Source organism: Gluconobacter sp. Dm-62 (assembly GCF_018256155.1).
Lineage (GTDB): Bacteria > Pseudomonadota > Alphaproteobacteria > Acetobacterales > Acetobacteraceae > Gluconobacter.
This window is the reverse complement of the sequence record NZ_JAERLY010000009.1, coordinates 1-57,671: the sequence shown is the minus strand read 5'-3', so window position 1 is coordinate 57,671 and position 57,671 is coordinate 1. Positions and strand designations below refer to the sequence as shown.

The following is a 57,671-nucleotide window of genomic DNA, read 5'->3' as shown; positions in this document are numbered from 1 at the left end:
CCACTGGAACAGACTACCCGCGGTCGACCCCCTGCGAAAGCTGATTCTGCGTCTGAGGAACGTGCGGCAAGCCCTTAATCCGAAACATGATTTCATGGCAGAAAATGGGCGCGAGACCCTTCCACACCAATTTATCGGTCATACGACACAAAATACCGTCAAAATGGCCGATGGTGCGCCGTGCAGTCTTTCGCCCCGTGCTGTCCTGTTCTACATGCGAACGTCTGTCTGCCGTGAAAACGCGGCATGTCCTGTCACGATGCGTTGGAGTTGACCGTGCGTCTGCGAGGTTCTGCCATTACCCTGGGTTCGGCATTTGCCGTGTCCCTGCTTCTCTCCGGCTGTGCCCAGCAGCCGATCGTCCAGCGTTCCGTGGCTCCGAATCCCTTCGGATACCAGCGCACATCCGCCGTCTGTCATGTCTCCGCCGTCAAGAAGGCTGCTGACGGCACGATGAGCGTGGACATGACGGTCCGCAGCGATGACGGACTGTGCTCCATCGCCATCCAGAAGCCGATGGGCGGCAACTATGCCTCCTTCGGCGTCAATCCTCCGCCGACACACGGCAAGGCCTTCCTCTACAATTATGACGGCAAGACCTACGTGGACTACACGCCTGCTACGGCTTACGCCGGAACGGACACGTTCACGGCCGAGCTGATCCCGGGTGGCGGTCAAAAGCGCGAACATCTGACGATCCGCGCTACAGTCGATGCAACCGGCGTGGTTGTTGCGAAGCCGCCCGCAGTCGTCGCACCGACGCCCGCGAAGGCGACTGCAAAGAAAGCTGCCGTCCGTCACACGGTGCGTCGCAAGAAGTAAGTTTTCCATCCAGTGATGGGCCGGAACAGGGCGGGGAGTGTTCTCTCCGCCCTTTTTCATGCGCGACAGGCATAAAAAACTGGCGGCTCCGTGAGAAGCCGCCGGTTGCGCGGGAAGCAGATCCTGCTTGCAGATCTTACTTGAAGTCGATTTCCACGCGGCGGTTCTGAGGCTCGCGGATATTGGCAGCTGTGACGACCAGTGGGTGGCTCTCGCCAAAGCCCTGTGTCGTGATAAGGCCCGCGGCCACGCCATCACGTACCAGCTCTTCCTTGACCGTATTCGCACGACGCTGTGACAGCGCCATGTTGTAGGCCTCGCCGCGGCGTCCCGGCTGGGCAGCCGAGGTGTCGGTATAGCCGCTGACCTCAATATGCGTGACCTGAACGGACGTCGAATTACGTGCTGCGGTCGCCACGACAGCTTTTGCACGGGTGCTCAGCTCGGCCGAGTCCCAGTCGAAGAACACCAGATAGGTGCGGGTGGGAGCAGGGCCGGGAACCGGCATCGGTGCTGCAACCGGCTTCGGCGGCGGGGGAGCCGGATTGAACTCGTAGCGCAGCCCCAGCATCAGCGAATGGTTGAAGTCCGTCCTTGTGTCGCGGTTGCCGCTGGACACGCCGAATTCCTTCGTTTTGTCCCAGCCGCCATAGATCCCGGTCGCCGTGGCGTGGTGCCCGTTCGGTCCCATCAGCGTGTAGAAGCGGTATTCCGCCGTTGCCGACAGCCCCACGACCCAGGGGACAGGGAAGGAGAGACCGAAAATGCCCTGATAGGCAAAGTTTCCGGCCGTGCCGCCAACATGCTGGTCAAAGGCGCCGTTCGGAGCATGAACATAGGTGTTCATCGCCTGCCAGCCATATCCGACGCCTGCGCCGAAATACGGGAAGACCCAGGACTTGCCGATGTCCATGTCGAACAGCGCGTTGGCCATGACGCCATAGCCCTGCTGACGCCCACCAACGGAAGACGGGAACGTGCTGGAACGGAACTGCTGCAACCGGTTGTTGCGGTAGTTCCCCTCAACCTCGACGCGGAATCCGTTTCCGAGCCCGTAGCCCAGGCTGCCGATGCCGGTCACGCCAGCCTGATAGTGGTCGCGCCCGCTCGGAAAGACGGGCGAGAGGCGCGCCGTCTGATCCTGGTTGAAGCTTGCACCGCCTTCACCGGCAACATACAGCCCTTTGACGGGCTGTGCTGTTGCGGCTCCCATGACGAGCATCGAAACGCCTGCAGTGAACCCGGCACGGGTCAGCCAGGTCCTGACAACGGATCGTTGCGTCATGTCATTTCTCTCCAACCAGCCAAATCTGCCAACCTTGTCTGTGTGTGTTCTTGCCGAAAGCTCGGACGATGGCAACGCATCACACAGCACAATGCCGCATCATGCGGTTTTCTTTATGGCAGGTTCGCCATGTGCTGTGTCTTCACTCCCACAGTTTACGCCTCTTCGTCCAGATCGAGCCTCCGCGACCCGAGAGTGCGCTCGATGGGCTGGGACACATCCCGCATCTCAAGCTCGATGATCCACAGGTCCGGATCATATTTTTTCTGGCGTTCCAGATACGCGTCCACGCTCTGCGGATCGGTAGCATCCACGCGCGCCCAGCCGGACCCGTCCTCGCGCAGGACTCCGGTACCGCCAGAACGGTCCGCCAGGACGATCAGAACCGCACCGGCATCCTCGTCGCCTTTCTTGAGAACCATGGCGGAGGTTCCGTCCGAAGAAATACGGCGCAGGACAGCCCGTACCCAGAGTCCCGTTTTCAATCTTGCGCCCATGACTGCTTCCATTCGTCCTGCGTGCTAGTGGAGGGGGGCGCTGTTCTCATCGGGAACAGACTCCAGCGCCGCCCTGTAGGCGGCAGGGGAAGACAGCAGCGCCCTGGCTGCGTCCATATCGGCATCCGAACCGATCGCGGCCGGACAGTGCTTTCTGATCTCGAGAATCTTCGTGACCGGCACTGGATAGCGGGCTGAGCGCGCCATCTGTACGGCAATACCCTGCAGGGTATTGCCCTGCTTGAGGGCGGACAACTGAGCCTGAAGAGACTCCGCGCCGAGCGACGTGCAGACCTGAGGCATGACGCCCAGTCCTTGGATCGGCCAGCCCAGGGGGGCCTGATTGCGACTCCACGTCACGAACAGTTCGCCTCCGTTCGGCATCTGTCCGATCACCTGCACGAGTCCCTTGCCCAGGGTCTCGCTCCCGATCACGACCGCGCGGCGGTGATCGGCCAGTGCGGAGGCCAGGATTTCAGCCGCGCTGGCTGTCCGTCCGTCCACAAGAATCACGACTGGTGTGCCATTGGTCATGTCACCACCCTGAACGGCCCAGATATGGTTGGCCAGAGGGTTCCGCCCATGCGTGGTTACGGCCACACCATGATCCAGCAGCAGGGCCGCTGTCGTGACGGCCTGCTGCAGAACACCACCGCGATCGCCGCGCAGATCGAGAATGATGCCTGCCGCCTGCGCCGCTCTGTTTTTGGTTACAGGCGGCGCAGGGGCGTCCGGGGTCGGTTCATCCACCACCTGATCAATATACTGGCTGATCTCTTCCGCTGTCTGGGTCGAAAAGGACGTGACGCGTAGCACGGTGAAAGAACCATCCGTTGAGGCGAACACGGTTTCTGGTGGAACCTGCACCCGCTCCAGTCGAAGAATTGTTGTCCCATGCCCCTTGGACGCGATTCCGAGCGCGACAGATGTGTGCTCATCGCCATCCAGCCAATCCTGAACTGCAGTCACGTTCTGGCCCCGTGTCGTCCGCCCGTTAACGGACACCAGACGTTCGCCTGTATCCACACCGGCCTCCCAGGCCGGACCGTTGGCATTGACGGCTGTAATCACGATTGTCCGTCCGCTTTGCCCTAGACTCAGCCCTACAGTACCCGTGTTCCCGGTCCGTCGTGTTCGGTCCGAGGTGGCGGGAGAGGGGCCGAGGTATCGGGAATACGGATCCAGATGGTTAAAGAGCTCGTCGAAAAAACCCTGTAAGAGCGCATCGGGTCCGGCGTCGCGCAGGGTGGAGGAGTGCTGCCAGGCCGCCTGCATGGCAGCTGTGACCAGTTCTGCCCAGGCGCCGTTGCCGTCTGCTGCGGGCATGGCGCGGCTGAACACAATTGTCTGCCCTTGCAGAATATTCAGCATGGATGGAGCGTGTCCGGATGTCGCCTCGCCAGCCACCTTCTCTGCGGCCATCGCCGCGCCAGGAGGCGGGGCGGCCAGCGGTGAAACTGTGGGCTGTGTTTCCGTAACGGAGAGGGTCGGGTCAATGGCCGTCAGACCATCCAGTCCCCAGATCGAAAAATCCCGCGCTGAATGAGGTTCCAGGGTGCGCGGTTCCAGAAAGCCAAGCGCTGCAACCAGAACCTCCCTTGTGATGGAGGCTGAGAAAACGGGGGGCGGTGGTTGTACAGGAGTGGGGGTGGAAGATGGACCGGCAGTGCTGCTCGTGTCCGGAGCCGTCTGTGCCTTTCCAGATCCTGTCGCGACCACCAGAATGAAGACGCAGACCGCCAGACACACGGCCTGACGACATGCCGCCTCGCGGCTGCGCGGCATGAAAAAGGTCATAAGGCGGACAGCATGACGCAAGACGGGGTCCTTGGAGACGGGACGGCAAGAAAGGCTGCTCCCGTAACGCGACCACGCCACAAACTTCAGCCACGGTAAAGACTTGCCAGATCGAATGTGGGGTCGACAGTGCCATCTGGCAACACTGCCGATCCGATCTGGTTTCAGTCTTCCGACGACGTGTCGGAAACAGTCTTACGCTTCCGCGGCGTTGTGGTTTTCGTCTTGGTGGCGGATTTGGCCGGGCTACGCTTCGTTACTTTCTTTGGAGCCGCTTCATCCCCTTCCGCAGCCGCAACGGCTTTTTTCGTCTTTGCCGCTTTCGGAGCCGCTTTTTTCGTAGAAGTTTTTTTTGCGCCACCTTTCAGTGGCTTGCCCTTTTCCGCCAGCAACGCCACCGCCTCATCCAGCGTGACCTCCTCCATGTCCTGCCCCTTCGGCAGGTTGGCGATCAGCTGGTTGTGCTGGGCATACGGGCCAAACCGTCCTTTGCGAATCATGACCGGCTCGCCGTCTTTTGGATGCGGCCCCAGATTGCGGATGGAGGCCAGCTTTTTGGCCAGTGCATCCACGGCCCGGTTCAGCCCGACGGTTACGACATCATCGTCCTTGTCGAGCGTGCCATAGATCGCGCCCATCTTCACATATGGCCCAAAGCGCCCCAGACCGGCTTCGATCTTTTCGCCCGTCTCCGGATGCAGCCCGACCAGACGCGGCAGGGACAGGAGCCCCAGCGCCTGCTCCATGGTCATGGTGTTGCCGTCGATGCCCTTGGGAATGGTTGTCCGCTTGGGTTTGGCCTTCTTGTCCTCCGGATTGGGCTCTCCGCGCTGGATATACAGTCCGTAAGGCCCGCGACGGATCGAGATGTCCTCGCCGGTGTCCGGATCCTGTCCCAGAACCTTCGGGCCATCATTCAGCCCTTCAGTATCGCCTTCCTCAGCTACCAGCCTGCGCGTGAACTGACAGGTCGGGTAATTCGAGCATCCGATGAAGGCGCCGAACTTGCCAAGCCGTAGGCCGAGGCGTCCGGTTCCGCACGACGTACACACGCGCGGATCGCCACCATCCGGGCGGGGCGGGAAGAAATGCGGCCCGAGATCTTCGTCCAGCGCGTCAATGACGTCCGAGATCTTCAGGTCCTTGGTCTGCGCGACCGCCGCCGAGAAATCCTGCCAGAAGGCTGCCATGACATCATGCCAGTCAGCCCGGCCGCCCGAAATGTCATCAAGCTGCTCTTCAAGCGATGCCGTGAAGCCCGAATCCACATAGCGCTCAAAGAAGGATGTCAGGAACGCCGTGACCAGCCGTCCGCGGTCTTCAGGGATGAAGCGCCGGGCATCCAGGCGCACATAATTCCGGTCCCGCAGCACGCCGAGAATCGAAGCATAGGTCGAGGGACGGCCAATGCCGATCTCTTCCATTTTCTTGACGAGCGAGGCTTCCGAATAGCGCGGCGGCGGCTGCGTGAAATGCTGCTCGGCATCCACGGCCCCGGTTGTCAGGCGGTCGCCTTCCTTCATGGGCGGCAGGAGCTTGCCGTCGTCGTCTTCAGCCTTCGTGTCGTCACGGCCTTCGATGTAAAGCTTGAGGAAGCCGTCAAACGCGATGGTCGAGCCCGTGGCGCGCAGAAGCGTCTGGCCGCTCGCATCCGCCAGCGTTACTGCAACCTGATCCAGCTCGGCCGACTGCATCTGCGAGGCGACGGAGCGCTTCCAGATCAGTTCGTAAAGCTTCTTCTGTTCCGGCGTCAGTGCGTGACCAACCTGCTGGGGCGTAAGGAACACGTCCGTCGGGCGGATGGCCTCGTGGGCTTCCTGCGCGTTCTTGGCTTTGGTGGAATAAGTGCGAGGATAATCCGGAACATATTCGTCCCCGAACGCCTTGCCGATATGGCCGCGAATGGAGCTCACGGCTTCCTTCGCCATCGTCACGCCATCGGTTCGCATATAGGTAATCAGACCCGTCGTCTCACCACGCAGATCCACACCTTCATAAAGCTGCTGGGCCGTGCGCATCGTGGTCTGCGCGCTCATGCCCAGCTTACGGGATGCTTCTTGCTGAAGGGTGGACGTCGTGAACGGTGGCGGCGGGTTGCGCTTGGTGCGCTTGCGTTCGACGGACCGGACCGTGAACTGCCCTGCCAGTACGGCATCACGTCCATCGAAGGCCAGCTGTTCGTTGTTCAGGTCGAACTGGTCGAGCTTCTCGCCCTTCAGATGGGTCAGGCGTGCCTGGAACGCGGCCTTGCCGGGTGTCGTGAAGCCCCCGGTGACGGTCCAGTATTCTTTGGGGCGGAAGACCTCGATTTCGGCTTCGCGCTCACAGATCAGACGCAGCGCGACCGACTGAACACGCCCGGCGCTCCGGCTACCCGGCAGCTTGCGCCACAGGACGGGAGAGAGCGTGAAGCCGACCAGATAGTCCAGCGCGCGGCGGGCCAGATAGGCGTCGATCAGCGGGCGGTCCAGTTCACGCGGGGCCGCCATCGCCGCCGTAACGGCCGATTTGGTGATTTCGTTAAAGGTAACGCGATGGACGTCCACGTTCTTCAGAAGGTTTTTTTCTTCCAGAACGCTGCGGACATGCCAGGAAATCGCCTCACCCTCGCGATCCGGGTCAGTGGCGAGGTAAAGGTTCTTCGCCCCCTTCAGCGCCTTGGTGATGGCGGAGATCTGCTTTGCGCCGCGCTCGTCCGTCTGCCAGCTCATGGCAAAATTCTCGTCCGGGCGCACGCTGCCGTCCTTGGGCGGCAGATCCCGCACATGGCCGAACGACGCGAGGACGGTATATCCGCCTCCCAGATACTTGTTGATCGTCTTGGCCTTTGCCGGGCTCTCGACCACCACAACGTCCGTCATCGCCACTCCGGTATTCCGCGTCACTTCAGTTCGGCAGCAACGCCACGCGTCCGCCGGGCACAAACTCCACGACCCCGCCAAGCTCAAGCTCAGCCAGCGTCGCAAGCACTGCCGACACGGAGAACTGGCAGCGGCGCACCACATCGTCAACTGCTACAGGCGTCACAGACAGAAGAGAGCATACCTTGTTCTGGACCAGATCCGGATCAATCCAGCCCGTATCTGAAGTGTCACCCCATACGACCGAAGGTTCGGAAAAGCCTGTCAAAGGCGGGTTGTGGCCCGATAAACGCTGCCAGGGTGCTGGTTCTCGTCGAGGAAGCTCAAGCGGCAGAACCTGAAGAATATCGTCAATATTTTCTGCCAGGGTGGCCTGGCTTGTTTTTAGTAACTGGTTTCCGCCCCGTGACCGTGGATCTAGCGGCGAACCGGGTACGACCAGAAGTTCGCGGTTATAGGACTGGGCCAACTCGGCCGTGATCAGCGTGCCCGATCCTGCTGTCGCCTCAATGATCAGGCATCCCAGGGAGATCCCGGCAATCAGGCGGTTCCGCCGCGGAAAATGGCGGGCCTGCGGGGCTGTTCCCAGCAGGGCTTCCGTCACCAGACAGCCCTGCTCGGCGATCTGCTGCTGAAGGGAGGCATTCTCCGGCGGATAGACGTGATCCAGACCACCTGCGATGGCGGCGACCGTTAATCCTGGATGAAGAGCCGCAGCATGCGCCGCCGAGTCGATGCCGCGCGCCAGCCCGGAAATAACGCAGAGTCCTGAATGCGCGATTTCGGCTGAAAGGCTCTCAGCAATCCGGATTCCCGCCGCCGAGGCGTTTCGAGCGCCCACAATCCCCACAGACCGCATCGAAAGCTTACGGATGTCCCCAAGTGTGAACAGAACCGGCGGGGCATCGGGGATGCAGGACAGAAGCAGCGGATAGTCCGCATCACCCCGCAGCAGCATCTTTCCGCCCAGTTTTTCAAGGCGTTCCAGCTCATCGGTCATGCGTGAAACGGAGGGAATAACAGGGTCGTCCCGACGTCCGGCCTTGCGCATTCTTCCGGGCAGGGCGGCCAGGGCAGCACCGGCACTTCCATACTGCGTCATCAGTCGCGCGAAATTGATCGGACCGATGCCTGTCGTCTGCGCAAGACGTAAGGCATCGATTCGGTCTGTGGCGAACATGACGGGAGGAACGTCCAGAGGAGCTGTCATAAGATCTTTTCCTTAAGACAGACTAATTAACGAACGCTTAAAATTTAGCGTCCTGACGCTTGATCTACGTTAACCCGCGGTTCCCGACCCGTCAGCAGGCGCGCAATATTGCTGGAATGTCGCGCCCAGATCAGCACGGAGACGAGAAGCGTCGCTACCGGGATCGGAGAATGCAGTGTGCGGCCAGACAGGAGCACCATCAGCACAGGTGCCAGCAGGAATGCGGCCAATGCTCCAGCTGAAGAAATCCGGCTGAGACGTGCGACCAGCAGCCAGATCACACAGCAGGCAAGCCCCACTGGCCAAGACAGGACCCAGATCGTCCCCAGTCCTGTCGCAACGCCCTTGCCGCCACGGAAGCCGAGCCAGACCGGAAAGCAGTGTCCAACAACTACGGCCACGGCGGCCACCGCCATGGTGGTGTCGCTGGCTCCGGGGAAGAAAAACCGTGCGATCAGGACCGCCGCAGCTCCTTTGAGCGCATCCAGCAGCAGCGTGGCCGCCGCCAGACCGCGTCGTCCCGTACGCAGGACGTTGGTTGCGCCGATATTGCCCGATCCGATCTTGCGGATGTCCCCGCCCCCTGCGAGCGCCGTCAGCAGCAGCCCGAACGGGATGCTTCCGATGACGTAGGAGATGAGGGACAGGAGGATCAGTTGTGCCTGAAAGCCGCTCATGCCTGTGCCTCAGAAAGCCCGTCAGCCGTAAAGACCTCAACGCCGCGTTTGAAGGTTCGCAGGACACGGCCTTTCAGGTTGCGGCCATCAAACGGCGTGTTCTGTGCCCGCCCCGGAAGTTCTCCGGCCACCACCGTCCACGACCCGTCCGGATCAAACAGGCACAGATCGGCGTCACTTCCGGTTGCCAGCGTTCCGGCTTCCAGGCCGAGCAGGGCTGCCGGAGCGGACGTCACCAGCCGCAGCGCATCCAGCAGCGGCAGTCCGGCGCCAAGTGTCACGCCCAGCAGCGTGACCAGCCCGGTGCCCCCAGCCCGAGCCTGAGCAAACGGCAGGCGTTTGTCATCCGCATCTGCCGGCGCATGATCTGAGGCCACGGCGTCAACCGTCCCATCTGCCAGCGCTGCACACACCGCCTGCCGGTCCGTGTCGTTGCGCAGGGGCGGTGAGAGTTTCGCATAAGTACGAAAATCGCCGATATCGTCTTCGGTCATGGCGAAATAAGGGGGGGCCGTATCGCAGGTCACCCGGATGCCGCGGTTTTTGGCTTTGCGGATCAGATCCAGCCCTTCCGCTGTCGAGACATGCGCGAAATGCAGTCGCGCGCCTGTCATGTCAGCCAGACGCAAATCGCGGGCGATCATGATGGCTTCGGCTTCGGCCGGAACCTGAGGCAGCCCCATCCGCACCGCCCGTGCTCCTGCCGTGGCGCAGGCGCCTTTGGCCAGCGACGGCTCTTCCGGATGCTGCACCACGATGGCGTCCAGAAAGCGCGAATAGGACAGCAGATTGCGCATCTGCTTGGCGTCCGAAATCGTGCGCGTTCCATCCGTGAACGCCACGGCTCCCGCGTTGCGCAGCAGGCCGAGTTCGGCCATTTCCCCGCCCTCGCAGCCGCGCGTCAGCGCGCCATAGGGATGGATCGAGACCATGCCCGTCTCCTCGCCCCGGACCCGCAGCAGATGCACGAGCGCCGGATTGTCGATCGGTGGCGAAGTGTTGGGCAGGACTGCCATGGTCGTGATGCCACCTGCGACGGCTGCCCGCGCACCGGAAGAGACGCTCTCGCGATATTCCGACCCCGGCTCCCCGAGTGCGACGCGCATGTCCACCAGACCGGGGCACAGCACAGCGCCCGCGCCATCAATGACCCGCGCGCCTTCGGGAACCGATCCGTCTTCGCAGGCGACGATCTTCCCCTGACGCACCATAAGTCGTCCGGTCTCATCGCGGCCCGAAGCCGGGTCGATCAGTCGGACATTTTCAAAAACGATATCATTCATACCGGCATCCGTGCCCGGGACAGACGGTCCAGAACCGCCATCCGCACAGCCACGCCCATCTCAACCTGTTCGGAAATCACGCTCTGATCCGAATCCGCCACGTCCGAAGCGATTTCGACGCCACGGTTCATTGGCCCCGGATGCATGACGAGCGCGCCGGGATTGGCCAGCGCCAGACGGCGGCGGTCCAGCCCGAAGAAATGGAAATATTCCCGCGCACTTGGCACCAGACCAGCCCCCATGCGCTCTTTCTGAAGGCGCAGGGACATGACCACATCCGCACCCTCAAGCGCTTTGTCCATGTCGGAATACAGCTCGACATTTCCCAAGCCAGCCATGGCCCCCGGAACCAGCGTCGGCGGCCCGACCAGCCGCACCCGGTTTCCGAATGCCGTCAACAGATGGATGTTGGAGCGTGCCACCCGGCTGTGCCCGACATCCCCGCAGATGGCGACCGTGAGGCCTTCAAGGCGGCCGAAATGCCGGCGGATGGTCAGCGCATCCAGCAGCGCCTGTGTCGGATGTTCGTGCGTGCCGTCGCCAGCATTGACGACGCTGGCCTCGACTTTCTGCGACAGCAGGGCCGGCGCACCGGACTGCGCATGGCGGATGACCAAAAGGTCACAGCGCATAGCGTTCAGCGTCGCTGCCGTATCCAGCAGCGTCTCCCCCTTGTTCACAGAACTCGTGGCGACGGACATGTTGATGACGTCCGCGCCCAGCCGCTTGCCCGCGAGTTCGAAACTCGTGCGGGTGCGGGTGCTGTCTTCGTAGAACAGGTTGATGACCGTCCGCCCCCGCAGCGCATCGCGCGGCGCGGAGCGCGAACGGCTCAGCAGCGCATAGCTCTCCGCCAGATCGAGGAACGGCACGAGCTGTTTAGCCGACAGCCCCTCGATTCCCAGCAGATGCCGGGGGACGGACCGCCGCTCAGCCATCGGTGGATGCGGAGGCGAGAACGGCAGCAATACGGGCCAGAACTTCGTCCTGCCCGAGAGCCGCAAGCGTCAGGTCAATACCCGGAGACGTCGTGGAGCCCGTCATGGCCGCGCGCAGCGGCTGGGCCACGGAGCCGAGCTTGATCTCATGTTTTTCAGCATAGGCGCGTAGCGTCGTATCGACGGTTTCGGGCGTGAAGTCCGAAAGCGCGGCCAGATCCTTGCCTACGCCTTGCAGAACCGTGCGCCCGTCCTCGCCCAGCAGCTTTTCGGCCTTGGGCGTGAAGGTCAGCGGCAGCGTGAAGCCTGCGAAAGCGGCGTTGTCCGCCAGTTCCACGAGCGTCTTGGCGCGTTCCTTGAGGCCCGGCATCATCGCAAGAATGCGCGCGCGGGTGCGGTCATCGGTGACAACGCCGTCGCGACCCTGAAGGCGCTGCATGACGTCATCCGTCAGGCGCGCATCATCGGCAACACGCATCCAGATCCCGTTCAGATGCGCCAGCTTGACGTAATCCATGCGGGACGGGGAGCGGCCCACGCCATCCAGATCGAACAGCTTGATCTGCTCTTCGCGGGACAGGACTTCGGCATCGCCATGACCCCAGCCCAGACGCAGCAGATAGTTGCACAGGGCTTCCGGCAGATAGCCTTCCTCGCGGAAATCCACGACCGACTGTGCGCCATGGCGCTTGGACAGCTTGGCGCCGTCCGGTCCGTGGATCAGCGGCAGATGGGCGAAATGCGGTAGGTTCCAGCCCATGGCGCGATAGATCATGGCCTGACGGAACGTGTTCGTCAGATGGTCGTCACCGCGCATGACATGGGTGATGTCCATGTCATGATCGTCCACAACCACGGCATGCAGATAGGTCGGCGTGCCGTCCGAACGCAGCAGGATCAGGTCGTCCATTTCGGAATTCGCGACCCGGACTTCGCCCTGCACCAGATCCCTGATGACGGTCTCGCCGTCGCGCGGCGCTTTCAGACGCACGACATACGGCGCACCGGCGGGCGCTTCGGACGGATCGCGGTCGCGCCATGTGCCATCGTAACGGGGCGGGCGCTTCTCGGCCATGGCCTTCTCGCGCATGGCGGTCAGCTCTTCAGGCGTGCAGAAGCACTTGTAGGCCTGTCCCTTTTCCAGAAGCTCAAGGGCCACTTCCGTGTGGCGATCCTGCCGGGCGGACTGGAAAACCGGTTCGCCGTCCGCTTCGATTCCCATCCAGGCCAGACCGTCGAAGATCACGTCCACAGCCCGCTGGGTGGAACGTTCCTTGTCGGTGTCCTCGATCCTCAGAAGGAATTCGCCGCCGTGATGGCGGGCGAAGAGGAAATTGAACAGGGCGGCGCGGGCATTGCCGACATGCAGCAGACCCGTCGGGGAGGGGGCAAATCGCGTACGGATGGTCATGCCGCCGTCATATCACGCTCTGACGCGCGCTTCCATCCGCCCGCGCCTGCGCGTTTCGTGACGCCTTCACAGCCCGCGCCTTACAAAAAGCTAAGGCTCTTCAAGCGCGTGTGATTTCCAGCCCTCTGTCGAACCGGCTTATTGTGACGTTCAATAGTCCGGATGGTGCCTTTCCAATGAACAGACGCGATTTCAATGCCCTGCTGGCAGGGCTGGGTCTGACCTTCGGAGAGGGAAGGGTCCGTCACGCCAGCGCCACGACGTCCCGCGTGGACGTCTTTACGCTGCACGCCAATGACTGGGTTCCGAACAATCCGGACCTGCCCGTCATCGTGTATCGCAACGCGCTCGAAGCCGGGCCGGATCGTGAGGGAGTGTATGAAGACCTGTTCGCCCGGAACGGCTGGCCGCCGCAGTGGCGTAACGGTGTCTATCCGTTTCATCACTATCACAGCCTCGGTCACGAAGTTCTGGGATTTTCCAACGGTTCCGCGCGCCTGATGCTGGGCGGACCAAAGGCCCGGACGGTTGAGGTGCGCGGTGGCGACATCGCTGTGCTTCCGGCCGGGACGGGACACTGCGACCTTGGTTCGGACGAGGATTTCACCGTTATCGGCGCCTACCCCCCCAATCAGTCCTTTGACATTCTCCGTTCCGCGCCCACTGCCGAACAGCTTGCCCGCATCCACGGTTTGCCCTTCCCGAAAACCGATCCGGTTCAGGGCGCAGCCGGCACTCTCGCACGGGAGTGGCACCCTTCATGACTGGTTTTCCGCTCAGACGACGCCCTTTTCTTGCAGCGCTCGCCGGTCTGGCGACCGTCAGCAGTGCCAGCGCGGTCGAGGCCACGAGCCAGAAAATGCGGATCGGCATTATCGGCACGGGCCATGTCGGCACGACGCTGGCCGAGCTGTGGGTCCATGCAGGCTATCACGTCATGGTGTCGTCGCGCTCCCTGAGCGAGGCGCAGTCTCTTGCTACGTCGCTGGGTCCGCTCGCCACGGCTGGAACGCCGGCGCAGGCGGCAGCTTACGGAGATGTCGTTGTCCTTGCCGTGCCGTATGGCGCCATACCGCAACTTGGCCCGCAGCTCAGCCGGACGCTGCTGGACAAGGTCGTGCTTGATCCGTCCAACCCTTATTCCTGGCGGGATGGTGCGATTGCGGATACGGCGCAGCGGGATGGGGCAGGGGTGACAACCCAGCGTTATTTCCCTTCCGCGCATGTGGTCCGGGCGTTCAACTCCATCGACATGACCACGCTGCGCTCCGAAGCGCACCGTTCGTCGCCGCTTCTGGCGGTGCCGGTTGCTGGGGATGATGCGCAGGCCGTGTCGCAGGTCACGACGCTGGTGAAGGCGGCTGGATTCGATCCTGTCGTGACCGGAAATCTCGCGACCGCGAAGCTGTTCCAGCCGGGCAGTACCGGTTTTGAACTGGAACAGGATGCCCCCGGCCTGAAGCAGGCGTTGCACCTTCCGCAGTAACGGACCTCTCCGCAGGATTCGCCCGACCCGGACAGGGAGGCGCGCCCTGCGGAAAAATCCGTTACGGTCCTGCCTGTGAAGACAGAGACCCTTTCCATACCGGACCTTGATCTGCACGAACTTCTGGAATGTGCGGAACGCCTCGACCCTGCGCCGAAGCTGCCATCTGTCGTGACCCTGGCTATTCTGGATCAGGGACGGCAGATGATCTGCTGGCTTCCCGTCGCTGTCGGGATGGGGGCACTGCTGTACCTTGCTTTGCCGTTCGAACCCTCCATTGTGTCTGTCTTGCTTGTCACCCTCCTGTTCGGCCTGTCGGGGGCAGGATGTCTCTGGCGGGGCTGGCACCTGCTTTTTCCGCGTCTGACGGGATTTGCGCTGCTTGCGGCTGCGATCGGTTTTGGCGATCTGGCATTACAGGCCCGGATGCAGCCACCCATGCCGGTCCTGCCGACCCATGCAACGGTTCTGACGGGGCGCGTCCTGTCACTGGAACTCCTGCCGCCCCGGAATGAGGATGAAGATGACGGTCATCGCATCACTCTGGCCGATGCGGTGTTTGACACGCCCGTTGATGCCGGGATGGCGCCTTTGCGCCGTACGCTGCACATCCGCCTGCGCGACGATGACGATTTTCTGCCGGAGCCGGGAAGCACGATCAGCCTGCGCACCATGCTGCGCCCGCCGCCCCCGCCGTCATGGCCGGGCGGACGAGATCTTCAGCGGGAGGCATGGTTTTCGGGGCTGGCGGGAAGCGGTTATGCGCTGGGGCCAGTCAGTCTTTCTGGCACCGCTTCCCGGCCTTCCCTGATTGAAACCCTGCGCGAAGCCGTCGCTTTCCGTACGGCTTCCGTGCTGTCCGACCAGACTGCCGCGATTGCGGCCACACTTCTGGCGGGGGAAGCGGGCGGCATCGACCAGCAGACGCGGGAGGCATTTTCCGCGTCCGGACTGGCGCATCTCCTGGCCGTTGCGGGGTTGCATCTGGGGCTCGTGATGGCGGCCGTCATTGTGACCGTGCGCTGTAGTCTGGCCTGCATCGAATATGTAGCCCTGCGCTGGCCCTGCCGGCAGATTTCCGCCATCGCCGGACTGCTGGCCGGAGCGGGTTATGTGCTGCTGACGGGCGCGCATCTGCCCAGTCTGCGGGCGCTGGGAATGGCGAGTATCGTGACGCTGGCCATCGTGACCGGACGGCGCGTCCTGTCCATGCGGTCGCTGTCCATCGTGGCGCTCCTGATCCTGCTGGTCTCGCCCGTTTCGGTCGTCGATGTGTCGTTCCAGATGTCCTTTGCCGCCGTGATGGGCCTGATTGCGGGGTATGCTGCCCTGCGCGAGCCGCTTATGCGTCTACGTGGGGAAGGGCAGTGGTATCGGGTTGTCGCGTCCTATTGCGCGGCTCTGACCCTGACGAGTCTTCTCGCCGGGCTGGCGACGCTGCCGGTCAGCATGGCGCATTTTGGCACGCTTCAGCCCTGGTTCGTGCTGGCCAATCTGGTGGCCGTACCGCTGGCGGCGGTCTGGATCATGCCCGCCGGGCTTCTGGCACTTGTCGCCATGCCGGTTCATGCCGAAGCGCCGTTTCTGAAACTCATGGGCGCTGGCATTCGCATCGTGCAGGCGCTGGCGGAGCATGTGGCCGCTTTTCCGATGGCCCATCAGCCCGTTCCGGCCATGCCCGGCTGGGGACTGTTTTTTGTGATGCTCGGGCTGTGTTTCCTGTGTCTGTGGAAAGGTCGGGTCTGTCTCATCGGTCTGCTGCCGGTCGCGGTCGGGCTGGCCTCGATCTGGCTTGCGCCCAAGCCGGATATTCTCGTTTCTGCGGATGCAGGGCTGATGGCCGTGCGTCGCCCGGGCGTGCTTCTGGTCGGCCCGCATTCGAGCCTGCAACGCCGTACGCTGGAAGACTGGCAGCAGGCTCTTGCCCTTCCCACCGCCCCCCTGCCGTCAGAATGTCTGTCTGGTCTGTGCCGGATCCGTGTTGGCGCACAGACTGTCCTTCTGCGCGCGCGCGATCTTTCGGACGGCACCATCCTTCCGACCGCGCAGCAATGCGAGGGCGTGAGCCTGTTCATCAGCGCGTCTCCCGCCCGGAAAGGCTGCGCGGATGTGCCGTCCCTCGACCGGTTTTCGGTCTGGCGCGATGGGGCCTACAGCGTGTTCGCTGGACGTGGCCTCACGGTTGTTTCGGACCGGAGCTGGCGGGGAAACCGTCTCTGGGTCCCCCCGGTCGGGTGGCACGGAATGCCCAACCTGCCGCTGGCCCAATCGGAATAGTCCAGCCGGAAAGAGACGGTTCTCAACGTTTTGGAAAGCAATGGCCCTGTAGGATCGCCGCACAGGGAGGTCCGCTATCGTGGCTCACAAAACCGCAGGGGTCGCTCTGCTCATCCTTTCGCTGCTGGCGGCAGGCCCGGTCCAGGCCGCACCCGCTGTGATCTGGGAAGGTCTGACATTGGGCATGAGCGTGCCGGAAGCGCAGATCAGCCATCCGCAACTGACGGCACGGCCGGCTCCGGTGCCGCGTGCCGGTTTTGCACGCTACGGCATGCAGGGGCCGTTCATCGGCTCATGCCTCTCGACGGTGGATGTGAATTTTCTGGGTGGCCGTCTGGCCTCCGTCGAGGTTCATGCCCTGACGGATACGGATTCCGGCGATGTCCGGATCTGTGCTGAGGAATGGGGCCGCGCCATCCGCCAGAAATACGGTCAGCCGCTGTTCGATATCCGGTCACCCATGCTGGAAACCATTACCTGGAATGCGAACGGCTTTTCGGTGACCACCCATATGCGCGTCGTCAACAGCGTCGTGGTGTATTCCGTATCCTATCAGGCCTCACGTCGGACAGCCGCCCAGATTTTTTAGGCGGTTTTCTGGGATGCAGCAGTTTTTCGGGCAGGCGGTGCCATCACCCGCTTGTCCGGATACAGGCACCATGTCGTGGCCGGGCAGCGCCAGCATTCCGGTGCGCGCGCTTTGCAGATATAACGCCCGTGCAGGATCAGCCAGTGATGCGCCGGGCGCAGCATGTCCTTCGGGATCCGCGCCACCAGCCCGTCTTCGACCTGCCGCACTGTCTTGCCAGGTGCCAGGCCAGTCCGGTTGCCGATGCGGAAAATATGCGTATCGACCGCCATCGTATCCGCGCCGAACGCGACATTCATCACGACATTCGCCGTCTTGCGCCCCACCCCGGCCAGAGCTTCAAGCGAAGCGCGGTCAGACGGCACCTGCCCGGAGTGGCGTTCCAGCAACTGCTCGCAGAGCAGCTCCACATTATGCGCCTTCGCCCGCCACAGGCCGATGGTGCGGATATGTCGCGCGATTCCGTCCTCGCCCAGAGCCGCCATGGACGCCGGATCGGGAGCTTCTTCAAACAGGCCCTTTGTCGCCTTGTTGACCGATTTGTCTGTCGCTTGTGCCGAAAGCACGACGCTCACCAGCAGTTCGAACGGATTGCGGAAAACCAGTTCACTTTCTGCATCGGGGTTGGCTTCGGCGAGTGCCGTGATGAAGGCTTTCGCGGCCGCCTTGCTCAAGGCCCGCATGGCGGTTGCGGGGGCATTGGTCATGACGGGCACTCCAGTGGGGCGTGTTGCCGGGATGTGTTGCGGGCTGTTGCGTCCAGTCCGGACACACAGCAAGATACGGCAAAGTTCTGAAAATTCCATGCCATCACCCACCATGCCATCACACCGTGGCCTGCCCCGCGCGTCCTTTTGGGCAACCCCGCGGGCAGACAGACGGCGGAGCGTTCTGTGTCCGATACCACTCTTCCCCTGACTCGCCAGCAACAGGAGGGCCGCAAGCAGGACGTGTCCTTTACCGAGGTCCTGTCCTTTGTTGCCAGCCGCTGGCGTGACCATCCTCTTCTGTTGTCAAAGACCCTTGGGGGCGTCGGTCTCGCCACGCTGGCCGATGTCTGCACCCCCATCCTCGCAGGCCGTCTGGTGGAGGATATTTCGCGTCATGCCGCCGGGCCTGCCGTACAGCAGACGGCCGAGCTGCTGCATCTGCGTGATGATGCGTTCCTGATGGTTGCGGGTCTGATCGTGCTGGGGCTGGTCGGGCTGTTCGGCCGCCGCTCCTCCTTCATCGGGATTTCGCATCTCACGCTCGCCATCATGCATCGCATCGCCAATCAGGCCTTCGGTCGCGTGCAGCGTTTCTCGACGGACTGGCATGCGAACAATTTTGCCGGCTCCACCGTCCGTAAACTGACGCGTGGCATCTGGGCGATTGATACGCTCGATGACACACTCCTGCTTCTGATCGCGCCAGAAGTTCTGGTTCTGGGCGGCACGACGGCGGTTCTGATGTTCCGCTCGCCGTTGATGGGGTCGGTTCTGGCGGTTTCGGTCGTGCTGTTCGCCACACTTTCCATCATGCTGACGCTGCGTTACGTCGCGCCCACAGCCCGTGCGTCCAATGAATGGGACACGAAAATGGGCGCGGCCATGGCTGACGCCGTGACGTGCAACCCTGTTGTTAAAGCTTTCGGCGCGGAAAGCCGTGAAGGCAGCCTGCTCGACGGGATCATCCGCGGCTGGCGTCAACGGACCCTGAAAACCTGGGTGCGCGGGACGAACAGCGCCAATCTTCAGGCTCTGGCGTCGCTCGCTATGCGGATGCTGCTGATCGGCCTCGCTGTCTGGCTGTGGTGGGAGGGCAAGGCTGGCCCTGGGGATGTGGCCTATGTGCTGACCATGATGTTCCTCGTGCAGGGCTATCTGCGCGATCTGGGGCAGCAGGTCAGTCAGGTGCAGCGTTCGGTCAATGAAATGGAAGAACTCGTGGCAATCTTCCGCCGCGATCCCGCCATTCAGGATGCACCGGACGCGCAGAAGGCGCACTTCACACAGGGCGCGATCCGCTTCGAGCATGTGGACTTCCAGTATCCCGGGCAGGTCAAACCGCTTTACCATGACCTGAGCATCGATATCGCACCGGGCTCCCGCGTGGCGCTCGTCGGGCCAAGCGGATCGGGTAAGACAACACTGACCAAGCTGCTTCAGCGTCTCTATGACGTGAATGGCGGACGTATCGTGGTGGACGGGCAGGATATCGCGCATGTGACGCAGGACTCCCTGCGCTCGCATATCGCTATTGTCCCGCAGGAGCCGGTGCTGTTTCACCGGACGCTTGCGGAAAACATTGCCTATGCGCGCCCCGATGCCAGCCGTGCCGAGATCGAGGAAGCCGCCCGTTTTGCGAACGCGGCGCCCTTCATTGAACGCCTGCCGGAGGGATACGAAACAATGGTCGGTGAGCGGGGCGTGAAGCTCTCAGGTGGCGAGCGTCAGCGCGTTGCCATCGCCCGTGCCTTTCTGGCCGATGCACCCATCCTGATTTTTGACGAAGCGACGTCCAGCCTCGATTCCGAGTCCGAATCCCTTGTGCAGGACGCGATGCGTCGTCTGATGCAGAACCGGACCGTCATTGTCGTGGCTCATCGTCTTTCGACCGTCATGGAACTGGATCGCATCCTCGTCTTCAGTCAGGGCGAACTGAAGGAAGACGGAACGCATGCCGAGCTGGTCGCCCGGGACAGCGGGATCTATCGCCGCCTGTTCGAGCTTCAGTCTTTGGAGGGCTGAACGGGGTCTTTGCATCCTTTCATGTCTGGCTGCGTTTCCCCCATACTGGATTTCTCAGGCCGGACCACGGGATGCCCGACGGGAGCCAGACAGGAGACTGCCTTATGATCATCCGTTCCGCCTTCGCCGCGCTACTGCTCGCAACGCCCGCTATTCTGACACTTGGGAGTGCGATGGCGGAGCCCGTGGCTTTCGACCATGCGCGGCTGATTGATGGAACGGGTGCTTCTGCACAGGCCGACACTACGGTGGTGATTGAAGACGGCATCATCACGTCTGTCGGAATTCCCGCTCCGACACAGGCACGGCATGTGGATCTGACGGGCAAAACGCTTATGCCTGCCCTTATCAGCGATCACAGTCATGTCGGGCTTGTGAAAGGGACGGGTGCCAGTCGCGACAATTATACCCGTGCCAATATTCTGGCCGCGATGAAACAGTATGCCGATTACGGTGTCCTGACAGTGACTGCATTGGGTCTGAACCGTTCCCCGCTCTTCGACACCCTGCGTCAGGAACAGCATGACGGCCGCAACCCGGGCGCGGATCTGTATGGCGTGGATCAGGGGATTGGCGCGCCTGACGGTGTGCCCCCGGCCGCCATGGTCAAAGGCGTTGGTCCGGATCAGGTTTTTCGCCCCACCACGCCCGAAGAGGCGCGCAAGGACGTGGACCAGATGATCGCGGAACATACGGATCTGGTGAAGCTTTGGGTGGACGATTTCCGCAATGACGTCCCCGATGGCAAGACTTATCCCATGCTGCCTCCCGCAATCTATCAGGCCGTTATTGACGAGGCCCATCAGCATGGCACGCGCGTTGCGGTGCATATCCATGACCTTGCCGTTGCCAAGGCCATCGTTGCGTCAAAGGCCGATATCCTTGCCCATGGCGTGAGAGATCAGCCTGTTGATCACGATCTGATTGCCGCGATGCTCCGTCAGGGGACCTGGTACATTGCGACGCTGGATCTGGACGAGGCCAATTACCTTTATGCCGAACAGCCCGAGCTGCTTTCCAATCCGTTTGTGCTGGCGGGCATGGATCCGGCCCTGCGTCGTCAGTTTACAGATCCGAAATGGCGTGCCGAAACGCTGGCCAAACCTCTGACCAAGGCCTCGCATTACGCGCTGTCCGTTAATCAGAAGAATCTGGCCGTCCTGTATCGCGCAGGCGTGAAGGTTGGTTTTGGTACGGATTCCGGGGCCGCGCCCACCCGCATTCCCGGCTTTGCCGAGCATCGGGAGCTTTACCTGACGGTCCAGGCGGGACTGTCGCCCGTGCAGGCCATCAGTCTGGCAACGGGCAATGCCGCAGCCCTGATGAACCTGTCAGACCGTGGCGTGATCGCGCCGGGTCGGCGGGCTGATCTTCTGGTCGTGAATGGCAATGCGGATGAAAACATTGCCGCCGTTGACCAGATTGATCAGGTCTGGCAGCGGGGCTCGCTCGTCAGCCATGGCCCCGTGCGCTCGAAGAACTGAGGAACGGTTATCCGGCAGTTCCGGGGCGGGAGCGCCCTGACACCAGTCGGAACATTGGCCCGGTCAGCGTTGTGGAAATCACGGCCAGAACCATCAGCGAGGCGAACGCAAATTCTGAAATCATGCCATGCGCATGCAGGATGGTTGCCGCCACGATTTCCATCAGCCCCTTGCACTGCAACAGGGAACCGATGCCCAGTGCCTGACGGTGTGTCAGGCCCGGAGCGGGCGGGAAGATCCAGACGGCCAGGATTTTCGTGACGATCGCAATGACGACCAGCAGCAGGGAAGCCAGAACGGACGGCCAGGTCAGGGCATCGCCATCGATCCGCAGTCCGCTATGGCCGAAGAACATGGGGGCCAGCCAGATCAGCGAGAAGGTACCAACGGTCTCGACGGGCAGGCGACGCACCCAGCGCGGCGGCATGAGCGCACCCGCGAAATAGGCGCCGATCAGTTCGTGAAGTCCCAGTTCGTGGCTCGCCCAGGACCCGGCGGCCAGATAGGCCGGGACAGCAGCCCAGATCACCCAGATTGGCGGATTCTTGAGGTTTCGCGTGGCCCAGCTGCTCAGCAGCGCCATGCCGACCAGAAGCAGGACGGCCAGGCCTTCGAACCCGGTCCACCCATGTAGGGCGTCAGACCCACGTGCGGCAAACTGAAGAATGGCCAGCCCGATCCAGAGCGCCGCATCGTCCACAACCGCAAGTTTGAGGGCAAGCTGTCCGACGGGTCGGTACGCAGGCTCCAGTTCTCGCACGATCCCGATCAGGACCGGCAGTGCACTGACGGAAATGCACAGCCCGATCGACATGGCGCCAATCCAGCTGTTCCCGTGTGGGGCCTGCCAGCCATGCAGGGGCAGAAAGAACAGCTTGACCAGAATGGTCCCGATGACGAACGGAATTCCCAGCGCGACCATTGCCCCGCCCAGAAGGCGCCCCAGCGTCGGGGAAGGCAGGTTCGCGGCTTCGGGGGAGTGGGTCGGGTTCTGCCACATCTCCAGCCCGGCGGTGAAGGCCAGAACCAGAACGGCCAGCCAGCCGATATAATCGCCGTAAAGCGAAGGAATTCCGATGGTCGATGCTGGAAAATGCAGGACCGCCAGAAGAATGCCGACCAGAATGGGTAGGATGGCAATCGGAATGGAGCGTCTGAGCAGCTGCCACAGTCCCCACGGAACAAGGACAAATATAAATGCATCCGCAAACAGTGCTGTCACATTCCCCATGACGATCCCTTTTTTGTTTCAGGTCCGGTCAGGGTAACATGAATCATAAATTTTGCGGTGATTTTTTGTTACTATGTAATTTATAAATCTATGTTTGTATTTTCTGGAATTTCTGTTTGTGTAAAAATGAAAATACCGGATTTCCTCTTTGGAAATCCGGATCTTTTTCAGCTTATGCAATAAAATCGTTCAGGAACTGCTTCAGGGCGCGCCCACGATGACTGACGGCATTTTTCTCTGCTTCCGTCATTTCCGCAAATGTTCGGCTTTCGCCTTCTGGTGCAAACATCGGGTCATAACCGTGTCCATGCTCACCTCGTGGTGGCCAGACGATGTTGCCATGGCATTCGCCCTGCACGGTCCGGGTCTTGCCATCCGGCCATGCCAGACACAGCGCCGCGACGAAAAACGCGCGGTGATCCGGGGTGTCGCCCATCTCCCGATGAACGCGCGCCATCGCGACCTGCATGTCCTTGGTCGGGCCGCCCCAACGGGCAGAATAGACACCCGGACGATTGTCCAGCGCTGAAACGCAAAAGCCGGAATCATCGGCCAGAGCGGGTAGTCCGGAAGCCCGAGCTGCGGCCAGCGCCTTGATGGCTGCATTGCCTGCAAAGGTTTCTTCCGTCTCTTCCGGTTCCGGCAGATCCAGCTCTGCCGCCGAGATCACGGTAATTCCGCTTTCTGCCAGTAGAGTGGAAAATTCGCGGAGCTTGCCCGCATTATGGCTGGCGAGAACGATCTTTGAACCGCGGGAAAGTGTACGCATTATGCCGTCTCCAGCGCATTTTTCTGGGCTTCGAACAGTCGGGACGTGCCGAGCTTTGCCAGGCGGAGGAGTTCGAAAAACTCGCTTTCCTGAAACGGTTTGTCCTCTGCCGTTCCCTGAATTTCGATGATGCCACCATCCGCCGTCAGGACGAAATTCGTATCGGCCTGCGCGCTGCTGTCCTCGATGTAATCCAGATCCAGCACAGCTCCGACGTCCGTCAGGCCGCACGAGACCGCTGCGACCTGAGCCGTCAGAGCCTGCGTGCGCTTGATTTTCTTTAGCGCAATCGCCAGCGCCACCCAGGCGCCTGTGATGGACGCACAGCGCGTGCCGCCATCCGCGTTCAGGACGTCACAGTCGAGCGTGATGGTCCGCTCTCCCAGTTTCTTCAGATCCACACAGGCCCGGAGCGAACGTGCAATCAGCCGCTGGATTTCCTGCGTGCGGCCGGACTGCTTGCCCTTGGCGGCTTCGCGCTGGCCCCGGTTGTGCGTCGCCCGCGGCAACATGCCGTATTCGGCCGTGATCCAGCCCTGGCCTCTGTTGCGCAGGAAAGCCGGAACACGCTCCTCGACCGTGGCCGTGCACAGGACTTCCGTCCCGCCTACGCGGATGAGGGCCGAGCCTTCGGCATGGCGGGCGAAACCTGTTTCGATTGAAACAGGGCGGTTTTCGTCCGGTGCACGCCCTGAAGGACGCTTGCGAGCGGTGTCAGTCATGTAAAAAGATCCTGTGGTCGAATATGTCCCGCCTCTACCGCGTTTGACGTGAAGGCATCCAGCCCCGACAGTTGGTTTACCATGATGCGACCACAGCCTCCCCTGTTCCGCCCTTCCATTCCGATGCCCCACGGGCTGGGAGATCGTGAAGCCGCGATCCTGCGTGAAATCGTTGAGGAATATGTCGAAACCGGCGAACCCATCGGTAGCCAGACCCTGGCCCAGCGTCTGCAACCGGCTTTGTCTTCGGCCACGATCCGCAATGTCATGGCGGATCTGGCCCGGGCGGGACTGCTGTTCAGCCCCCATGTTTCAGCCGGGCGCTTGCCGACCGAAAAGGGCGTGCGCCTGTTCGTGGACGGTCTGCTCCAGTTCGGCACCCTGACGGAAGAGGACCGCGCCAGCATCGACAGCCGCCTCGATATTCACGGGCGGTCCTATCAGGACATCCTGTCTGAGGCGTCGTCCCTGCTGTCCGGTCTGTCTTCGGCTGCCGGGCTTGTGCTTGCACCTAAATCGGACGCGACACTCAAGCATATCGAGTTTGTGGCGCTGGGTCCGGGGCGGGTGCTGGTTATTCTGGTTGGCTCGGACGGGCAGGTGGAAAACCGTATTATTGAAACGCCTCCCGGCGTTCCGCCTTCCGCTCTCGTTGAGGCCGGAAACTACCTGAATTCCCGCCTTGGGGACCTGACGCTCGGGACCCTGCGTGAGCGTGTGCGGGTCGAAATGGATGCCAGTCGGCATGAACTCGATACCCTGACTGCGAGTGTGATCGAAAGCGGTCTCGCCACATGGGACGCCGATGGCGGGACGCTGTTCGTGCGCGGGCAGGGGAAACTTCTGGCCGACATTACCGAGATCGAACGCCTGACCACAATCCGCATGCTGTTCGACCATCTGGAAACGCAGGAGACGATGCTCCAGCTCCTGCAACTGGCCGATGCGTCCGAGGGGGTGCGGATCTATATCGGGCGCGAAAGCGGCATGTTCGGGATGTCGGGCGTGTCCATGATCGTGGCGCCTGCCCGGAATGAGGCACAGAAGATCGTGGGAGCCATCGGCGTGATCGGCCCAACGCGCCTGAATTACGGACGGATCGTCCCGGTTGTGGACTACACCGCACGGATGGTCGGGCGCCTGCTTGGCTGAAGGGTTTCGGCAACTCTGACACCGCAGGGCTGTTGAACAGGCACCAAGATATAGAGGAGCCCGCCCATGCCTGGTCCCGACGCCCGCAAATCCGGCGCTTTCCTGATCGGTGGAGACCTGAAGGTCCATCGGCTTGGCTTCGGGTCCATGCGCCTGACCGGCAAGGGGATCTGGGGCGATCCGCCAGACCGTGCCAAGGCCATCCGCACCCTGCAAAGCCTGCGCCAATATGGGATCGACTTCGTTGATACTGCTGACTCTTATGGTCCCTTCGTGGCTGAAGACCTGATCCGGGAAGTTCTCTCTCCATACAAGGACATGGTCATCGCCACGAAAGGTGGCCTTACACGGCACGGCCCCGATATCTGGAAGCCGGTCGGCAATCCCGACTATCTGCGCCAGTGCGTCCTGATGTCCCTGCGTCGTCTGGGCGTGGAGCGGATTGATCTGTGGCAGTTGCACCGCATCGGCCCTGACTGTCCGGCAGAAAAGCAGTTTGAGGCTATCGCGAAGTTCCGCGAGGAAGGTCTGATCCGCCATGTCGGTCTGTCACAGGTTACGGTTGCCGAGATCAAGAAAGCCCGGAAATATTTCCCGGTCTCTACAGTGCAGAACCGCTTCAATCTTGTGGACCGGTCTTCCGAAGACGTTCTGGATTATTGCACGAAAGAGAATATCGGCTTCATTCCCTGGGCGCCCCTCGCGGCTGGTGATCTTGCAAAATCCGGAACTTCGATGGACCGGATCGCTCATCATCACCATGCCGATGCGGGACAGATCGCGCTTGCATGGTTGCTGAAACGCTCTTCTGTCATGCTGCCCATTCCCGGTACGGGCAGCCCCGAACATCTGGCGTCGAACGTGCGCGGTGCCTCCCTGCATCTCAGCGATGAAGAATTCACCGAACTTGACCGTCAGGGCCATGATACGTGGAAAGCGTCGCAGTCCTGAAAGCGGCACTTTGATGCGGCAAACGTGTCACGAAATGACCCTTTTCGACGGGGGCGACGTCGGATACGGAACAATGCTATGCAGAGGCCATGACGCGACGTTCCTTCCGCTCCCGTAATCCCCAGGGTCCGGGCGCCACGCCCCCACGCCCCCCCCGTTTTCGCCGCTACCGGCAGTCCCTGGCGATCATCGCCGGCGTGGGGCTGATAGGCATTACCGGGGCAGGCGTTCTGGGCTGGACGACCTATGCCAAGCTGGTCGCGGATCTGCCTAGCGTAGACAGTCTGCGCGCCTATCAGCCGCCGACCGTCAGCCGCATCTATGCCGCCGATGATCGTCTGATGGCGGAGCTGGCGAATGAGCGCCGGATTTTCGTGCCGATCAACGCCATCCCCGAGCGTGTGAAGAATGCTTTCATCGCGACCGAAGACCATAATTTCTACACCCATGGCGGCGTGGATTTCATGGCGATCGGCCGTGCGGGCCTGACGGATATCTTTGCGCGTCATGGTCGCCGTCCGCTGGGGGCCTCGACCATCACCCAGCAGGTCGCGAAGGTCATGCTGCTCAACAGCAACGTCCTGAGCTTCGACCGCAAGATCAAGGAAGCCCTGCTCGCCATGAAAATGGAGCAGGTGTTGTCCAAGGACAAGATCCTCGAGATCTACCTGAACGGTATCTATCTCGGGAACGGCGCCTATGGTGTCGCTGCTGCTGCCCAGAGCTACTTCAACAAGCCTCTCGATCAGCTGGATGAAGCGGAGGCGGCATCACTTGCCGCGCTTCCCAAATCTCCGACGAATTACAATCCGTTCCTGCATCCACAGGCCGCAATGGTTCGACGCAACCTCGTGCTGGATCTGATGGTCGAGGCCGGGGTTCTGACACGTCAGCAGGCCGATCAGGAAAAGCAGGAGCCGCTGGTTCCGCAGCGGAAGCAGCGCTTTGGTCCTCTTCCGGATTCTGAATGGTTTGGTGAGGAAGTCCGCCGCCAGCTCATTGCCCAGTACGGGCCTGATCGTACGGCGCAGGGTGGTCTGGAAGTTCATACCAGTCTCGATCAGAGCCTTCAGGTCACCGAAACGCGCCTGCTGCATGAAGGCCTGATGAATTACGACCGTGTCCATAGTGGTTGGCGCGGGCCCCTGCGCAACCTGCCGGACATTCAGGATGACGGCTGGGAAAGCGCGCTCGATCAGCTGACGCCTCCCGGCGGTATGCTACGTGAGTGGCGTCTGGCTGTCGTGCTGCCGGGTGGTGCGCGTGTTGGCTGGATCGAGGACGGTACGGCTCGCAAGGGTGGGCTTTCCGCAGCCGACATTGCATGGGCACGCCGGATGCACCCGCTCCGTGCAGGTGACGTCATAATGATCGAACCGCAGGAGGGTGGCTCTGCGGCTCTGCGCCAGATTCCGCAGGTCGAAGGCGCGGCTGTGACGCTGGATGTGCATACGGGCCGTGTTCTGGCGATGGTCGGTGGCTGGTCCTTCCATGAAAGCCAGTTCAACCGCGTCACACAGGCGCTGCGTCAGCCGGGTTCGTCCTTCAAGCCGTTCGTTTATCTGGCCGCGATGGAACAGGGCATTTCCCCGTCCGAGCGGTTCGACGATTCGCCGGTCTCTTACGGCGATTGGCACCCCCAGAACTACGAACACGACAATTGGGGCCCCACGACGCTGCATGACGCGCTGCGGGAAAGCCGCAACCTCGTCACAATCCGCGTGGCTGCCCATCTCGGTATGAAGGCCGTCGCCGATACAGCCATCCGCGCCGGGCTTGTGGCGCAGATGCCGCATGTGTTGCCTGCGGCCCTGGGTGCCGTTGAAACCACCGTCATGCGCGAGGCTGCGGCCTATGCCACGATTGCCAATGGCGGCCATATCGTCATCCCGACGCTTGTGGATGACATTCAGGACCGCGCCGGAAGCGTCCTGTGGCAGGCTGGTGGCCTGAAGCTCGGGACCGCCATGCAGGCGCCTCCCAGCGAGCAGCCTGTTCCGGAGGATGGCACAACGCCTCCTGCCCCCCCGACGCCTGCGGTGCCTCCGGCATCCCCGCTGCCAGGAAGCGTAGCTGTTCCGGCCTTGACCGACACGCGCCCCACCCTCGCCAGCGAGCAGAGCACGTTTCAGATCGTGAAGATGATGCAGGACGTGATCGCCCGCGGCACCGGTCGCATGGCAGGCGTGGGCATCGACCGTCCCATCGCAGGCAAGACCGGCACCAGTCAGGACTTCCATGACGCGTGGTTTGCCGGTTTCTCGCCTGATATCGTCACGGTGGTCTGGGTTGGTTTCGACACGCCTCAGACTTTGGGTCGCAATTCGGATGGTGGCCGCGTTGCCGGGCCAATCTGGAACAAGATCATGAAGGTCGCGCTTGGAAGTCGTCCCAAACTGGACTTCCGGGTGCCGGATGGCATCACGCTGGCCAGCTATGACACGGGACGGATTTCCGCAGTGGATGGCTTCAAAACCGATCAGGTTCCGGGTGCGTCTGTTGAACTGCATGGCTTCGGCGCAGGTACGGAAGCCTTGACGGCCGCCGATACCGGTGCGGACAGCGTGATTTCGGATTCCGAAAGCGGTATGGCCCAGATGCCGGACCAGCCGGGCGGAGCTTCGGCAACGTCCTCGGGAGCCGGTGCTTCCGCTGCTCCGGGACAGGCCCAGAAACCTGCGCCGTCCGATGGTGACATCGGCGTGGGCGGCCTATACTAAGACCCACCAGAACAGACCCCCCTTATGAGTGGAGGACACTATGTCGGCCGAAACCGAGGCCCTTTCCGTACAGATCAAGCAGTCGGTGGCACTGCTGAGGAGGCATCTTTGACTGGGATGTCGCAACAACACGCCTCGCGGAGCTGAACCACCGCGTTGAAGATCCTGACCTGTGGAACGATGCTGGTGCCGCCCAGAAGCTGATGCGTGAGCGGACGACGCTCGCAAACCAGATCGAAGGCGTCCAGCAGATCGAAGCCGAGGTCGAAGGTACGCTCGAACTGGTTGAACTGGCAGAAATGGAAGGAGACGACAGTCTCGTTCAGGATGCCGTGCAGACCCTGCGGATCATCGCCGAGGACGTTCGCAAGCGCGAAATCGAAAGCCTTCTCTCGGGCGAAGCGGACAGCAATGACTGCTATGTCGAGGTGAATGCTGGTGCCGGCGGCACGGAAGCCCAGGACTGGGCCGAGATGCTTCTGCGCATGTACACGCGCTGGGCCGAGCAGCATGGCTACAAGGTCACGTTCATCGAAGGCAGCGAAGGCGAACAGGCCGGCATCAAGTCCGCCACCATTCAGGTGGTCGGTCCCAATGCCTATGGCTGGCTGAAGACCGAAGCGGGCGTCCACCGTCTGGTCCGGATCTCGCCCTTCGATGCCGCAGCCCGGCGCCAGACGTCGTTCGCATCGGTCTGGGTGTATCCGGTTGTCGATGATTCGATTGAGATCGAAATCAACGATTCGGATCTGCGGGTCGATACGTTCCGGGCGTCTGGTGCGGGTGGACAGCACGTCAACAAGACGGATTCGGCCATCCGGATCACCCATATCCCGACCGGGATCGTCGTGGCCTGTCAGACGGACCGTTCGCAGCATCGTAACCGCGCCCAAGCCATGGAAATGCTGCGGGCGCGCATGTACGAGGCGGAACTCCAGAAGCGCGAAGCCGCTGCTGCCCAGACCGAGGCCGCCAAGACCGATATCGGCTGGGGTCATCAGATCCGCTCCTACGTCCTTGCGCCGTATCAGCTGGTCAAGGACCTGCGGACAGGTGTGGAGAAGGGAAATCCGGGTGCCGTGCTCGATGGCGCGCTGGACGACTTCATGTCGGCGTCTCTGGCCCAGAGTGTGGGGGCTACCCGTTCGGAGGCCAGCGCTTCGGCTCAGTAAGGCGGGAAGCTGCCAGCACGCATTTTGAGTCCCGTGGTGGATTCTTTATCAGGCGCCGGAACAGAGAACCTGTTCCGGCGCCTTATTTTTTTCTGAAATCTGTCACAGTGCTATGGAGCGAAATTACGCTACGGTGGTTTTTGGGGACATTTTCGATTGTGACGAGGCATCCAGAACCAAAGAATATGTCGTCATTATGAAAAAATCGTTTCGATCAAGGCAATAACCCGCTTGACAGCATGCGGGTTAGACTGCCCAATCAGCATATCGGGTATGTCCTCAAAGCATGTGACGCATTTCATGTGTCCGCGCTGAGGAGGCCCGTCGGAAACACAGAAATCGGGGGCACCGCACCCGGCAGATGTGGATCAACGCCGGTGTCAGTGAGGGGTAAGAAGGTTTCGACATGAAGAGCTACGCCGCACAGCAGCGCAAGCCGACAGACTACATTGTCGCGATCGTCGTGGCCGTGCTGGCTATGGGCGCTGTGATTTATGCGCTCATGAGTGGTGCTGTGAGCAAGCTGGTCCAGGAAAAGCCGCCTATCAAGACGGAAGTCATCAAGGAGCAGCCCAAGCCACCGCCGCCGCCGCCGCCGCCGCCGCCGCCGCAGATGGAACAGCCGCCGCCGCCGTTCATCCCGCCGCCGAAGATCAGCGTGCCGCCGCCACCCAAGGCGATCCAGCGCGTGACGCACGCCAAGCCGCCGCATCCGGTGCCACCCAGCCCGACCCCGTCGCCAGAGCCCGTTCCGGCTCCGCCGCAGGGTCCGCCAGCTGACGCGGTTCCAGATCACTCGGCTGGTGCACGACCGATCAATGGCGCTCAGGCAGTCTATCCGGACGAAGCCATGGAAGAAAACCGCGAAGGTCATGTGACTGCTTCGTGTGACATTCTTCCGACAGGCAAGACGGCAAACTGTACTATTGTGAGCTCAAGCGGTGGTCACGAGTTCGTGGAAAGTGCGCTCGACTTCCTTCGTCGGGCCCGTTACCAGCCCGCCATCGTGAATGGCGCTCCGGTAACAGAGCACCACCACGTCCTGCACATCGACTTCACGATGGGCGACGACTGATCTTTCGATTGCCGTCAAATAGAATTGCCCTGCCAGGATATGAAAACTTGGCGGGGCTCAGAAAAGGGTCGGTCCCCATATGGCCGACACCCCAGAAAGCTCCGAAAACGGGCATCGCTAACGAGGATATGGAGTTCATGACCAGACTGTTCCGCCTTCCTGCCCTTGCCGTTCCGACGAAGGCGCGTGCCGTCCGGGCCAGCGCACTGGCTCTGACGCTGGCCCTGGCTTCCGGTGCTGTTGCACCGGCCGTCGCTTTCGCCCAGCCGGCTCCGGCCGACCAGAGCGCTCCCGCAGCGGCTCCGGTGGATCCCTCTTCCAACCCGGCCAGCCCGACGACGTCTGCCGATCCGGCCGGCGCCCCGGCTGCCGCAGCTCCGAACGATGCTGGCGCACCTGCAGCCGCTCCGGCTGATAGTGCTGCTCCGGCAACTGCGCCTGCTGACCAGTCTCCTGCCGCGGCTGCAACGCCGGGTGAGAGCGCAACCGCAGCACCGGAAGCTCCTGCTCCTCAGGGCAACCCTTATGGCCTCGGCGCGCTCTGGGCCAATGGTGATGCGATTGCCCGTGGCGTGCTGATCATCATGGTCATCATGTCTGCTGGTACCTGGATCATCATGGTCATGAAGTTCCTGGAGCAGGGCCGTCTTTTCTCGGCTTCCAAGGAAGCTGCGCGTGAATTCTGGACCAAGCCGTCCGTTCATGAGGGTGCTGCTGCCCTGAAGCCGTCTTCGCCGTTCCGTTACATTGCCGAGACGGGCATCGTGGCTGCCGAGCATCATGAAGGCTCCATGCGTGACTCGATCGACCTGCCGTCCTGGACCGAAATGTCCATTTCGCGCTCGGTCGATACCATCAACACCCGCATGCAGGGTGGTCTTGCCTTCCTCGGTACCGTGGGTTCCACGTCACCGTTCGTCGGTCTGTTCGGTACGGTCTGGGGTATCTACCACGCCCTGACAGCCATCGGCATCTCCGGCCAGGCATCCATCGACAAGGTTGCTGGTCCGGTTGGTGAGTCTCTCATCATGACGGCCATCGGTCTTGCCACCGCTGTTCCGGCCGTGCTGGGTTACAACCTGCTCGTCCGTCGCAACAAGGGCGCCATGGATCGTGTCCGTAACTTCGCTGCTGACATCCAGTCCGTCCTGATCGGCGGCTTCCGTCACGGTGTTGCTCCGGCAGAGGGCGGCATGGCTGTCCCGACCACAATCACCACCAGCGAGCGGATCTGATCCTATGGGAATGAACGTCGGAGGAGGCGGCGGTGACGACGAGGTGGTGTCGGCAATCAACACCACCCCCCTCGTCGACGTCATGCTGGTGCTGCTGATCATCTTTCTGATCACCATCCCTGTCGCCACACACTCGGTTAAGGTCAAGCTGCCGGTCGATGCAAATACGCCGACACAGACCAGAAAAGGCAACATCGTTCTGGCAGTGAATTCGAATGGCCAGGTGTTCTGGAATACGACACCGGTTACGAACCACACTGACCTGCTGAACCGCCTCGTCGAGGCGGCAAAGGAAAAGCCTCAGCCGCAGATCCAGATCCGCGGTGACCAGGCTGCCAAGTATCTGGCAGTTGGCCAGGTGGTCGCAACCTGCCAGGAGGCAGGGATCGCCCACGTGGACTTCATTACCGAGCAGCCTCACTCGAACTGAGGTCGTGTCGGGCCGTTCCAGACCGGGCGGTCCGACTATGCTTTCACGTCACCTTTTTGGAGAACCGCCGTCATGGGCATGAGCGTCGGATCTGACAGCACGCACGAAGACGAAGGCATTGTCGATATCAACACCACGCCGTTGATCGACGTGATGCTGGTGCTGCTGATCATGCTGATCATCACCATCCCGCTTCAGACACACTCGGTGGCGATCGATCTGCCTCAGGGCAATCCTCCCCCATCGACAGTACAACCCAAACTCGTGACCGTCAGCATCGGCTACGACAACAGCATCTCCTGGAACAACGAGCCGATCACGTCGGAAGCCTCTCTTCAGGCTCATTTCCAAGCTGCCGCGGCACTGCCGGACCAGCCTGAAATGCATATCCACCCGGATCGTCTTGCAGACTACAAGACCGTGGCCCATGTTATGGCGGACGCACAGCGTCTTGGCATGACCAAGCTTGGAATTGTTGGTCTGGATCAGTTCATGGAAGGACAGTAATTCGTGTCTTTGTCCCTTTACCGCCGTCTGAGCGCCCGTAATCTTCTGCTGGCCGGTGTCTTTGGTATTGCCGCACTTGCTGGGTCCGCCCATGCTGACGATGTCCTCGGACAGGCTGTTGGCAAGGACCTGCAGCAGGCCCAGAGCGCTCTGGCGTCCAAGAATTATGCTAAGGCCATGGAAGCCGTCGATGCCGCAGACGCGGTCAAGGGCAAGACCGATTACGAGGCCTATACTACGGCCCAGATGCGTGCGGCCATTGCAGCGCAGTCCGGTAATACGGATGCTGCCATCAAGGCCTACGATGTTCTGATCAACAGCTCCCGCACGCCGAAGGCCACCAAGGGCCAGATGCTGATGGCGCAGGCTACCATGGCCTACAGTGCCAAGCAGTATGCCCGCGCCATTCCGGCGACCGAGCAGTATCTGCATGAATATGGCGTTGATCCGCGCATGCAGACGATGCTGATCCAGTGCTATTACCTGCAGCAGGACTGGCAAGGTACGGCCAAAGCTGCGCAGGAGCAGGTGGATGCCACGATCAAGGCTGGAAAGATTCCAGCTGAGAATCAGCTTCAGATGTTGGCAACGGCCTATACGAACCTGAAGGATGGCGATGCGAAGACGCATGCTTATGTCCTTCTGGCCAAGTATTATTCCAAGCCTGATTACTGGTCGATGCTGATCCACGACCTAGTAGCGAACCCCAATCTTTCCCCACCGCTCGTTTTCTATGTCGAGCGTCTTCGTCTGGCGACCGGTGTGCTGAAGGATCCGTCGGATTATCAGGATATGGCTGAGCGCGCGGTGCAGATGGGTCTGCCCCAACTGGCACTTAATCTGCTGAACCAGGGTTATGCCAATCATTCACTTGGCAATGGCCCCACTGCTGCGGCTGACGCCAAGTTCCATGCTTTTGTTGCCCAGCAGGCCGCGACAACGCGAAGCCAGCTTGCTTCAGCTGTCACTCAGGCCGCTTCCGCTCCGAATGCAGGTCCGGCTCTGACTGCTGGTTATAATCAGGTGCTGAACGGACAGGCTGATGCTGGTCTGGCTCTGATGAAAACGGGTCTGGGCAAGAATCCGCGTTATCCGGATCTCGCACAGGTCGAGTACGGCATGGCACAGATGGATGGCGGACAGAAGGCTGAAGCCATCAAGACGTTCTCTGCCGTTTCCGGGAATGGTCCGGCACGCGACGTTGCCGAACTCTGGTCGCTGCTGCTGTCGCGCCCTGCGAAGTAAGGCTGTTATCTGGAATTTAAAAAAGCCGGGGACCTTCCCCGGCTTTTTTTGTAATCAGAATGGCAGAATCGCGTCCATAACCTGCTGGCCGTAGCGTGGTGTCTGAAGCTGGGTGAGAGTCCCTCGGCCACCATAGGAAATTCGCGCCTCAGCCATACGATCATGCGTAACCGTATTGTCCGCTGTGATATCTTGCGGGCGCACGATGCCGCTTACGCCCAGTTCCCGCAGTTCGCTGTTTACCCGGACTTCCTGCTTGCCCATCACAACAAAATTGCCGTTGGGAAGAACTTGGGTGATGGTTCCTGCCAGACGCAGGGTCACAGTCTCGTTGCGGGTGATCTTGCCAGTTGCACCGGAATCGCTGCTGCTGGCAGTGCTCAGGCTGTTTGCGCCCGTAACGGCACTGATGATCTTTCCTTTGATTCCAAACAGGTTGGGAATACCAAAATTCTCGTCAGCGGTTCGATCAGCGGTTGTTCCGTTGTTGAAGGCGGCGTTGTCAGTGATGTCCACAATGATCGTGACCAGATCTCCAACCTGCGACGCCCGCTGATCCTTGAAAAACGCCTTGCTGCCAGAACGCCAGAGACTCGCCGCCTCGTCGGGGGGAGCCTGAAGCGGAGGCATTGGCATCGTGACCGGGCGATAGGAATTGGCCCGTGTCGGATCAGTAATGGACGTCATACGGGGTGGCCGCCCGATTTCGGACATTTGCGCAAGGGAATTACAGGCTGACAGGACCGGTAAAAGGCCAAGCAACCCCAGAGTGCGAACAGAATGTCGAAAAGCGTGCCGCATGGGAAAGTTGAGATCCGTCTGTTCCGTATGATCTCCAGCAAACACGATAACGGTAAAAAACCTGTTAAGACGCTGTCACTTCAGCGCACCGAAAAGACTCGGGCCGCGCCTGTACACAAGGCCGAGCCTGCCGGATCGGATCTGTTTGTGTCGTACCCTTGCCCTGTTGCGGGATGTGGCCGAAAACAGCATGGCGTGGGCTGACAATCCGGACGGCCCGGGCCCATCCTGTCTGGAGACTGCCCTATGCCAACTGTTTCAGCCTCTCCCATTGCGGGTTGTTCCTCCGCACTCCGGTCCTGAGATGGGACTGCGGATTCTGCTGACTGGTGGACAGGGATTTGTCGGCCAGCATTTCAAGGCACGCCTGCAGGATCGCATTCCCGGTCATATCCTGCTTGAAGACCCGATGGATATCCGGGATCGGGCGGCTGTCGAACGGTTTGTGCGGGATGAAAAGCCGGATGCTTGTTTGCATCTGGCCGCCGTATCTTCTGTTGCCCGCGCGAAAGCCGAAAGTGCCGAGGCCTGGACCGTCAATCTTGACGGAACGCTCATTCTGGCGGAAACCTTCGAGACCCATGCGCCTCAGGCCAGCTTCGTTTTCGTCTCGACAGCTGAAATCTATGGCGCCAGCTTTTCGTCGGGGCAGCCGCTGGATGAAACGGCGGTCATCGCCCCGGTTAATTCCTATGCCTCCAGCAAGGCGGCGGCGGATCTGGCCATCGGAAATCTGAGTCGGGAAGGGCTGCATGGTCTTCGTCTGCGCTCCTTCACGCAGGCCGGAACCGCGCAGGAAAAAGAAGCCATTCTGCCGTTTCTCGCGGCGCAGGTTGCCCGGATCGAAGTAGGACAGCAGGCCCCGACCATTACGGTTGGCCACCTGGATGCGGCGTTTGACGTGACGGACGTTCGGGATGCCTGCGATGCCTATATTAATGCCCTTGCTCTCCCTCAGCCTCTGCCAAACGGAACGGCTCTGAACATCTGTTCAGGCGTAACTCGCACCGTGCGGTCCATGGCGCATGATCTGCTGGACGTTGCGGGTATTTCAGCGGGCATTGCGGTCGATCCGGCGATTCCCTGTCCCTCCGGCCTGCCATCCATGCAGGGCAATCCCGCCGCTGCCCGTCAGGCTTTGAGCTGGGAAGCGCAGATCCCCTGGCATGAGACTCTGGTGACGGTTCTCAATGACTGGCGTTACCGGATCAGGCCCTGAGCCTGCTCGCGGGATCGTCAGATGCTGGACAGCGCTTTAGCGCGTTGTCATTCTTTCCGCAGAACCGGCAACCGGAGTGCGTACAATGACAGACTCTCATGATACCGAAATCACGGTGCTCGCCAGTGCGAACGGCCTGACTATTCCAAGCGAATTTCATGCCGGAGTGCGAACCAACCTTGACCTTCTGCGCAGCTATGGCGCGCTGATCGAAGGGCTGGAGCTGCCTGAACGCCTCGAACCAGCTTTCCGGTACGAACCATGAGCGGCCTTCAGCAGCGCACCGTCGCGCTCGCCGCCAGTGTGCGCAAAGGCGAGATTTCCGCCCGGGATCTGGTTGTCAGGACCCTAGCCGATATCGAAGCACGGGACGGGGACTATAACTGCGTCACACGACTGCTGATGCACCGTGCGCTGGAAGCCGCCGAACGCGTGGATCGTCTGGTGCTTCAGGGGCAGGATCCGGGGCCGCTTGCCGGTGTGCCTTTCGGTATCAAGGATCTGTTTGACGTTCGGGGCGAAATCACGACGGCCGGATCCAAGGTTCTGGCCAATGATCCGCCCGCCACGCAGGATGCGACGCTTGTCGCGCACATGATCGCGGCCGGGGCCATTCCCATCGCCCTGACGAACATGGACGAGTTCGCCTACGGATTTGCGACGATCAACGCCCATTACGGCAATACCCGCAATCCGCATGCGCCCGAGCATCTGGCCGGTGGGTCTTCGGGTGGATCGGCGGCGGGTGTGGCAGCGCGGATGTTCTCCATCGGCCTTGGCTCCGACACGAACGGCTCCATCCGGGTTCCGGCGTCGCTCTGCGGGGTCTGGGGGTTGCGGGCCACGCAGGGGCGGCTGTCGGTCGCGGGCAGCTATCCGTTCGTGCCGAGCCTCGATACGGTCGGGCCGTTCGCTGATAGCGCGGGCGGTTTGAAGGCCTGTTTTGAAGCCCTCTGCGCCAGACCGTTGGCGAATGTGGAAGTCGGTAGCCTGCGCATTGCCCGTCTGGGTGGATGGTTTAGTGAGAACATGTCCGCGCCGATGCAGACTGCCATCGACACGCTCTCCATGGCGCTCGGAGCCACGGATGTCGTCGAGATTCCGGAAGTGGCGCGCGCTCGGGCCGCGGCTTTCGTCATCAGCGCTTCTGAGGGGGCGGGGCAACATCTCAGACGTCTGCGGACACAGGCCGCAGACTATGATCCTGCTGTCCGGGATCGGCTTCTGGCTGGTGCTCTTCTGCCCTCGACGCTGATCTTTCAGGCCCATCGTCTGCGTCACTGGTTCCGTGACCGGATGCACGAGGCCTTTGCGAAGACGGATATCCTTCTGGCCCCGGCTCTTGTCGGAGAAGCACCGCGTTTTGATCAGCCGGAAATCGAGATTGGTGGCAAGATGGTATCGGCCCGCGCGAATCTGGGGCTCTATACGCAGCCTCTGACACTTGCGGGCTTTCCGGTTCTGACGGTTCCGATGAAGGTTCCGGGCCTGCCGCTTGGCGCTCAGCTGATTGCGCGTCCGGGTCGGGAGGACCAGCTTTTCGCTCTGGCGGAAAAGCTGGAAACGGACGGACTGGCAGAAGCCCGTCTGATCTGACTTAGGGGCGTTTCAGCGCCTCGGCCATTTTCGTGTGGTCGAGGCGCTTTTCCCATGCCGCAATCAGGACCGGGGCCACGCAGTTGCCTGCGAAATTGCCGACAGCTCGCGCGATCCCTGCAAACCAGTCCACCGCCAGAAGCATCACTAGACTCGCGGGCGGAATGGAGGGGACGCTTGCCAGCGTTGCGGCCAGAATGACGATCGCAAAGCCCGGAATCCCGTGCGCGCCCTTGGACGTGACGAGCGCTGTCACCAGCAGGGTCGCGATCTGCCAGACTGTCAGATGGGTGTCAGTCGCGTTAGCCAGAAAGATGACCGCCATTCCCAGATAAATCGACAGTGCGTCCAGATTGAGCGAATATCCGGCGGGCACCACAATCCCCACGACCTGACGCTCTACCCCGAGTTTTTCAAGCTTGGTCATCAGACTGGGCAGGACCGCGTCTGATGCCGTAGTCGTGGCGACGATCAGCAGTTCTTCGCGGAAATAACGTGCAAACCGCAGTGGACTGACGCCCGCAAGCCGTAGTCCTCCACCCAGCGCACCAACGATAAAGAGACTCACCAGCAGGAAATACAGGGCCGTAAATCCGGCCAGATGCCCGATCGTCTCCAGCCCGTAACGCGCTGTCGTCGTCACCATGGCCCCGAACACACCCAGAGGGGCTATGCGGATGATGACGCCCATCATGCGCGAAAACAGCTCGGAGATACTTTCGATCAGGCGGACCAGAGGGGCGCCACGCTCCCCCATGCCGCTCAGACAGCATCCGGCAAAAATCGCGAAGACGAGGATCTGAAGCACATTCCCCTGTGCGAAAGCTTCTGCGGGGGTATGGGGAACGAGCGAGAGCAGGAAGCCGCTGATACCATTCGCCCGCAGGTTTTGCGCATGGCCGCCATAGGACGCGATCATCCGCGCATCTTCGGCGGTCGGGACGAACCCGACTCCTTTACCGATGCCAAGTCCCATCGCGACCATGACCGCCACACCAAGCGCGAGCGTCGTCATGATCTCGAAATAGAGCAGGGCCTGTCCGCCCAGCCGCCCGACTGTTTTCAGCGAGCCGGCTCCGAGGATTCCGAGCGTTACGATACAGAACAGTAGCGGCCCGACCGCCATGATGATGAGGCGCATGAACAGCGCCGTCATCCAGCCCACATCGTCTGCGAGAGCCGGGAAGAACAGTCCGGCGCCAAGCCCCAGAACCGTCGCCAGCACGACCTGCGCGAACAGGTTTCCGGCCAGAGCTCTCACCACGCGGCAACGGCCCCGTCGCTGCGCGGATCGGTCGCGCCTTCGAGGCGTCCGTTTTCGTGGCGGACCAGCGCGCCTGCATGACCCATGATGATGGACTGTTCCGGGAGCGCTTCGACCGCATGCCCGGCGGCTTCAAGCTGTGATATGACGTCCGGACTGAATCCCGGCTCCACCTTGAGGGACAGGCTCTCGTCTCCCCAGGTCCGCCCGAGCAGCCAGCGCGGACGGCAGATCGCTTCCTGAAGCGGCACCCCGTAGCGGACATGACGGCTGAAGATCGCGGCCTGTGTCTGCGGCTGGCCTTCGCCGCCCATGGTGCCATAGACCATCGTCCGGCCATCCCGCAGCCGGGCCGCAGCCGGGTTGAGCGTATGGAACGGCTTGGCCCCGGGGCGCAGGATGTTCCAGCCTGAATGGGCCAGCCGGAACGACGAGCCCCGGTTTTGCCAGAACAGCCCGCTCTGCGGCAGCATCACGCCGGAGCCGAACTCGAAATACAGGCTCTGGATCATGCTGACCGCTACACCATTGCGGTCGACCGCTCCCATCCAGGTCGTGTCGCCCCACTGTGTTTTCTCGGTCCAGGGCAGGGCGTGGGTCATGGAGATGCGCGACGCCATGGCTTCCAGCCGCGCCGGATCTGCCAGAAGTTCACGGGCCAGTGCTTCGGAGTGTTCGCTGCCATCCGTATGGCGGTTGCGATAGAGAAATGCCTGCTTGGTGGCTTCGACCAGACCGTGGACATGCGCAAAGCTCTCCGGCCCCTCCGCACGGTTCAGATGATCTGACAGGGCCAGAATGAGTAGCGAGGCCACGCCCTGCGTGGGGGGCGCGGTATTGTAAAGGAAGCCGTCGCTGGTCTGGACGTGGAGCGGCTCCTTGACCTCGGCCCGATGTGCCAGAAGATCCAGCGACCGAACCGGACTGCCCGCTGCGGCGAGGTCCGCTGCCAGACTGCGCGCGAGCGGTCCGTTATAAAAACTGCGCAGCCCGTCCCGGTTCAGCATTTTCAGGGTCTGAGCCAGTTCGGGCGACTTGCGGATACTGCCTGCCGTCCAGGGGCAGCCTTTGGGAAAACAGACCCGCGCCAGCGTCGGGTCCGACATCAGCTCCGGCTGTTTCTGCGCCAGAAGAGCAGCCTCGCTTTCGGAGACCACACGCCCGTTTTCCGCATGATGGATGGCATCGCGCAGCAGCCGGTCCAGTGGAAGCGGGTCGCGCATCTCGCTGCTCAGTTCCAGCGCTGTTTCCCAGCCCGAAACCGTTCCCGCTACCGTGTTGGCCGCCAGTCCGCCGCGCCAGGGAATGGTGGTGTGTCCAGCTTCGGCATAAAGCGCGTGCTCGGCGCCCATCGCCAGTGCGCCACAGGCATCAATGGCCACGCTTCGCCCGTCGGGATAACAGATTAGCCAGAACGCATCGCCCCCCAGTCCCGTCATGTGCGGATAGACGACTGCCAGTGTGGAGGCGGTAGCCACGATCGCCTCGATCGCGGTGCCACCATCGCGCAGCACAGCCAGCCCCGCCTGACTGGCGAGATGGTGCGGAGAGGTCACCATTCCGCCAAGGGCGTTGGGTGTCAGCATGGCGGTGTCCTCAAAGGGGCATCAGATCGGGTTGCAGGCGCGGAATATGGGCGCAGAGCGTCCGGATCAGCAGATTTTCGGGGCCTTGCGCGGTCTGATGCCGGGTTGAGGCGATGAACTCCACCTGCGGCATTTCCGGCAACAGCCCCGGGGCGCAATGCGGCAGATGTTCCGCATTGCGCAGGAAAGCCGGTTGCGGTGTCACGCCATATCCGGCGCGCACAGCCGCCAGAAGCGCGCCCAGACTGCCGCTGGTAAACGCCAGATGCCAGGCGCGCCCGGCCTTGTTGAGCGTCTCGATCGCCAGCCGACGGGTGACGCTGCCATCGGGGAACGTCACGAGCGGGATGGACTGCTCGGCCGGAAACTCCGCTCCTGCGGGTGCATACCAGCGCATATCCTCGGTCCAGAGTTTTTGTCCGCGTGTCTCCGTTGTGCGCCGCATTCCGCACCAGACGTCCAGTTCCCCCTGTTCCAGAAGATGGGCCAGATGCGCTGACAGTCCGACCGTCAGCGTGAGCTGCAGCAGAGGGTGAGAGGCGCGGAACGTCCCTAGAATTTCCGGAAAGCGCGTCAGAAGCAGATCTTCCGTCACGCCCAGTCGGATCGTGCCCCGAGGGGCCTCCTGCCGGAAGCGGGACAGGATATTGTCCTCGCACTGCAGAAGATGCCGGGCCAGACCGATCAGCGCCATGCCGTCCTCGGTCAGCCGTACGCTCTTGGTGCTCCGGGCCAGAAGGCGCGTGCCAAGCTGTTCCTCCAGCCGGCTGACATGCTGGCTGATGGTGGACTGGCTCACCCCCTGGCTCTGCGCGGCAGACGTGAAATGCAGCGTCTCCGCAACCGCGAGAAAGGATTGCAGATGGAACGGATCGAGATGCATCTGATCTTTCATGCCAATATGTGTGACCATATTTATTGGCAGGTCAACTTGATCTGCCTCCGTTATGAGCGCAAAGTTTCTCTTCCTTAACACATCCCGCCGGACAGGAGCCCCCATGACAGCCCACGGAGCCCGCGCCGTAGAGCGGTGTCGTATCCTCGCGGATGTGCCCTTCAGCGAAACACCGGGCGGTCTGTTCCGTTTCTGGCTCGGCCCTGCCTATCAGCGTACCCTCACACAGGTCGCGCAGTGGATGGAAGAGGCTGGCCTCACCACTCGTATGGACGCTGCCGGAAGCCTCATCGGACGTTACGAAGGCCTCACGCCCGGCGCTCCGGCCCTGATGATCGGCTCCCATCTCGATACCGTCCGCAACGGCGGGGCCTTTGACGGCAATCTGGGTGTCATGCTGGGAATCGAGCTTGTTTCAGCCCTGAATGAAGAGGGCACACGGCTGCCTTTCGCCATCGAAGTCATGGGTTTTGGTGATGAGGAAGGCTCGCGCTTTGCCGCCCCCATGATCTGCTCCCGCGCGATGGCCGGGCTGATCGATTCCGTCCCCAACGACATGACGGATGCGTCCGGCGTGAGCATGGCCGAAGCCATGATCCGTTACGGCCTCGATCCCGCCCGTCTGAGCGAAACAGCCCGTCGCCCGGATGAACTGATCGCCTATATCGAACCCCATATCGAGCAGGGGCCGGCCATCGAAAGCGCGGATGGTGAAATCGGCGTCGTCACAGCCATCGCCGCCCAGACCCGTCAGCGCGTGACCGTCACCGGCCAATCCGATCATGCGGGCACGACCCCCATGACCATGCGTCAGGATGCGCTGACGGCTGCTGCTGAAATGATACTCGCGGTTGAACGCAACGGCGCGTCAGGGGGTGCTACGCAGGTTGCCACGGTTGGTCAGATCGAGGTCACGCCGAACACGTCGAATGTCATTCCCGGCGAAGTCCGCTTCTCGCTGGATATGCGGGCTGAAACCAATGAAGCCCGCGATGCCATGGCCGAGGCGATCCGCACGGATCTGCGGGCCATCACGGCCCGGCGGGGCGTCGGCATCACATTTGATACGCCCCAGTATCTGCCTGCCGCCGCCTGTGCGTCTGAACTGGTGGAAGGTCTGGCGCGGGCTGTCACGAGCGTCACCGGCCGGCCGGCCCAGCGCCTTCTGAGTGGCGCGGGACACGACGCCATGGCCATGGTCGATCTGTGCCCGATGGGGATGCTGTTCATCCGCAGTCCGGGTGGCCTCAGCCATCATCCCGATGAAACCGTCCGCGTGGGAGACGTTGATTTCGCCCATCGTGCCCTGCTTGCCTTCGTCAAGGAGTTCCAGTCATGAGCCAGCCCGCAACATTCGCCCAGCTTGATCCGCCGTCCCGCCTGCTGATGGGTGCGGGGCCGACGAATGTCCATCCGCGCATCCTTCGCGCCATGTCCTATGACGTGATCGGCCAGATGGACCCGGAAATGACCGCCTACATGGATGAGGTCATGGCGCTGTACCGCGAGGTCTTCCGCACGAAGAACCACTGGACGCTGCTGGTGAACGGTTCTGCGCGCTCGGCGATCGAGGCTGCGCTCGTGTCGCTGGTCTCACCCGGCATGAAGGTCGTTATTCCGCGCTTCGGCCGCTTTGGCCTGCTGCTGACGGAAATCGTCCATCGCTGCGGTGGTATTCCCTGCACGGTGGATGTGGACTGGGGGCAGGTCGTTGATCCGGCGCTCATCGAAGCTGCCATCATCGCGCACAAGCCCGGCCTGGTCGCCTGTGTTCATGGCGATACGTCCACCACGACGGCTCAGCCGCTCGAAGAGATTGGCCGCATCTGCCGCAAACATGACGTGCTGTTCTATGTGGACGCCACAGCCACGCTCGGTGGCATGACGTTCGAGACCGATGCCTGGAACATCGACGTCGCCACGGCCGGGCTTCAGAAGTGCCTGAACGGTCCTCCGGGCTCCGCGCCGATCACGCTGTCTGATCGCGCTGTCGCCGCGATTCTCAAGCGCCGCCATGACGAAGCGGGGATCGCCACTGGTCAGCCGCAGGGCCACGGTCCGGTCATCCAGTCGAACTATTTCGATCTGGCGATGCTGATGAATTACTGGTCCCCGGCGCGGATGAACCACCACACCGAAGCCACATCCATGCTCTACGCCGCGCGTGAAACGGCGCGTCTGGTTGTCGAAGAAGGCGTGGAAGCCCGTGTTGCCCGTCATGTGCGGGCAGGGCGCGCCATGGTCGCCGGCCTGCGGGCCATGGACCTGAAGGTCTATGGTGACGACACTACCCGTATGAGCAACGTCACTGGCGTCTGGGTTCCGGAGGGTGTGGACAATGCCCGCATCCGTCAGCTCATGCGCGATGATTTCGGGATCGAGATCGTCTCGTCCTTCGGTCCGCTGACCGGCAAGATCTGGCGCATCGGGGCGATGGGAATCAATGCCCGCAAGGACAAGGTTCTGCTCACGCTCGCCGCTCTCGATTCCGTGCTGGCCAGCGAAGGCGTGACGCTCAATCGTGGCGCAGGCGTGGATGCCGCCCGCGTGGCGTGGGACGCTGCCTGATTGGACTTCGGGGGCGGAAGCCTCATTTTTTCGGATGGTTCTTCCGGCCTGAACCGCTTTTCTTCCCGCCGCCGTCTTCCTTGTTGACGGTGGCCCAGGCCCGGCGCTCGGCTTCCTTTTCCGGGAGGCCACGCTTTTCGTAGCTTTCCTCGATATGTTCGGCCTGGCGTTTCTGCTTGTCCGTATAGGCTGACTTGTCTCCACGAGGCATGATTTCGCCCTCCTGCAAGAGATCCTGCCCCCTCTACGCCTCAACCCGGCCTGCGTTCCCGACCGGCGCGTCCTACACAAACAGGTGTGTGGTCTTGATCCGAACTCCGCACGGCGCGAGCATCCCCGGAAATATTTCCGTCCGGAGAAACACACAGAATGTCGATCGTCTTCCATCATACGCCCGAACGCGCGAAGGTCTGGAGCGAGAAGTTCGCGCAGGTGCGTCCTGACATTCCGTTTCATGTCTGGCCGGAAACCGGTCCGAAAGAGGATGTCCGCTATCTCGCGGCCTGGAAGACGCCGGACGATCTCGCCACGCTTTTTCCCAATCTTGAGATCCTGTTCTCGCTGGGGGCGGGGATCGATCAGCTCAACCTCGCCAATGTGCCGCCGGGCGTGAAGATCATCCGCATGGTGGAGAGCAGTCTGGTGGAGGGCATGATCGAATATGTCCTGTGGGCGGTACTGTCTTTTCACCGTGACATGTTCCGCTACGCCCGCCAGCAGCGCGAACACGTCTGGGATGGTTCGCACAACCGCCCGGCGAAGCTCTATCGCGTCGGTCTCATGGGTATGGGAGAGCTGGGCAGTCCCGTTCTGGAGAAGCTTGTCTCCTTTGGATACGACTGTCGGGGCTGGAGCCGCAGTCGCCGGGAGGTGCCGGGGGTAAAATCTTTTGCCGGGGCAGGGGAGCTGGACGATTTTCTGGCAGAAACCGACATTCTGGTCTGTCTCGTCCCTCTGACGGATGCGACCCGAGGCATCCTCAATCGCAGCCTATTCGAAAAACTGCCAAAAGGCGCCTGTCTCATCAATTGCGGCCGGGGTGGTCACTTGGTGCAGGACGATCTGATTCCCGCGCTCGACAGCGGTCAGCTTTCACAGGCCGTTCTTGACGTTGCCATGCCCGAGCCGCTTCCGCCTGAACATCCGTTCTGGAGTCATCCCCGCATTTTCCTGACTCCACATATCGCTTCCGCCGCCCAGTCTGAGACTGCCGCCGAAGCCGTACTGGCCAATCTGCGCCGCTATGAGGCGGGAGAACCTATGACCGGCGTTATCGATACGAGACGAGGCTATTGAGACCTCAAAGCGGTTTATGCATTTTCCCGCTTGCCAACCTTGGAGGGCTCGGTTAGAACGCGGCCACCTTGATGGATGCGCCGGTGTAGCTCAGCTGGTAGAGCACGTCATTCGTAATGATGGGGTCGGGAGTTCGAATCTCTTCACCGGCACCATCAAGGTCTTCCGAAAATCTGGTTCTACTGCTTCGTCATTGCGGGCACAGAGCATGATGCCCCTCTAAAGAACGGCATCCGGATCTTCACGATTTTTCAAAACATTGCCGATAAAACCCACTTCCTCTGGGCAATGGACCTGTGATGGGACTACGGTAAGTGTCGATATCCCGATGCAGAGGGCTGCCTGAGAAGGGCGGACTGTCAAAAGACGGCTCCCTGCGTTAGGTTAGGAGCCCGATGTCTGACCGTTTCCATAAACGAATGTGGCGCAACGCCGTCAGCTTTTCCCGCAAGCAGGAGCCCCACGCCTCCATTCATGCGGTGGAAGGTCTGCGCGAATGCCCGACCTGCGGCCTTTTCCAGCATGTCCCACGTCTAAAACCCGGTCATCTTGCAGAATGCCTGCGCTGTGGCTGCCAGCTGGCCCGTCGCCGGAAGACGTCCCTGATCGGCGCCCCGGCTGCTTTCTGCGTTACGTCAGCCGCGCTTTACGCCACGCTCCTCATCAGCTCTCTCATGACGCTGAATGTTTACGGACGGGAGAATACCGTCTCCCTCATGAGTGGTCCGATCGAACTGGGTCATCAGGGCTATGGCGCGATCGGTGTTCTGGTTGCGCTGGTGACGATCCTCATGCCCGGTGTCATCATCGGCCTGATGGCTGCCATCCTTTATGGCGCTTCCCGGCCTCAGATGCCTGACTGGACCCCGCGTCTTCTCACCTGGTATGATCGTCTTCGTGGCTGGTCGATGGTGGAAGTCTATGTCCTCGGCGTCCTGGTGGCCTATACCAAACTCGTAGATCTCGCCCTCGTTATCCTTCAGCCTGGCGTCTATCTTCTGGGTGGTCTGATGCTGAGCATGGCCGCCGTAGACTCGACCTTTGATGCCGAGCGGATCTGGCGCAGTCGCGATATTCGTCCAAAGCTCGACGATCATCAGGGCCATCTGCTCGATGTTGCGCATCTGGATGCCCGTAACGGCATTATTCCCCCTGTGGAGAACATGCTCTCCTGTCATGCCTGCGATCTGGTTCTGGCGTTCGATCATGCTGTGCCGCAGGAGCAGGACATGGGGGACTGCCCGCGCTGCGGACAGATTCTGCGGCGGCGCAAACCCCAGAGCCTGTCGTCGGCCACCTGTCTGCTTGTGGCGGGTGTTGTGTTTTACCTGCCGGCTAACCTGCTGCCAGTCATGACCTACACCAAGGTCGGCCATGGCGCGCCGAGCACGATTATCAGCGGTGTGATCGAGCTATGGCAGGCAGGAATGATACCGCTTTCTCTGCTGGTGCTGTTCGCCAGCATTACCGTACCCGTTCTCAAGATCGTCGCTCTTACGATCATGATCATCAGCACGCGTCTTGGAGCCAGCTGGCAGCTCAGGCACCTTTCTAAACTCTACCGTCTCGTTGTCATCATCGGTCGCTGGTCGATGATCGATGTCTTCATGATTTCCATCCTCGTTGCCGTCGTGCATTTTGGCTTCCTCGCCAATGTCACGGCTGACCCAGGGATGGTCTGTTTTGCGCTGGTCGTGATCCTGACCATTTTCGCCGCAGAGCTTTTTGATCCCCGCGGGATGTGGGATGCCGCTGGCCTCAATGGCACGGTCGCAGCCCCCTTGGCGGACAGCACGGAGCCGGAGACATCTTCTCCGTCCGGCCCTGTCCCGCATCTACCTTCTTCTGACCCTCATGATATGGAGCCTGGACGCGCGTGAGCGATTCCCGAAACAACCGGGGGGAGCAGCCGGTCTCGCCGAAGGAAGCCCCGGTGCGCCGCACCCGCTTCTCCCTCATTCTGCTGATTCCGGTGGTGGCCATTCTCATTGCCGGATGGCTGGCGTGGGAGCATTTCGCGACGCGCGGTCCCGAGATCACCATCACGTTCGAAACGGCTGACGGCCTCACCCCCGGCCAGACGCAGGTCAAGAACAAGGCCGTGACGCTTGGGACCGTTCAGGACATTACCCTCAGCGACGACATGAAGCATGTCGACGTCACGGTGCAGATGAATGCCAACAGTTCCCATATTCTGACTGACCACACCCGTTTCTGGGTCGTGCGTCCGCGGATCAACGGCGCGAGCATCACAGGTCTCGATACCCTGTTCTCCGGTGCCTATATCGCGCTGGATCCGGGAACCGATGATGGCCATTATCAGAAGTCCTTCAAAGGCCTCGAATCACCGCCGGGCGTGCGTTCTGATCAGCCTGGAGAGACGTTCTGGCTGGTATCTCCGTCGCTGGGGTCGCTCGGTCCAGGATCGCCGGTCTTCTTTCGTGATCTTCAGGTGGGCGAGGTGCTCGGCTACACAATGCCGCCGGGTGGAGCGGGACCGATTGTCATTCAGGCCTTCGTTAAAGCGCCATATGACCATTACCTGCGCACGGACAGCCGTTTCTGGAATGTCTCCGGCGTGCAGGTCGGGCTTGGAGCTGGTGGCCTGAAGGTCCAGCTCAAATCGCTTCAGGCCCTGTTCTCGGGTGGTATTGCCTTTGGCCTGCCAGAGCGTCGTCGCAACGTCGATCTGCCCGATGCGCCGCCGAATTCCGTCTTCAAGCTCTATGCCAGCGAGGCCGATGCCGACAACGCGCGCTATCACAAGCGCCTGCGTGTCGTCACCTACATCAACTCCTCCGTCAAAGGCCTCACGAACGGTAGTCAGGTCACTATGTTCGGCCTGCAGATCGGCACCGTCACGGATGTCCGTCTGCTTCTTGAAAGCCCGACCAAACTCCCACGTGTCCGCGTGGACATGGAGCTTGAACCCGAGCGCATGCTGTCCAACTGGGATGACCGGATCGAAAATAGCAAGGAGCCGCCTGTCGAGACCTATCTTCAGGCCTTTGTGGCTGAAGGTATGCGCGCCTCGGTTCAGAGTGCCAGCTTCCTGACTGGCGAATCCATGATCGCTCTGCAATTCGTCAAAAGCGCTCCCACGACGACCCTGACCTACGAAGGAGAGATTGCTGTTCTTCCGAGTCAGGCAGGCGGAATGGATGGGATCATGGAGTCCGTTTCCACCATTACCGACAAGATCGCAGCAATGCCGCTGACTGAAATCGGCGGCCATGTGAACGATCTTCTGGCGCATGCTGATGGTCGTCTGAACAGTCCTGAAGTCACGCAGTCCCTCGCGGCCCTGCGTGATTCACTCCAGAGCCTGAACAAACTGACAAAGACCGCCAACCAGAACCTGCCTGCCCTCATGAAGAGCCTGCAGGGTACGCTGGCGAATGCCCAGTCGGTTCTTGGGTCCTATGGCGGCGATACGGATTTCCACCGCAGCCTCCAGAACATGATCACCCAGCTGACCCAGATGTCCCGCTCGCTGCGGTTCCTCACGGATTATCTGGATCACCATCCTTCCGCTCTCATCACCGGCCGCAGGAACTGAGCCATGACACAGTCTTCGACGTCCCGCCTTCGTTTCCTGTCTCTGGTAGGGGTTCTGGGGCTGACGGGCATGCTTTCAGCCTGCAGCAGTGATCCGACGCTTTACACGCTCGCACCTCTCCCAGGCGTCTCCCAGGCTGGAGGACCGGTCGTGGTGGAAGTGCGGACACCTGTGGTCAGCGCGCGTCTTGATCGCGATACCATCGTGAAGGCCAGCAAAGACTATCAGACCAAGCTGGCCTCTGGCAGCAGCTGGAGCGAAGCACTTCCGGACATGCTGGGCCACACGCTGGTGACCGATCTGGCCCAGCGTCTGCCGGGGACAACCGTTTTCGCGCAGGATGATGCCGTTACCACCACTCCGTCAGCTTATGTTGAGCTGACTATTCGTAATTTTGAAGCCGATTCAGCAGGACATGCGCTTGTGACGGGAATGCTGTCTGTTCATCCGGCAGGTAAGATTATCGGACCTGTCATGACCTGGCCTGTGGTCTGGCAGACATCGGAGCCTGTAGCGTCCAGCACCGCGAGTCTGACAGCGGCACTGAGTCAGGGCGTTGCAGCGATTGCCGATCAGGCCGCCGCAAAACTGCGTGTTCTCCCGCCTCCTGTAAATGACTGAGAGGCGCTAGCAGCTTACCAACAAAAAAAGGCTCCCAAGAGGGAGCCTTTTTTGTTGGAAGAACCAAATTTTTGAAAAGCGTCAGAGCTTTTCGACCTGGGTGAAGTCCAGATCAACAGGGGTGGAGCGTCCGAAGATGGAAACGCTGACCTTGAGGCGCTGGCGCTCGTCGTCCACGTCTTCGATCATGCCGGTGAAGGACGTGAACGGACCATCGGCCACGCGAACCTGTTCGCCGATCTCGAAGGACAGGCTGGAACGGGGGCGCTCAACGCCTTCCTGGGCCTGCTTCATGATGCGGTCGGCTTCGGCGGCCGTGATGGGAGTCGGACGGTTGCGGGTGCCAAGGAAGCCCGTGACCTTGGGCGTGTCCTTGACGAGATGCCAAGCCTCGTCCGTCAGTTCCATCTTTACGAGAACATAACCCGGAAAGAACTTGCGCTCTGCATTGACCTTACGGCCGCGGCGCATTTCCGTGATGTCTTCGGAAGGAACAAGAATCTGTTCGAAATGGTCGGAAAGGCCTTTCTGTGCGGCCTGTTCCTGGATGTGACTCGCGATCTTTTTCTCGAATCCGGAATAGACGTGCACAACGTACCAACGCTTCGCCATGGTGCGAACCTAGCCTCCAACGCCAAAAAGTTCGCGGACGCCGAGGCCGATCACCTGGTCCACGATGAAGAAGAAGATGCAGGTCACGGTAACCATGACCAGTACGGCACCTGACGTGATCAGGGTGTTGCGACGGGTCGGCCACGTGACGCGCTTCGCTTCGGCGCGGACGTCACGGACGTAAGCGACCAGATTGAAGCCGGATCCGTTCTTTTGAGGCGCCGTCTTCCGCGACTCGTCTTTCGGGGTACTGACCGACACCATCGTCCTCGAATCAAGTGAAAATCCCGCTCCCGGTGTCGGGAAGGACATCCGGCGAGAAGGAGTGGCAGGGGTGGAGGGTCTCGAACTCTCAACCTCCGGTTTTGGAGACCGGCGCTCTAGCCAATTGAGCTACACCCCTATCATCGGGCAGGACATTTTGAGGTGTCATGCCAGCGACAGTGGCCGCAAAAGAGAATGTTCGGGAACAAAAGTCAAGTGCCCTGAACATCTTTGTTGTGGAATTTCCATTTTGGATTTTCCCCTCTTGCGGGCGCTGGAACAGATGGAGTAGGAAGACTTCCATCTGAGCGGGCGTAGCATAGTGGTAATGCAGTAGCCTTCCAAGCTTCTTAGGAGGGTTCGATTCCCTTCGCCCGCTCCAGAGTTCCAAAAAAAATCAGCGCTGTATTTTCACTGCCACTGGCAGGGGACGTGCGATGGTGTGGCTTCCCCAAACTGGAGAATCTGCAACGCTACAGCAGCATCTCCGACATTGCCTGACAGGTGGCCTTTCGGATCCGCCCCATGAGCTGTCGGTGCTACATCCTCACTGAGCAGGATGTCGCCGGGATTGAGTTCCACACTGGTGCCGTCCATCGCCCTGACAAAATAAATCCCCGACAGCGGCACGATCCACTGAACCTGGTGACTCTCGTTCCATCCGCCTTTCCAGTGAGGGGGCTGCACGCGCATCGTCACTGCCGCCGACCCGTCATGGGGGCTGCTGAGCATGATCTTGTCACCTTCCGGGGTAATCGAATCCTCATGGAAAGTAGACATCTTGCATTTTGTCAGGTGGGTGACGCCCTGCGGATCGGTCCAGTTGTCCCAATAGGAAATGGTTGGGAAGGATGGTTTGTCCTCAATCGGGGTCGCGTGGGCTGTTGTGCCCAGGGCAGGGATGGACAGGGCGCCCATGAGGAAAAAGAGGCGCTTCTGGATGGACATTCGGTCTCCATACTCATTTTGGGGGATGGTGTTGTAAGAGTGTGATTTCTGGAAGAAAGATATCCCGAAAAATCACTGTGGAACACCTGTCATGCCAGTCCGGCGGGGGAAAACGCAAACCAGCCCCATGATAACGGGTACTGATAGGGTGATTTGCTGATCCTCTTGGTTGCGCAGGACTGGGGCAGCGTGCTAGAGGCGGCGCCAAGTGGAGGACCGGGTTTCAGACGAATCCTGCGCAGGAACGTGTATGCCCGGTCCGGACAGTTTTGATGCAAGGAACCGGATAAGCCGGTTCCGGCCGCACTCTGCGGCGGATTTAGTGAGACGGAACACGCGTGTGACGGTGACACAGGTGCCGCAGGTTGGACATACAGGGGGCTTGGCCCAGCGCTATGCCCGTGCGCTTTATGACCTCGCTTCGGAACAGGGAAATCTTTCCGATGTTCTGGGCGAAGTGAAGGCGCTGCGTACCGCCATTTTCGAAAGCGACGATCTGCGGAAATTCTTGGCTGACGCCCGGATGGACATCCGCCAGGGCCGGACGGTTTCGGATGTCCTGATGTCGAAGCTCGGTTTTGGAGACACCCTGCGACGGTTCGTCGGCGTTATCGCCGATAACCGCCGTCTGCCTGATCTTGCATCCATTCTGGACGGCGTTCTGGCTCTTGATTCCGCCCTGCGTGGTGAAGTCGTCGCCGAAGTCCGCTCCGCACAGCCTCTTACGGATACGCAACGCAGCCAGCTTCAGGCCCGTCTGGCCGAAGCCGGTTACAGCCGCGTGTCCATGACTGAACGTACGGACGCCGCCCTGCTTGGTGGCATGACCGTACGGATCGGTTCCACACTGTTTGATACTTCGATCGCCGGGCGCCTGACCCGCCTGCAGAACGCCATGAAGGGAGCCGCGTGATGGATATCCGTCCCGCTGAGATTTCGGACATCCTCAAGCAGCAGATCGCGTCGTTCGACCAGGTCGAGACCGTTTCCGAGACAGGCACAGTCCTGTCCATCGGCGACGGCATCGCCCGCGTCTACGGCCTGAATAATGTCATGGCCGGTGAAATGGTCGAGTTCGAAGGAACTGGCCTCAAGGGCATGGCGCTGAACCTCGAAGCCGACAATGTCGGTGTGGTTCTGTTCGGCGACGGCGACGGCATTCGTGAGGGCGACACCGTCCTGCGTACGAAGTCCGTGGTTGAAGTTCCGGTTGGCAAGGGCCTGCTGGGACGCGTGGTCGATGGTCTGGGCAACCCGATCGACGGCCGTGGCCCGCTGACGGATGTCACGTATCGCCGCGCTGAAGTGAAGGCTCCGGGCATCATGCCGCGCCAGTCGGTCAGCGAGCCGATGCAGACCGGCATCAAGGCCATCGACGCCCTTGTCCCCATCGGACGTGGCCAGCGTGAGCTGATCATCGGTGACCGCCAGACGGGCAAGACCGCGATCCTGATCGACACCATTGTCGCCCAGAAGCCGGTCAATGCCGAAGGCGACCCGAAGAAGTCCCTGTACTGCATCTATGTCGCCATCGGGCAGAAGCGCTCCACGGTTGCAAACCTGGTCCGTACGCTCACTGAGCATGGCGCGATGGAATACTCCATCGTTGTTGCTGCTACGGCGTCCGACGCTGCTCCGATGCAGTATCTCGCACCGTACACGGCCTGCGCCATGGGTGAGTATTTCCGCGACAACGGCATGCACGCTCTTGTCTGCTACGACGATCTGTCCAAGCAGGCTGTGGCCTATCGTCAGATGTCCCTGCTGCTGCGTCGTCCGCCGGCTCGTGAAGCATTCCCGGGTGACGTGTTCTACCTGCACTCCCGTCTGCTGGAGCGTGCGGCCAAAATGTCCGACGCCAATGGCGGCGGCTCCCTGACGGCTCTGCCCGTCATCGAGACGCAGGCTGGCGATACGGCTGCCTACATCCCGACCAACGTGATCTCCATCACCGACGGCCAGATCTTCCTTGAGACGGATCTGTTCTACAAGGGTATCCGCCCGGCCGTGAATGTCGGTGGTTCGGTGTCCCGCGTGGGTTCCGCAGCCCAGATCAAGGCGATGAAGCAGGTTGCCGGCAAGATCAAGCTGGAGCTGGCCCAGTATCGTGAAATGGCTGCGTTCTCGCAGTTCGCTTCCGACCTGGATGCCGCAACCCGGAAGCAGCTGGATCGTGGTGCCCGTCTGGTCGAGCTGCTGAAGCAGCCCGAGACGTCCCCGCTGCCCGTCGAAGAACAGGTTGTTGTTCTTTATGCCGGGACGCGTGGCTACGTTGATCCGATCGCGGTGGACAAGGTTGTGGCCTATGAAGCCGCTCTCCTGTCCGAACTGCGCGGTGCGGGCTCTGACATCCTGACGGCCATTCGCAATGACCGCCAGATCAAGCCGGAGACGGAAGGCAAGCTCAAGGAGCTGCTCGAAGCATTCGGCAAGCGCTTTTCGGCCTGAGGATAGCCCATGGCTTCGCTGAAGGAACTGCGTGGACGGATCACGGGCGTCAAATCGACGCGCAAGATTACGAACGCGATGAAAATGGTCGCAGCGTCAAAGCTGCGGCGCGCCCAGATGCAGGCCGAAGCGGCCCGCCCCTATGCGGACGCCATGCGTCGCATGATGGCGGAGCTGGCGACGGCGACCCGTGGTGAGGACGCAGCCAGTCTGCCGCGTCTTCTGGCGGGAACAGGCAAGGACCAGACCCATCTCGTGGTGGTGCTGACCTCTGACCGCGGCCTTGCTGGCGGCTTCAACGCCAACATCGTCCGCAGTGCCCGTCAGCTGGTCGACACGCTTGTCTCTGAAGGCAAGACGGTTCGCATCCTGCCGGTTGGCCGTAAGGGAGCAGACATCCTCGTGCGTCACTATCCGGAGATGATCACCGATCGTCTGTCAGGCAGTGATGGCAAGGATGTGGGTTTCGACAAGGCTTCCGATATCGGAAGCCGGATCGCGACCATGCTGGACGCGGGCGAAATCGACCGCTGCACGCTGGTCTATAACCGCTTCCTCAACGCCATGACGCAGGTTCCGGTCCAGGCGCCTCTGGTTCCGCTGTCGGTTCACGAGAACGACAATGCCGCACCTGATGCCGACACGGCGCAGTACGAATTCGAGCCCGATGAGGCAACACTCCTGACGCAGCTTCTGCCGCGCAACCTGCAGGTCCAGATTTTCTCGGCCATGCTGGAAAGCGCTGCAGGCGAGCAGGGCGCGCGGATGACCGCGATGGACAATGCCAGCCGCAACGCCAGCAAGGCCATCGATCGTCTGTCGCAGAAGTACAACCGCACGCGTCAGGCGAACATCACCAACGATCTGATCGAAATCATCTCCGGCGCAGAAGCCGTTTGAGATCACGCAGGAGACGAATTTGATGTCTGAAACTCTTACCCCTTCTGCCGGAGCTGCCAATAACGTGGTCGGCCGTGTCACCCAGGTGCGCGGACCGGTCGTGGACGTGCAGTTCGAAGGCGATCTTCCCTTCATCCTGAACGCCCTGCACGTTCAGAACGGCGATCACACGCTGGTTCTGGAAGTGGCCCAGGAAATCGGTGAGCGTCAGGTCCGCTGCATTGCCATGGACACGACCGACGGTCTGGTTCGTGGCACTGAAGTCCGTGACACCGGCACCCAGATCATGGTTCCGGTTGGCCCGGGCACGCTTGGTCGTATCCTGAACGTCGTTGGCGAACCCATCGACGATCGTGGCCCTATCCACAGCGAGCTGCGCTTCCCGATCCATCGCCCGGCTCCGTCCTTCGAAGAGCAGGCTGCTGCGTCCGAGATCCTCGTGACCGGCATCAAGGTTGTCGATCTGCTCTGCCCGTACCTCAAGGGTGGTAAGATCGGTCTGTTCGGTGGCGCCGGCGTCGGCAAGACGGTCATCATTCAGGAACTCATCAACAACATCGCCAAGGCGCATGGTGGCGTGTCCGTCTTCGCTGGTGTGGGTGAGCGTACCCGTGAAGGTAACGACCTGTATTTCGAAATGCAGGACGCAGGCGTCATCAAGATTGCTGAAGACGGCTCGACCGAGGGTTCCAAGGTTGCGCTGGTCTACGGCCAGATGAACGAGCCGCCGGGAGCCCGTTCGCGCGTCGCCCTGACGGGTCTGTCGCTTGCCGAGTACTTCCGTGACGAAGAAGGACAGGACGTCCTGTTCTTCGTGGACAACATCTTCCGCTTCACGCAGGCTGGTTCTGAAGTTTCCGCACTTCTGGGCCGTATCCCGTCCGCAGTGGGCTACCAGCCGACGCTGGCTACCGAAATGGGTGCCCTGCAGGAGCGTATCACCTCCACGAAGAAGGGCTCCATCACGTCCGTTCAGGCCGTGTACGTCCCTGCTGACGATCTGACCGATCCGGCGCCTGCCGCGACCTTCGCGCATCTTGACGCCACGACGGTTCTCAACCGTTCGATCGCGGAAATGGGCATCTATCCGGCTGTTGATCCGCTGGATTCGACGTCCCGTTCGCTCGATCCGAAGATCGTTGGTGAAGAGCACTATCAGGTTGCGCGTCAGGTTCAGCAGACGCTCCAGACCTACAAGGGCCTGCAGGACATCATCGCGATTCTCGGCATGGACGAGCTGTCTGAAGACGACAAGAAGATCGTTGGCCGCGCCCGTCGCATCCAGCGCTTCCTGTCCCAGCCTTTCCACGTGGCCGAAGTCTTCACAGGCGCCCCGGGCAAGCTGGTGTCGCTGGAAGACACGATTCGTTCCTTCAAGGCTGTCGTGGCTGGCGAGTATGATCACCTGCCGGAAGGTGCTTTCTATATGGTCGGTGACATCGACGAGGCCGTTGCGAAGGCCGAGAAGATGAAGCAGGAGGCCTGATCCGATGCCGCTTCGCATCGAGATCGTCAGCCCGGAAAAGCGCCTTGTCGAACGTGACGTCGACATGGCCGTGGTCCCGGGCATGGAAGGCGATATTGCAGCCATGCCGGACCGCGCACCGCTGATGCTTCAGCTGCGGGGCGGCGTTGTGGCCCTCTATCAGGGTGACAAGATCGTGGACCGTTACTTCGTGACGGGCGGTTTTGCCGATATGGGTGCTGATCACTGCACCATTCTGGCCGATTCCGCACAGCTCATGAGTGAGCTGTCCGTGGATGAGGCCAAGAGCCGTCTGCGGGACCTGGAAAGCCGCTGGGCTGAAATCGGTCCGAACGATGTGGACATGCACGACCAGATCAGCCGCGAACTGCAATCCGTTCGCGCCGAACTGGAAGCTGTTCAGGAACACGGTCCGGCCTGAACGGTCTTTTCAGACCAGGTTTGCAAAAACCCGCTTCACCGCAAGGTGAGGCGGGTTTTTCTTTGCCATTTTTCAGAACTCTTCATGCTCAGGTGCCTGAAATGACGGCGTGCCTCACCGGCAAAGATATTGCCTAGGTGCGTTTCAGGAATTTTTGTGAGGTGAAGGGGCTCGCTGTCGCAGGCTGAGAAGCTCGCAGCTTTGTCTGCGGGCTATCCCGGAGCTGGAGAGGTAACGTTATATGAGCCGTAAGGTGCGATAACGCGCTCTTCTGCCTGCTCAAGAGACGTTGAGCAGGCAGAAGACCAGGAAATTCAAAGAAAACGACAAAAAAAGCGCCCGAAAGGCGCTTTTTTCATCTTTTTATCGTTTCGGAAAACCAATGGGTAGCGGGGATAAGTTGGTTTTGTGAGGGATTTCGGGGTGTTGAGAGTGTGAGTAAGTACGAGTCTGAATGTGTTTGACACTCTGGGGAGGTCCCCGTATAAGCCCGTTCACCGACGCAGCGGGGGCCACTTACTGAGGTCTTCTGGGGCGGCGGGGACGACGATCTTTGAAAATTGAATATGGAATTGGAAGGGATATGTTGGCGGCGTTTTGGTGCTGGTGATCTGGGATTAAGTTCCTGG

The 57,671-nt window shown here is 61.2% G+C and carries 51 protein-coding genes and 3 tRNA genes; 32 read left to right on the top strand and 22 right to left on the bottom strand.

What is annotated here, in order from left to right; all coding sequences use genetic code 11:
- Positions 1-246: 246 nt before the first annotated feature.
- Positions 247-822, top strand: a complete 576-nt coding sequence (locus JK202_RS10530; RefSeq protein ID WP_249199941.1) for a hypothetical protein — start codon at positions 247-249, stop codon at positions 820-822.
- A gap of 136 nt (positions 823-958) precedes the next feature.
- Here JK202_RS10530 and JK202_RS10525 read toward each other — a convergent pair whose 3' ends face one another.
- From JK202_RS10525 to gltX, 9 genes are all read right to left on the bottom strand, one after another.
- On the bottom strand, positions 959-2,107 hold the full coding sequence (locus JK202_RS10525; protein ID WP_211560898.1) for an OmpA family protein: 1,149 nt from the start codon (positions 2,105-2,107) through the stop codon (positions 959-961).
- A 155-nt stretch (positions 2,108-2,262) separates the two neighbouring features.
- Positions 2,263-2,604: a DUF1491 family protein gene (locus tag JK202_RS10520; protein ID WP_211560897.1), complete on the bottom strand. Its 342-nt coding sequence runs from the start codon at positions 2,602-2,604 to the stop codon at positions 2,263-2,265.
- Positions 2,605-2,628: 24 nt separating this feature from the next.
- Positions 2,629-4,389, bottom strand: a complete 1,761-nt coding sequence (locus JK202_RS10515) for a S41 family peptidase (protein WP_249199938.1) — start codon at positions 4,387-4,389, stop codon at positions 2,629-2,631.
- Between the two features lie 176 nt (positions 4,390-4,565).
- On the bottom strand, positions 4,566-7,262 hold the full coding sequence (topA, locus tag JK202_RS10510) for a type I DNA topoisomerase (RefSeq protein ID WP_211560896.1): 2,697 nt from the start codon (positions 7,260-7,262) through the stop codon (positions 4,566-4,568).
- A gap of 25 nt (positions 7,263-7,287) precedes the next feature.
- Entirely contained in the window at positions 7,288-8,472 is a 1,185-nt protein-coding gene (dprA, locus tag JK202_RS10505) for a DNA-processing protein DprA (protein ID WP_211560895.1), read from the bottom strand.
- 44 nt (positions 8,473-8,516) lie between these two features.
- The gene (plsY, locus tag JK202_RS10500) at positions 8,517-9,149 is read right to left on the bottom strand and encodes a glycerol-3-phosphate 1-O-acyltransferase PlsY (RefSeq protein WP_211560894.1); all 633 of its coding nucleotides are present in this window, start codon (positions 9,147-9,149) and stop codon (positions 8,517-8,519) included.
- On the bottom strand, positions 9,146-10,432 hold the full coding sequence (locus JK202_RS10495; protein ID WP_211560892.1) for a dihydroorotase family protein: 1,287 nt from the start codon (positions 10,430-10,432) through the stop codon (positions 9,146-9,148). Before JK202_RS10495 ends, plsY begins: the two co-directional genes overlap by 4 nt.
- Entirely contained in the window at positions 10,429-11,370 is a 942-nt protein-coding gene (locus JK202_RS10490; RefSeq protein ID WP_211560890.1) for an aspartate carbamoyltransferase catalytic subunit, read from the bottom strand. Before JK202_RS10490 ends, JK202_RS10495 begins: the two co-directional genes overlap by 4 nt.
- Positions 11,363-12,781, bottom strand: coding sequence for a glutamate--tRNA ligase (gene gltX / locus JK202_RS10485; RefSeq protein ID WP_211560889.1), 1,419 nt, complete (start codon positions 12,779-12,781; stop codon positions 11,363-11,365). Before gltX ends, JK202_RS10490 begins: the two co-directional genes overlap by 8 nt.
- 176 nt (positions 12,782-12,957) lie before the next feature.
- Here gltX and JK202_RS10480 point away from each other — a divergent pair, with 176 nt between their 5' ends.
- The 4 genes from JK202_RS10480 to JK202_RS10465 all read left to right on the top strand — a co-directional run bounded on the left by JK202_RS10480 (position 12,958) and on the right by JK202_RS10465 (position 17,133).
- Positions 12,958-13,545, top strand: coding sequence for a cupin (locus JK202_RS10480; RefSeq protein WP_211560887.1), 588 nt, complete (start codon positions 12,958-12,960; stop codon positions 13,543-13,545).
- Positions 13,542-14,267 (top strand): NADPH-dependent F420 reductase, encoded by a 726-nt coding sequence (locus tag JK202_RS10475; protein WP_211560885.1) that lies wholly within the window; start codon positions 13,542-13,544, stop codon positions 14,265-14,267. Before JK202_RS10480 ends, JK202_RS10475 begins: the two co-directional genes overlap by 4 nt.
- Positions 14,268-14,342: 75 nt before the next feature.
- Complete coding sequence (locus tag JK202_RS10470; protein WP_349291854.1) at positions 14,343-16,544, top strand: ComEC/Rec2 family competence protein; 2,202 nt, start codon at positions 14,343-14,345, stop codon at positions 16,542-16,544.
- Between the two features lie 79 nt (positions 16,545-16,623).
- Positions 16,624-17,133 (top strand): hypothetical protein, encoded by a 510-nt coding sequence (locus JK202_RS10465; protein ID WP_211560883.1) that lies wholly within the window; start codon positions 16,624-16,626, stop codon positions 17,131-17,133.
- On the opposite strand, the gene nth is transcribed toward JK202_RS10465, so the two are convergent.
- Positions 17,130-17,840, bottom strand: a complete 711-nt coding sequence (gene nth / locus JK202_RS10460; RefSeq protein WP_211560881.1) for an endonuclease III — start codon at positions 17,838-17,840, stop codon at positions 17,130-17,132. The two genes, JK202_RS10465 and nth, sit on opposite strands and share 4 nt — an antisense overlap.
- A gap of 186 nt (positions 17,841-18,026) precedes the next feature.
- On the opposite strand from nth, the gene JK202_RS10455 reads away from it, so the two are divergent.
- Together JK202_RS10455 and JK202_RS10450 are read left to right on the top strand one after the other, a co-directional pair.
- Positions 18,027-19,865 (top strand): ABC transporter ATP-binding protein, encoded by a 1,839-nt coding sequence (locus tag JK202_RS10455; protein ID WP_211560880.1) that lies wholly within the window; start codon positions 18,027-18,029, stop codon positions 19,863-19,865.
- A 104-nt stretch (positions 19,866-19,969) separates the two neighbouring features.
- On the top strand, positions 19,970-21,349 hold the full coding sequence (locus tag JK202_RS10450) for an amidohydrolase family protein (protein WP_211560878.1): 1,380 nt from the start codon (positions 19,970-19,972) through the stop codon (positions 21,347-21,349).
- A 7-nt stretch (positions 21,350-21,356) separates the two neighbouring features.
- Here JK202_RS10450 and JK202_RS10445 read toward each other — a convergent pair whose 3' ends face one another.
- The 3 genes from JK202_RS10445 to rph form a co-directional block, all read right to left on the bottom strand.
- Positions 21,357-22,580, bottom strand: a complete 1,224-nt coding sequence (locus JK202_RS10445) for a cation:proton antiporter (protein WP_211560876.1) — start codon at positions 22,578-22,580, stop codon at positions 21,357-21,359.
- A 172-nt stretch (positions 22,581-22,752) separates the two neighbouring features.
- A complete protein-coding gene (gene rdgB, locus JK202_RS10440) occupies positions 22,753-23,349 on the bottom strand; it encodes an RdgB/HAM1 family non-canonical purine NTP pyrophosphatase (RefSeq protein ID WP_211560874.1) in 597 nt (198 codons plus the stop codon).
- Entirely contained in the window at positions 23,349-24,071 is a 723-nt protein-coding gene (rph, locus tag JK202_RS10435; RefSeq protein ID WP_211560872.1) for a ribonuclease PH, read from the bottom strand. The genes rdgB and rph overlap by 1 nt, the downstream gene beginning before the upstream one ends.
- Positions 24,072-24,152: 81 nt before the next feature.
- Between rph and hrcA the strand changes: the two genes are divergently transcribed.
- The 9 genes from hrcA to JK202_RS10390 all read left to right on the top strand — a co-directional run bounded on the left by hrcA (position 24,153) and on the right by JK202_RS10390 (position 34,558).
- Positions 24,153-25,223, top strand: coding sequence for a heat-inducible transcriptional repressor HrcA (hrcA, locus tag JK202_RS10430; protein WP_211560870.1), 1,071 nt, complete (start codon positions 24,153-24,155; stop codon positions 25,221-25,223).
- A gap of 66 nt (positions 25,224-25,289) precedes the next feature.
- Positions 25,290-26,174, top strand: a complete 885-nt coding sequence (locus tag JK202_RS10425; RefSeq protein WP_211560868.1) for an aldo/keto reductase — start codon at positions 25,290-25,292, stop codon at positions 26,172-26,174.
- Between the two features lie 89 nt (positions 26,175-26,263).
- Positions 26,264-28,894, top strand: coding sequence for a penicillin-binding protein 1A (locus tag JK202_RS10420; protein ID WP_211560866.1), 2,631 nt, complete (start codon positions 26,264-26,266; stop codon positions 28,892-28,894).
- Between the two features lie 40 nt (positions 28,895-28,934).
- A protein-coding gene (gene prfB / locus JK202_RS10415; protein WP_211560864.1) for a peptide chain release factor 2 occupies positions 28,935-30,066 on the top strand; the annotation gives its coding sequence in 2 pieces (ribosomal slippage) (positions 28,935-29,003 and positions 29,005-30,066; 1,131 coding nt in all).
- 406 nt (positions 30,067-30,472) lie between these two features.
- On the top strand, positions 30,473-31,141 hold the full coding sequence (locus JK202_RS10410; protein ID WP_211560862.1) for an energy transducer TonB: 669 nt from the start codon (positions 30,473-30,475) through the stop codon (positions 31,139-31,141).
- Between the two features lie 137 nt (positions 31,142-31,278).
- Positions 31,279-32,376, top strand: coding sequence for a MotA/TolQ/ExbB proton channel family protein (locus tag JK202_RS10405; RefSeq protein ID WP_211560861.1), 1,098 nt, complete (start codon positions 31,279-31,281; stop codon positions 32,374-32,376).
- A 4-nt stretch (positions 32,377-32,380) separates the two neighbouring features.
- Positions 32,381-32,806 (top strand): biopolymer transporter ExbD, encoded by a 426-nt coding sequence (locus JK202_RS10400; RefSeq protein ID WP_211560859.1) that lies wholly within the window; start codon positions 32,381-32,383, stop codon positions 32,804-32,806.
- A gap of 72 nt (positions 32,807-32,878) precedes the next feature.
- Entirely contained in the window at positions 32,879-33,313 is a 435-nt protein-coding gene (locus JK202_RS10395) for a biopolymer transporter ExbD (RefSeq protein WP_211560857.1), read from the top strand.
- A 3-nt stretch (positions 33,314-33,316) separates the two neighbouring features.
- A complete protein-coding gene (locus JK202_RS10390; RefSeq protein ID WP_211560855.1) occupies positions 33,317-34,558 on the top strand; it encodes a hypothetical protein in 1,242 nt (413 codons plus the stop codon).
- Positions 34,559-34,612: 54 nt separating this feature from the next.
- Here JK202_RS10390 and flgH read toward each other — a convergent pair whose 3' ends face one another.
- The gene (gene flgH, locus JK202_RS10385; protein WP_211560853.1) at positions 34,613-35,359 is read right to left on the bottom strand and encodes a flagellar basal body L-ring protein FlgH; all 747 of its coding nucleotides are present in this window, start codon (positions 35,357-35,359) and stop codon (positions 34,613-34,615) included.
- A gap of 145 nt (positions 35,360-35,504) precedes the next feature.
- Between flgH and JK202_RS10380 the strand changes: the two genes are divergently transcribed.
- From JK202_RS10380 to JK202_RS10370, 3 genes are all read left to right on the top strand, one after another.
- Positions 35,505-36,578 carry a GDP-mannose 4,6-dehydratase gene (locus JK202_RS10380; protein WP_249199937.1) on the top strand — a complete coding sequence of 358 codons (1,074 nt, stop codon included), beginning with the start codon at positions 35,505-35,507 and terminating at the stop codon, positions 36,576-36,578.
- An 85-nt stretch (positions 36,579-36,663) separates the two neighbouring features.
- Positions 36,664-36,843, top strand: coding sequence for a DUF4089 domain-containing protein (locus JK202_RS10375; RefSeq protein WP_211560850.1), 180 nt, complete (start codon positions 36,664-36,666; stop codon positions 36,841-36,843).
- Positions 36,840-38,174, top strand: coding sequence for an AtzE family amidohydrolase (locus JK202_RS10370; RefSeq protein WP_211560848.1), 1,335 nt, complete (start codon positions 36,840-36,842; stop codon positions 38,172-38,174). The genes JK202_RS10375 and JK202_RS10370 overlap by 4 nt, the downstream gene beginning before the upstream one ends.
- 1 nt (position 38,175) lies before the next feature.
- Here the strand turns inward: JK202_RS10370 and JK202_RS10365 are convergent, their stop codons facing one another.
- The 3 genes from JK202_RS10365 to JK202_RS10355 are packed head-to-tail and all read right to left on the bottom strand — an operon-like array spanning position 38,176 to position 41,919.
- Positions 38,176-39,438: a cation:dicarboxylate symporter family transporter gene (locus tag JK202_RS10365; protein WP_211560846.1), complete on the bottom strand. Its 1,263-nt coding sequence runs from the start codon at positions 39,436-39,438 to the stop codon at positions 38,176-38,178.
- Positions 39,432-41,024, bottom strand: a complete 1,593-nt coding sequence (locus JK202_RS10360) for a gamma-glutamyltransferase family protein (protein WP_211560844.1) — start codon at positions 41,022-41,024, stop codon at positions 39,432-39,434. Before JK202_RS10360 ends, JK202_RS10365 begins: the two co-directional genes overlap by 7 nt.
- 10 nt (positions 41,025-41,034) lie before the next feature.
- The gene (locus JK202_RS10355; RefSeq protein ID WP_211560842.1) at positions 41,035-41,919 is read right to left on the bottom strand and encodes a LysR family transcriptional regulator; all 885 of its coding nucleotides are present in this window, start codon (positions 41,917-41,919) and stop codon (positions 41,035-41,037) included.
- Between the two features lie 103 nt (positions 41,920-42,022).
- Between JK202_RS10355 and JK202_RS10350 the strand changes: the two genes are divergently transcribed.
- Both JK202_RS10350 and JK202_RS10345 read left to right on the top strand, forming a co-directional pair.
- On the top strand, positions 42,023-43,258 hold the full coding sequence (locus JK202_RS10350; protein WP_211560841.1) for an allantoate amidohydrolase: 1,236 nt from the start codon (positions 42,023-42,025) through the stop codon (positions 43,256-43,258).
- Positions 43,255-44,487 carry an alanine--glyoxylate aminotransferase family protein gene (locus JK202_RS10345; RefSeq protein ID WP_211560839.1) on the top strand — a complete coding sequence of 411 codons (1,233 nt, stop codon included), beginning with the start codon at positions 43,255-43,257 and terminating at the stop codon, positions 44,485-44,487. The genes JK202_RS10350 and JK202_RS10345 overlap by 4 nt, the downstream gene beginning before the upstream one ends.
- Positions 44,488-44,509: 22 nt before the next feature.
- Here the strand turns inward: JK202_RS10345 and JK202_RS10340 are convergent, their stop codons facing one another.
- Positions 44,510-44,698, bottom strand: coding sequence for a hypothetical protein (locus JK202_RS10340; RefSeq protein WP_211560838.1), 189 nt, complete (start codon positions 44,696-44,698; stop codon positions 44,510-44,512).
- Between the two features lie 158 nt (positions 44,699-44,856).
- Here JK202_RS10340 and JK202_RS10335 point away from each other — a divergent pair, with 158 nt between their 5' ends.
- From JK202_RS10335 to JK202_RS10315, 5 genes are all read left to right on the top strand, one after another.
- Positions 44,857-45,783, top strand: coding sequence for a glyoxylate/hydroxypyruvate reductase A (locus JK202_RS10335; RefSeq protein WP_211560837.1), 927 nt, complete (start codon positions 44,857-44,859; stop codon positions 45,781-45,783).
- A gap of 79 nt (positions 45,784-45,862) precedes the next feature.
- Positions 45,863-45,938, top strand: a tRNA-Thr gene (locus JK202_RS10330).
- A gap of 240 nt (positions 45,939-46,178) precedes the next feature.
- A complete protein-coding gene (locus JK202_RS10325) occupies positions 46,179-47,663 on the top strand; it encodes a paraquat-inducible protein A (RefSeq protein WP_211560835.1) in 1,485 nt (494 codons plus the stop codon).
- On the top strand, positions 47,660-49,342 hold the full coding sequence (locus JK202_RS10320; protein ID WP_211560833.1) for an MlaD family protein: 1,683 nt from the start codon (positions 47,660-47,662) through the stop codon (positions 49,340-49,342). The genes JK202_RS10325 and JK202_RS10320 overlap by 4 nt, the downstream gene beginning before the upstream one ends.
- 3 nt (positions 49,343-49,345) lie before the next feature.
- Entirely contained in the window at positions 49,346-49,963 is a 618-nt protein-coding gene (locus tag JK202_RS10315; protein WP_211560831.1) for a membrane integrity-associated transporter subunit PqiC, read from the top strand.
- Positions 49,964-50,044: 81 nt separating this feature from the next.
- On the opposite strand, the gene nusG is transcribed toward JK202_RS10315, so the two are convergent.
- From nusG to JK202_RS10300, 3 genes are all read right to left on the bottom strand, one after another.
- Positions 50,045-50,575: a transcription termination/antitermination protein NusG gene (gene nusG, locus JK202_RS10310; RefSeq protein ID WP_062496163.1), complete on the bottom strand. Its 531-nt coding sequence runs from the start codon at positions 50,573-50,575 to the stop codon at positions 50,045-50,047.
- 9 nt (positions 50,576-50,584) lie between these two features.
- Positions 50,585-50,839 carry a preprotein translocase subunit SecE gene (secE, locus tag JK202_RS10305; RefSeq protein WP_228119962.1) on the bottom strand — a complete coding sequence of 85 codons (255 nt, stop codon included), beginning with the start codon at positions 50,837-50,839 and terminating at the stop codon, positions 50,585-50,587.
- A gap of 62 nt (positions 50,840-50,901) precedes the next feature.
- Positions 50,902-50,978: transfer RNA gene (locus tag JK202_RS10300), tRNA-Trp, on the bottom strand.
- A 169-nt stretch (positions 50,979-51,147) separates the two neighbouring features.
- Between JK202_RS10300 and JK202_RS10295 the strand changes: the two genes are divergently transcribed.
- Positions 51,148-51,221 (top strand) — tRNA-Gly (locus tag JK202_RS10295).
- Between the two features lie 29 nt (positions 51,222-51,250).
- Here JK202_RS10295 and JK202_RS10290 read toward each other — a convergent pair.
- The gene (locus JK202_RS10290) at positions 51,251-51,787 is read right to left on the bottom strand and encodes a hypothetical protein (protein ID WP_211560829.1); all 537 of its coding nucleotides are present in this window, start codon (positions 51,785-51,787) and stop codon (positions 51,251-51,253) included.
- A 340-nt stretch (positions 51,788-52,127) separates the two neighbouring features.
- On the opposite strand from JK202_RS10290, the gene atpH reads away from it, so the two are divergent.
- From atpH to atpC, 5 genes are read left to right on the top strand one after another with little or no spacing between them, the layout of a single operon-like run.
- On the top strand, positions 52,128-52,700 hold the full coding sequence (atpH, locus tag JK202_RS10285; RefSeq protein WP_211560827.1) for an ATP synthase F1 subunit delta: 573 nt from the start codon (positions 52,128-52,130) through the stop codon (positions 52,698-52,700).
- Positions 52,700-54,235, top strand: a complete 1,536-nt coding sequence (atpA, locus tag JK202_RS10280; protein ID WP_211560825.1) for a F0F1 ATP synthase subunit alpha — start codon at positions 52,700-52,702, stop codon at positions 54,233-54,235. The genes atpH and atpA overlap by 1 nt, the downstream gene beginning before the upstream one ends.
- A gap of 9 nt (positions 54,236-54,244) precedes the next feature.
- Positions 54,245-55,135 carry a F0F1 ATP synthase subunit gamma gene (locus tag JK202_RS10275; RefSeq protein WP_211560823.1) on the top strand — a complete coding sequence of 297 codons (891 nt, stop codon included), beginning with the start codon at positions 54,245-54,247 and terminating at the stop codon, positions 55,133-55,135.
- A gap of 22 nt (positions 55,136-55,157) precedes the next feature.
- Positions 55,158-56,621: a F0F1 ATP synthase subunit beta gene (gene atpD / locus JK202_RS10270; protein WP_211560820.1), complete on the top strand. Its 1,464-nt coding sequence runs from the start codon at positions 55,158-55,160 to the stop codon at positions 56,619-56,621.
- 4 nt (positions 56,622-56,625) lie between these two features.
- Complete coding sequence (gene atpC, locus JK202_RS10265; RefSeq protein WP_086648568.1) at positions 56,626-57,042, top strand: ATP synthase F1 subunit epsilon; 417 nt, start codon at positions 56,626-56,628, stop codon at positions 57,040-57,042.
- The last annotated feature ends 629 nt before the right edge of the window (positions 57,043-57,671 follow it).

Bases quoted from the DNA above. Each gene is read 5' to 3' on its own strand.
- dprA (WP_211560895.1), bottom strand. From the start codon at position 8,472: ATGACAGCTCCTCTGGACGTTCCTCCCGTCATGTTCGCCACAGACCGA.
- JK202_RS10350 (WP_211560841.1), top strand. From the start codon at position 42,023: ATGACAGCCCACGGAGCCCGCGCCGTAGAGCGGTGTCGTATCCTCGCG.
- JK202_RS10290 (WP_211560829.1), bottom strand. From the start codon at position 51,787: ATGTCCATCCAGAAGCGCCTCTTTTTCCTCATGGGCGCCCTGTCCATC.
- nusG (WP_062496163.1), bottom strand. From the start codon at position 50,575: ATGGCGAAGCGTTGGTACGTTGTGCACGTCTATTCCGGATTCGAGAAA.
- JK202_RS10420 (WP_211560866.1), top strand. From the start codon at position 26,264: ATGACGCGACGTTCCTTCCGCTCCCGTAATCCCCAGGGTCCGGGCGCC.
- JK202_RS10475 (WP_211560885.1), top strand. From the start codon at position 13,542: ATGACTGGTTTTCCGCTCAGACGACGCCCTTTTCTTGCAGCGCTCGCC.
- plsY (WP_211560894.1), bottom strand. From the start codon at position 9,149: ATGAGCGGCTTTCAGGCACAACTGATCCTCCTGTCCCTCATCTCCTAC.
- JK202_RS10445 (WP_211560876.1), bottom strand. From the start codon at position 22,580: ATGGGGAATGTGACAGCACTGTTTGCGGATGCATTTATATTTGTCCTT.
- JK202_RS10370 (WP_211560848.1), top strand. From the start codon at position 36,840: ATGAGCGGCCTTCAGCAGCGCACCGTCGCGCTCGCCGCCAGTGTGCGC.
- JK202_RS10395 (WP_211560857.1), top strand. From the start codon at position 32,879: ATGGGCATGAGCGTCGGATCTGACAGCACGCACGAAGACGAAGGCATT.
- JK202_RS10480 (WP_211560887.1), top strand. From the start codon at position 12,958: ATGAACAGACGCGATTTCAATGCCCTGCTGGCAGGGCTGGGTCTGACC.
- JK202_RS10410 (WP_211560862.1), top strand. From the start codon at position 30,473: ATGAAGAGCTACGCCGCACAGCAGCGCAAGCCGACAGACTACATTGTC.
- atpC (WP_086648568.1), top strand. From the start codon at position 56,626: ATGCCGCTTCGCATCGAGATCGTCAGCCCGGAAAAGCGCCTTGTCGAA.
- flgH (WP_211560853.1), bottom strand. From the start codon at position 35,359: ATGCGGCACGCTTTTCGACATTCTGTTCGCACTCTGGGGTTGCTTGGC.
- JK202_RS10405 (WP_211560861.1), top strand. From the start codon at position 31,279: ATGACCAGACTGTTCCGCCTTCCTGCCCTTGCCGTTCCGACGAAGGCG.
- JK202_RS10340 (WP_211560838.1), bottom strand. From the start codon at position 44,698: ATGCCTCGTGGAGACAAGTCAGCCTATACGGACAAGCAGAAACGCCAG.
- rdgB (WP_211560874.1), bottom strand. From the start codon at position 23,349: ATGCGTACACTTTCCCGCGGTTCAAAGATCGTTCTCGCCAGCCATAAT.
- JK202_RS10515 (WP_249199938.1), bottom strand. From the start codon at position 4,389: ATGCCGCGCAGCCGCGAGGCGGCATGTCGTCAGGCCGTGTGTCTGGCG.
- JK202_RS10325 (WP_211560835.1), top strand. From the start codon at position 46,179: ATGTCTGACCGTTTCCATAAACGAATGTGGCGCAACGCCGTCAGCTTT.
- atpD (WP_211560820.1), top strand. From the start codon at position 55,158: ATGTCTGAAACTCTTACCCCTTCTGCCGGAGCTGCCAATAACGTGGTC.
- rph (WP_211560872.1), bottom strand. From the start codon at position 24,071: ATGACTGACACCGCTCGCAAGCGTCCTTCAGGGCGTGCACCGGACGAA.
- JK202_RS10530 (WP_249199941.1), top strand. From the start codon at position 247: ATGTCCTGTCACGATGCGTTGGAGTTGACCGTGCGTCTGCGAGGTTCT.
- JK202_RS10525 (WP_211560898.1), bottom strand. From the start codon at position 2,107: ATGACGCAACGATCCGTTGTCAGGACCTGGCTGACCCGTGCCGGGTTC.
- JK202_RS10375 (WP_211560850.1), top strand. From the start codon at position 36,664: ATGACAGACTCTCATGATACCGAAATCACGGTGCTCGCCAGTGCGAAC.
- JK202_RS10490 (WP_211560890.1), bottom strand. From the start codon at position 11,370: ATGGCTGAGCGGCGGTCCGTCCCCCGGCATCTGCTGGGAATCGAGGGG.
- topA (WP_211560896.1), bottom strand. From the start codon at position 7,262: ATGACGGACGTTGTGGTGGTCGAGAGCCCGGCAAAGGCCAAGACGATC.
- gltX (WP_211560889.1), bottom strand. From the start codon at position 12,781: ATGACCATCCGTACGCGATTTGCCCCCTCCCCGACGGGTCTGCTGCAT.
- JK202_RS10355 (WP_211560842.1), bottom strand. From the start codon at position 41,919: ATGAAAGATCAGATGCATCTCGATCCGTTCCATCTGCAATCCTTTCTC.
- JK202_RS10315 (WP_211560831.1), top strand. From the start codon at position 49,346: ATGACACAGTCTTCGACGTCCCGCCTTCGTTTCCTGTCTCTGGTAGGG.
- JK202_RS10450 (WP_211560878.1), top strand. From the start codon at position 19,970: ATGATCATCCGTTCCGCCTTCGCCGCGCTACTGCTCGCAACGCCCGCT.
- atpA (WP_211560825.1), top strand. From the start codon at position 52,700: ATGGATATCCGTCCCGCTGAGATTTCGGACATCCTCAAGCAGCAGATC.
- secE (WP_228119962.1), bottom strand. From the start codon at position 50,839: ATGGTGTCGGTCAGTACCCCGAAAGACGAGTCGCGGAAGACGGCGCCT.
- JK202_RS10345 (WP_211560839.1), top strand. From the start codon at position 43,255: ATGAGCCAGCCCGCAACATTCGCCCAGCTTGATCCGCCGTCCCGCCTG.
- hrcA (WP_211560870.1), top strand. From the start codon at position 24,153: ATGATGCGACCACAGCCTCCCCTGTTCCGCCCTTCCATTCCGATGCCC.
- nth (WP_211560881.1), bottom strand. From the start codon at position 17,840: ATGACCAATGCCCCCGCAACCGCCATGCGGGCCTTGAGCAAGGCGGCC.
- JK202_RS10400 (WP_211560859.1), top strand. From the start codon at position 32,381: ATGGGAATGAACGTCGGAGGAGGCGGCGGTGACGACGAGGTGGTGTCG.
- JK202_RS10520 (WP_211560897.1), bottom strand. From the start codon at position 2,604: ATGGGCGCAAGATTGAAAACGGGACTCTGGGTACGGGCTGTCCTGCGC.
- JK202_RS10360 (WP_211560844.1), bottom strand. From the start codon at position 41,024: ATGCTGACACCCAACGCCCTTGGCGGAATGGTGACCTCTCCGCACCAT.
- JK202_RS10495 (WP_211560892.1), bottom strand. From the start codon at position 10,432: ATGAATGATATCGTTTTTGAAAATGTCCGACTGATCGACCCGGCTTCG.
- JK202_RS10275 (WP_211560823.1), top strand. From the start codon at position 54,245: ATGGCTTCGCTGAAGGAACTGCGTGGACGGATCACGGGCGTCAAATCG.
- JK202_RS10425 (WP_211560868.1), top strand. From the start codon at position 25,290: ATGCCTGGTCCCGACGCCCGCAAATCCGGCGCTTTCCTGATCGGTGGA.
- JK202_RS10335 (WP_211560837.1), top strand. From the start codon at position 44,857: ATGTCGATCGTCTTCCATCATACGCCCGAACGCGCGAAGGTCTGGAGC.